At 53.8% G+C, this 57,671-nt stretch carries 43 protein-coding genes (1 of these 43 running past the window's edge); 1 reads left to right on the top strand and 42 read right to left on the bottom strand.

Features of this window, described 5'->3' with window-relative positions; all coding sequences use genetic code 11:
• The 40 genes from WBG04_RS16825 to WBG04_RS16630 all read right to left on the bottom strand — a co-directional run.
• Nucleotides 1–1,118 carry the start of an Ig-like domain-containing protein gene (locus tag WBG04_RS16825; protein WP_424315797.1) on the bottom strand. The gene continues 4,099 nt to the left of window position 1, outside the view, so the window shows 1,118 of its 5,217 coding nt (coding positions 1–1,118); the start codon lies at nt 1,116–1,118; the stop codon falls past the left edge of the window.
• Nucleotides 1,119–1,131: 13 nt separating this feature from the next.
• Nucleotides 1,132–2,445, bottom strand: coding sequence for an acyltransferase family protein (locus tag WBG04_RS16820; RefSeq protein ID WP_424315795.1), 1,314 nt, complete (start codon nt 2,443–2,445; stop codon nt 1,132–1,134).
• A 119-nt stretch (nt 2,446–2,564) separates the two neighbouring features.
• On the bottom strand, nt 2,565–8,132 hold the full coding sequence (locus tag WBG04_RS16815; protein ID WP_424315794.1) for a putative Ig domain-containing protein: 5,568 nt from the start codon (nt 8,130–8,132) through the stop codon (nt 2,565–2,567).
• A 133-nt stretch (nt 8,133–8,265) separates the two neighbouring features.
• The gene (locus tag WBG04_RS16810; RefSeq protein WP_424315792.1) at nt 8,266–9,270 is read right to left on the bottom strand and encodes a lysylphosphatidylglycerol synthase transmembrane domain-containing protein; all 1,005 of its coding nucleotides are present in this window, start codon (nt 9,268–9,270) and stop codon (nt 8,266–8,268) included.
• A gap of 28 nt (nt 9,271–9,298) precedes the next feature.
• Nucleotides 9,299–10,492 carry a glycosyltransferase family 4 protein gene (locus WBG04_RS16805; protein WP_424315790.1) on the bottom strand — a complete coding sequence of 398 codons (1,194 nt, stop codon included), beginning with the start codon at nt 10,490–10,492 and terminating at the stop codon, nt 9,299–9,301.
• A gap of 29 nt (nt 10,493–10,521) precedes the next feature.
• Nucleotides 10,522–12,036 carry an FAD-dependent oxidoreductase gene (locus WBG04_RS16800; RefSeq protein WP_424315788.1) on the bottom strand — a complete coding sequence of 505 codons (1,515 nt, stop codon included), beginning with the start codon at nt 12,034–12,036 and terminating at the stop codon, nt 10,522–10,524.
• 23 nt (nt 12,037–12,059) lie between these two features.
• On the bottom strand, nt 12,060–13,349 hold the full coding sequence (locus WBG04_RS16795) for an alkaline phosphatase family protein (RefSeq protein WP_424315786.1): 1,290 nt from the start codon (nt 13,347–13,349) through the stop codon (nt 12,060–12,062).
• Between the two features lie 3 nt (nt 13,350–13,352).
• Nucleotides 13,353–14,672, bottom strand: a complete 1,320-nt coding sequence (locus WBG04_RS16790) for an alkaline phosphatase family protein (protein ID WP_424315784.1) — start codon at nt 14,670–14,672, stop codon at nt 13,353–13,355.
• A 73-nt stretch (nt 14,673–14,745) separates the two neighbouring features.
• Nucleotides 14,746–15,255, bottom strand: a complete 510-nt coding sequence (locus WBG04_RS16785; protein WP_424315783.1) for a hypothetical protein — start codon at nt 15,253–15,255, stop codon at nt 14,746–14,748.
• Between the two features lie 262 nt (nt 15,256–15,517).
• The gene (locus WBG04_RS16780; protein ID WP_424315780.1) at nt 15,518–16,354 is read right to left on the bottom strand and encodes a hypothetical protein; all 837 of its coding nucleotides are present in this window, start codon (nt 16,352–16,354) and stop codon (nt 15,518–15,520) included.
• Between the two features lie 146 nt (nt 16,355–16,500).
• A complete protein-coding gene (locus tag WBG04_RS16775) occupies nt 16,501–17,529 on the bottom strand; it encodes a glycosyltransferase family 2 protein (RefSeq protein WP_424315778.1) in 1,029 nt (342 codons plus the stop codon).
• 146 nt (nt 17,530–17,675) lie between these two features.
• Nucleotides 17,676–18,659 carry an SDR family NAD(P)-dependent oxidoreductase gene (locus WBG04_RS16770; RefSeq protein WP_424315776.1) on the bottom strand — a complete coding sequence of 328 codons (984 nt, stop codon included), beginning with the start codon at nt 18,657–18,659 and terminating at the stop codon, nt 17,676–17,678.
• A 40-nt stretch (nt 18,660–18,699) separates the two neighbouring features.
• Nucleotides 18,700–20,721, bottom strand: coding sequence for an ArnT family glycosyltransferase (locus tag WBG04_RS16765; protein ID WP_424315774.1), 2,022 nt, complete (start codon nt 20,719–20,721; stop codon nt 18,700–18,702).
• 32 nt (nt 20,722–20,753) lie between these two features.
• Complete coding sequence (locus tag WBG04_RS16760; protein ID WP_424315823.1) at nt 20,754–21,662, bottom strand: glycosyltransferase family 4 protein; 909 nt, start codon at nt 21,660–21,662, stop codon at nt 20,754–20,756.
• A gap of 262 nt (nt 21,663–21,924) precedes the next feature.
• Entirely contained in the window at nt 21,925–22,998 is a 1,074-nt protein-coding gene (locus WBG04_RS16755) for a sulfotransferase family protein (protein ID WP_424315773.1), read from the bottom strand.
• A gap of 71 nt (nt 22,999–23,069) precedes the next feature.
• Entirely contained in the window at nt 23,070–23,789 is a 720-nt protein-coding gene (locus tag WBG04_RS16750; RefSeq protein WP_424315771.1) for an SGNH/GDSL hydrolase family protein, read from the bottom strand.
• Nucleotides 23,790–23,881: 92 nt separating this feature from the next.
• Nucleotides 23,882–25,465 (bottom strand): lipopolysaccharide biosynthesis protein, encoded by a 1,584-nt coding sequence (locus tag WBG04_RS16745; RefSeq protein WP_424315769.1) that lies wholly within the window; start codon nt 25,463–25,465, stop codon nt 23,882–23,884.
• 51 nt (nt 25,466–25,516) lie between these two features.
• Entirely contained in the window at nt 25,517–26,428 is a 912-nt protein-coding gene (locus tag WBG04_RS16740) for a sulfotransferase family protein (protein ID WP_424315767.1), read from the bottom strand.
• A gap of 46 nt (nt 26,429–26,474) precedes the next feature.
• The gene (locus WBG04_RS16735) at nt 26,475–28,502 is read right to left on the bottom strand and encodes an acyltransferase family protein (protein WP_424315765.1); all 2,028 of its coding nucleotides are present in this window, start codon (nt 28,500–28,502) and stop codon (nt 26,475–26,477) included.
• Nucleotides 28,475–29,965: a glycosyltransferase gene (locus WBG04_RS16730; protein WP_424315763.1), complete on the bottom strand. Its 1,491-nt coding sequence runs from the start codon at nt 29,963–29,965 to the stop codon at nt 28,475–28,477. The genes WBG04_RS16735 and WBG04_RS16730 overlap by 28 nt, the downstream gene beginning before the upstream one ends.
• The gene (locus WBG04_RS16725; RefSeq protein ID WP_424315761.1) at nt 29,962–31,029 is read right to left on the bottom strand and encodes a hypothetical protein; all 1,068 of its coding nucleotides are present in this window, start codon (nt 31,027–31,029) and stop codon (nt 29,962–29,964) included. The genes WBG04_RS16730 and WBG04_RS16725 overlap by 4 nt, the downstream gene beginning before the upstream one ends.
• Complete coding sequence (locus tag WBG04_RS16720) at nt 31,026–32,234, bottom strand: hypothetical protein (RefSeq protein WP_424315759.1); 1,209 nt, start codon at nt 32,232–32,234, stop codon at nt 31,026–31,028. The genes WBG04_RS16725 and WBG04_RS16720 overlap by 4 nt, the downstream gene beginning before the upstream one ends.
• A 181-nt stretch (nt 32,235–32,415) precedes the next feature.
• The gene (locus tag WBG04_RS16715; protein ID WP_424315757.1) at nt 32,416–33,381 is read right to left on the bottom strand and encodes a hypothetical protein; all 966 of its coding nucleotides are present in this window, start codon (nt 33,379–33,381) and stop codon (nt 32,416–32,418) included.
• A gap of 6 nt (nt 33,382–33,387) precedes the next feature.
• Nucleotides 33,388–34,848 carry an MBOAT family O-acyltransferase gene (locus tag WBG04_RS16710; RefSeq protein ID WP_424315754.1) on the bottom strand — a complete coding sequence of 487 codons (1,461 nt, stop codon included), beginning with the start codon at nt 34,846–34,848 and terminating at the stop codon, nt 33,388–33,390.
• Nucleotides 34,849–34,894: 46 nt separating this feature from the next.
• Nucleotides 34,895–35,908 carry a glycosyltransferase family 4 protein gene (locus WBG04_RS16705; RefSeq protein WP_424315752.1) on the bottom strand — a complete coding sequence of 338 codons (1,014 nt, stop codon included), beginning with the start codon at nt 35,906–35,908 and terminating at the stop codon, nt 34,895–34,897.
• Nucleotides 35,909–36,249: 341 nt separating this feature from the next.
• The gene (locus tag WBG04_RS16700) at nt 36,250–38,415 is read right to left on the bottom strand and encodes a chitobiase/beta-hexosaminidase C-terminal domain-containing protein (protein WP_424315750.1); all 2,166 of its coding nucleotides are present in this window, start codon (nt 38,413–38,415) and stop codon (nt 36,250–36,252) included.
• A 536-nt stretch (nt 38,416–38,951) separates the two neighbouring features.
• Nucleotides 38,952–39,839, bottom strand: coding sequence for a glycosyltransferase family 2 protein (locus WBG04_RS16695; RefSeq protein ID WP_424315749.1), 888 nt, complete (start codon nt 39,837–39,839; stop codon nt 38,952–38,954).
• A 21-nt stretch (nt 39,840–39,860) separates the two neighbouring features.
• A complete protein-coding gene (locus tag WBG04_RS16690; RefSeq protein ID WP_424315747.1) occupies nt 39,861–40,811 on the bottom strand; it encodes a glycosyltransferase family 2 protein in 951 nt (316 codons plus the stop codon).
• Nucleotides 40,808–41,239, bottom strand: coding sequence for an acyltransferase (locus tag WBG04_RS16685; protein ID WP_424315822.1), 432 nt, complete (start codon nt 41,237–41,239; stop codon nt 40,808–40,810). Before WBG04_RS16685 ends, WBG04_RS16690 begins: the two co-directional genes overlap by 4 nt.
• Nucleotides 41,240–41,398: 159 nt before the next feature.
• Nucleotides 41,399–41,839, bottom strand: coding sequence for a glycosyltransferase (locus tag WBG04_RS16680; protein WP_424315745.1), 441 nt, complete (start codon nt 41,837–41,839; stop codon nt 41,399–41,401).
• 38 nt (nt 41,840–41,877) lie between these two features.
• On the bottom strand, nt 41,878–42,336 hold the full coding sequence (locus WBG04_RS16675) for a UDP-N-acetylglucosamine--LPS N-acetylglucosamine transferase (protein WP_424315743.1): 459 nt from the start codon (nt 42,334–42,336) through the stop codon (nt 41,878–41,880).
• Between the two features lie 12 nt (nt 42,337–42,348).
• Nucleotides 42,349–43,731, bottom strand: a complete 1,383-nt coding sequence (locus WBG04_RS16670; protein WP_424315740.1) for a sugar transferase — start codon at nt 43,729–43,731, stop codon at nt 42,349–42,351.
• Between the two features lie 53 nt (nt 43,732–43,784).
• Entirely contained in the window at nt 43,785–44,693 is a 909-nt protein-coding gene (locus WBG04_RS16665; RefSeq protein ID WP_424315738.1) for a hypothetical protein, read from the bottom strand.
• Nucleotides 44,694–44,852: 159 nt separating this feature from the next.
• A complete protein-coding gene (locus WBG04_RS16660) occupies nt 44,853–47,111 on the bottom strand; it encodes a GumC family protein (RefSeq protein WP_424315736.1) in 2,259 nt (752 codons plus the stop codon).
• A gap of 21 nt (nt 47,112–47,132) precedes the next feature.
• On the bottom strand, nt 47,133–48,221 hold the full coding sequence (locus WBG04_RS16655) for a lipid II:glycine glycyltransferase FemX (RefSeq protein WP_424315734.1): 1,089 nt from the start codon (nt 48,219–48,221) through the stop codon (nt 47,133–47,135).
• A gap of 85 nt (nt 48,222–48,306) precedes the next feature.
• On the bottom strand, nt 48,307–49,425 hold the full coding sequence (locus WBG04_RS16650; RefSeq protein WP_424315732.1) for a DegT/DnrJ/EryC1/StrS family aminotransferase: 1,119 nt from the start codon (nt 49,423–49,425) through the stop codon (nt 48,307–48,309).
• An 8-nt stretch (nt 49,426–49,433) separates the two neighbouring features.
• Nucleotides 49,434–49,925: an acyltransferase gene (locus tag WBG04_RS16645; RefSeq protein ID WP_424315730.1), complete on the bottom strand. Its 492-nt coding sequence runs from the start codon at nt 49,923–49,925 to the stop codon at nt 49,434–49,436.
• Nucleotides 49,882–50,991, bottom strand: a complete 1,110-nt coding sequence (locus WBG04_RS16640; RefSeq protein WP_424315728.1) for a Gfo/Idh/MocA family protein — start codon at nt 50,989–50,991, stop codon at nt 49,882–49,884. Before WBG04_RS16640 ends, WBG04_RS16645 begins: the two co-directional genes overlap by 44 nt.
• A 22-nt stretch (nt 50,992–51,013) precedes the next feature.
• Nucleotides 51,014–51,877, bottom strand: a complete 864-nt coding sequence (locus WBG04_RS16635) for a sugar transferase (protein ID WP_424315726.1) — start codon at nt 51,875–51,877, stop codon at nt 51,014–51,016.
• Nucleotides 51,878–52,458: 581 nt separating this feature from the next.
• A complete protein-coding gene (locus tag WBG04_RS16630) occupies nt 52,459–53,670 on the bottom strand; it encodes a hypothetical protein (RefSeq protein WP_424315724.1) in 1,212 nt (403 codons plus the stop codon).
• A 183-nt stretch (nt 53,671–53,853) separates the two neighbouring features.
• Between WBG04_RS16630 and chrA the strand changes: the two genes are divergently transcribed.
• Complete coding sequence (chrA, locus tag WBG04_RS16625; RefSeq protein WP_424315722.1) at nt 53,854–55,173, top strand: chromate efflux transporter; 1,320 nt, start codon at nt 53,854–53,856, stop codon at nt 55,171–55,173.
• Nucleotides 55,174–55,179: 6 nt separating this feature from the next.
• Here the strand turns inward: chrA and WBG04_RS16620 are convergent, their stop codons facing one another.
• Together WBG04_RS16620 and WBG04_RS16615 are read right to left on the bottom strand one after the other, a co-directional pair.
• Entirely contained in the window at nt 55,180–55,617 is a 438-nt protein-coding gene (locus WBG04_RS16620; RefSeq protein ID WP_424315720.1) for a hypothetical protein, read from the bottom strand.
• A 45-nt stretch (nt 55,618–55,662) separates the two neighbouring features.
• Nucleotides 55,663–57,671: efflux RND transporter permease subunit (locus WBG04_RS16615; protein ID WP_424315718.1), on the bottom strand; the 2,009-nt coding region annotated here is incomplete at its 5' end.

Here is a 57,671-nt window from a genome sequence, read left to right as displayed (position 1 = left end):
TCGCCATTACCTCCCCCCGTGCCGATCACCAAATTCGCAACCTTTTCCGTGAACTCGTGAGTCTTACTGATGGGAGCGAGATTCGAACTCTTTAGAATGCGATCACCCGGAATCGGAAAATCATACTTTTCATAAGTCCGAAAGTTCGGAATGTGGTAGAAATCATCGGCAAAGCAGGAGTAGAGCGCATCATCAAGATCTGGATCATGGTAGATCTCCCGAAGATCTGAAGGGTCCGTCATGTCCCAAACCTTCAGCCCCCCTCCTCCATGGGTGGTGATGTAATTCCCATACACACCCACTGAGTAGTTGCCTGTGCCAATCTCGGCATCCAGCAACATGGGATTGACGGGATCGCTAATGTCCACGGTTGCAAAGGGTCCCGACGAGCTTCCGGAACTCCCGGCACTACCGAGAACCATAAGATTGCCGATACAATGGACCGACCCCACCGAATTGATCCCGAACTCCCCACCTGGAATTCGCTTGATGAGGACGGGGTTGGTTGGATCCGATCCGTCGATGATATGGAGCCCTCTTTGAGTCGAACCGAGGTAGTAAATGGGATGCTGTCCCATCACCCACCATCCTGTCGTGCCATAAGTTCCCGCCTCCATACCTTCGATATGGAAGTCGGACAGCAGCCGCATATCCGTCGGATCTGAAACATCCCAAAACTGGACGCCTTCGATTGAGTTGATACAAAGTAGGTCACCGCTACTCAATACCATTCCATGCGCTTCTCGAATCTCATTCGTTACATCATCCTGGCGGAAATAGGTCCGCCGAATGTCACTCAGATCCGAAATATCAAATGAAGACATTGCTCCGCGCCGACCATAGGTTCCACGATTGGCGGCGTTTCTCGCCAACGGAGCGATCATGTAGCCCTTGTGGAAGAGAAGCTGATTGATACCAAGAACGGTATCTCCATCCTGTGGCAGCAATCCGAATCCTCCGTCACCGTCACGATCCCCTTCAGCATCGATCTCTGCCACCCAGGTTCCTACTTCTTCAGGGGAATAAAAGACGTTTGGAATTCCCTGACCATTGGCCGAACCTATGGTGAGGCCGGCGACAAGAACTGATAGTAGTCTGTGGGGGGGAAATTGCTTCATTCGGCCGTAATGATCATGTTTCCCGTTGGGCGCTGACACTGTCCGACGAGCTTGGAAAAAATCGTTTCATTTTCAGGAAAGGACGCTCAATGAAAATCCAGCTGAGCTTCGCCGCGATGAATACTGCGGCGGTGACAACCGAAATAAATATCAAAAGAGATGGAATCGATGACCCCACTAGCTTGAGGTTGAGAAAATTCTTAAACCAGAGCGCTTGGAGACCGAACATCAGTGGGAGGTGAAAGAGATAGATTGCGTAAGCAAACTTGCCGATTTGGAGCAGTCCACCGTTGGTAACCATTCGATACACTTTCCCATTCTCTTTCAAGAGAAGGGTCAAAACCAGGATCCCACCGAAGAAGAATGCAAGCAGCGAGAACCCAAATGTTTGGACGAAGCCATCGCGATTCCCAAATCGCCCGGTAAGGATTGCCAACAGGAAAAAGGGAAGGCCGAAGAGGACTACTCTCTTTGACCAAATCCTGAGCCATTCAATCTTACCAGGTTGACGCCACATGACGGAAATGATCGCCCCAACGGCCAAAGCGTCCATTCTGCAGAAGGGCAACACATAGGGCCCAGTTCGATTTCCATCCCAATAGCCCTCTCTGATCGCGACAACCATCGCAAACCGACAAACAAATGCGATGACGACCATTGCCCACGATATCACCAAAACCGTCTTCTGACGGCAGACGTAGATAATCAGGGGCCATACAAAATAAAACTGCTCTTCGATTGCCAGCGACCAGGTTACCGCTAGCAGGCGGTGTCCCATGTTACCATCCAGAGCTGCAAGGAAATTCGATGCGTAGAAGAGATACCAAGGAAGCTTTCCTTCAAGAGGCGGGAGTTCAGCGAGTGCCTCAGCGGCAGAAGCGGACTTCGAGGCGATGACATCGGCGATTTGAGGAAAAACGAAGAACGTGAAGAATACTACCACGTAGTAGAGCGGAAATATTCTCAACGATCTTCGAGCATAGAAGGTCTGGTAATAGCGCGGCTTGGACTTCGACTCGATCAGTATCCCGGTAATCAGGAAACCGGAAAGCACGAAGAACAGATCGACGCCAATCCACCCGAGTTGAAAAACACGCCAAGTGAACCAATCAAATGGGTTTCCGGTTGTCTTGAGATGAACCAGTTCCGAACAGTGGTATATGACCACCAAGAGAATCGCAATTCCCCGAAGACCATCGAGGGCCGGAAGATAACCCCGCCCACCATGTGACTCTTTGCCATGCTCTGCACCACCGTCACCCTTTGGTGACTTGTCAGAAACGGAGGACGATCCGGTAGTAACCGATTCGCCTGAAAGACCTCTCATGAGCATGATATCATTGGGAGCATTGGAAGCTATACCGTCCGCCAGCGCTCTAATTTCCCCTTGGCAAATCCACTTTGACGATCATCGAGGCAAAGCCTCTCAGATTTGACGCCTTGTGGTCAGGGCGCCGCTTCCAATGCCCACACGACCGAGGCCGAAAGCAGTTGTAAGCCATCAGAAGTCAAATTCGCTCCCGATAGATCACCCATAAAGAGGCCGACTCGACGGTCGGGAGCCACTTGGCTGTTGGCGAGAGTGCTTCCTGCCTCGTAGGCGAAAATCGCAGACTGGCTGCCATTGCTCGACAAGGCGGCAATCGATGTCCCGCCGGCGCCGGGTAGGCCCCAGGTGAAGAATCCACTGCCGTCACTGACGACGGTAACCACGCCACTGAGTCCTGCTGCAATCGGATGGGTTGGGTTGACGATTTCCAACTGACTCTCGCCAAAGGAGACCCCGAGTTGGACATTGTTCCCGACAGCAGTCAGCCCCATATCGTCGTAGATGTAGGGCTCGCAGACGATGGTAGGCACACTGGCATCACTAAGACGTCCACCCAGATCACCCGAGCTACCCGTCGCCGTAATGAAGACAAGATCCATGCCGGCGGCGTCGGCAAGCTGAACACCCGAGAAGCTTTTCAGGGTCACGACAAATCCCTGACCCTCGAACCAATCCCGCAATGCGGCATCGCCAGGATTCAAAATGGTGCTACCCACGACCAGAAGCACATCGCCGATAGGCACACCCGAAACTGAGATCGCCACATCCGTCGATGTAGATCCCATGGCGTTTGTTGCCGTAATCTGAAAAATCGTTGAAGCTAGCGACTCGGTTGGCGTGCCGCTGATTTCACCGCTTACCGTATTGAAGCTCAAACCGGCAGGAAGAGCGGGAAGGATTGAATAGCTGACAACCGCTCCCCCCAGAGAGCTCGGGAGATTCGGCGTGATCGCCACATCCTGCTCATAGTTCGCCGGATTTTGGGAATACTGCAACTGGACTGGAGCGCCGCCTGCATCATAGGTTCCACCCACTAGGGCCCACTGGAATGCAGCTGCGAGAATCTGCGAACCCTCTGCAGTGAGATTGGCGGCGGTCAGATCGCCGAAGCACAAGCCGAGTCTCCGATGGGCGGCGTTGGCTCCTGAAGCAAGCAGAGCACCACTATCGTAAGCGAAGATTGCTGAGCGTCCCGAGTTGGATCCAAGCGTTGCAATTTCGAGAGCCTCCCCACCAGCCCGGCCCCAAGTAAAGAATCCTGAGCCACTGGATACGATCGTGGACAGACCGCTTAGGCCTGCGGCAAGAGGATGGCCCTCACTGACGATATCAATCTGGGTTTCGAAACTGCTCGATCCAAGCTCGACTCCGTTACCAATGGCAGTGAGACCCATGTCATCGAAAACGTAGGACTCACAGACAATCATCGGAACTGACACATCGGTCAATCGTCCGCCAAGGGCACCGGAGCTGCCGGTGGATGTGATGAAGACAACATCCATGCCATCCGCATCCGAAGCTTGAACTCCCGCGAAGCTGCGCAAGGTCACCAGATAACCCTGATTCTCAAACCAGGTCTTTAGTGCTTGGTCTCCAGGATTAAGCGTCGTGGACCCAACAACCATCAGGACATCACCAATAGGAGATCCAAGAACCGTGATTTCCACGTCAGCACTGGTGGAACCCGAGGTATTTGTCGCCGTCACGGTGTATGACGTTTGACTAACCGCCGCGGTTGGAACCCCTGAAATCACACCTGTGAAAGGATCCAGCGATAAACCAGCAGGCAAGGCTGAAAGGACTGAATAGCTGTCCACTTCGCCTCCAAATGAAAGCGGACTATTTGCTGGAATTGCCACATCCAAATCATAAACCGCTGGATTTTCCGAGTAGTTCAACTGCACGGGAGGACCATTGGGATCAAAGGTGCCTCCTTCGATGGCCCATTGAACGGCAGCACTGAGAATCTGCTGGCCATCAAGTGTCAGGTTACCCGCAGTAAGATCGCCGAAGCACAAGCCAAGTCGACGATTCACCGCCACTTCGCCCGAGGCCAGAAGCACGCCCGTATCATAAGCGAAAACGGCGGACCGTCCCGGATTAGAGCCGAGCGCGGCAACTTCAATGGCGCTGGCACCCGCTCTCCCAAAGGTGAAGAATCCAGAGAAGTCGTTAACAAGATCGACCAGTCCGGCAAGGCCAGCAGCCAGCGGATGCTCGGGACTGATAATGTTGATCTGGGACTCAGAATTTGCCGCGCCAAAGTCGACGCCGCTTGCAAGGCCGGTAAGACCCATGTCATCGAAAATGAAGGACTCACAAACGATCATCGGGACCGGGACGTTTTTTAGACGTCCTCCAAGCGCACCCGAACTCCCGGTGGAAGTGATGAAGACAAGATCCTTTCCAGCAGTATCGGCGATCTGAACGCCTGCGAAGCTTTCCAAGGAAACAAGGTAGCCCTGATTTTCGAACCATGCCTTCAAGGCCTGATCACCTGAATTCAGATTGGTGTTTCCCACAACCATTAATACGCGTCCTAGTGGCGGGGGATCGACACCGATAAGCAGATCACTCACAGCAGACCCTGCTAGATTGGATGCGGTAACTTGATAGACGCTTGGAGCGACAAGCTCAGTCGGAGTTCCGCTGATCTCCCCAGTGGACGGATTGAGCGTCAGCCCCGACGGAAGATTAGGTGTGACTGAGTAGTTATCCGGTGCTCCGCCAAGTGAGAACGGAAAATTGGCGGTAATTGCCTCATCTTGAATGTAGCTCGCGGGGCTTTCACTATAAGTCAGCTGAACAGGTGGACCATTGGGGTCAAAACTTCCTCCCTCAAGAGCCCATTGAATCGCTGCTGCAAAGGCCTGCCAACCCGGACCGGTAAGATTCGAAGCGCTAACATCTCCAAGGAAGAAACCCAGTCGGCGATGCGGAGCCAATTGCCCATTTGCCAGCTGGTCCCCAATATCGTAACCGAAAATAGCAACCCGCTCTTCATTCGAGTCGAGATTCGCGACCTTCACCGCTGCAGTTCCTGGTATACCCCATGTAAAGAAACCACTGCCTGAGGTGACAACGCCTGTCAGCCCGCTCAATCCCGTTCCAAGAGGGTGACTCGGCGCCAAAAAATCAAGCTGTGTTGCATTGAATGAGACTCCCAAAAACGAGTCGTTACCGACCATCGTCAGCCCCATATCATCATAAACATAAGGTTCACAAACAATCACAGGAGCGGAGACATCCTTGAGCTTTCCACCCAATTGGCTGGAACTTCCGGTAGAGGTGATAAAGACAAGATCGATTCCGTCGGCATCAGACGCTTGGACATCGGCAAAGCTTCTCAGCGTCACTGCTGAACCCCTCGAATTGAACCAGTCCAGTATCGCACTATCTCCGGCATTCAAGATAAGACTGCCAACCACCAAAAGAACGTCAGGGGGTGGGACAACCACTCCGATCATGAGATCGACGGATGTCGAACCAAATACGTTCGTCGCAGTAATTTCGTAGTCAGCAGCTGAGGACACCTCGACAGGCGTTCCACTGATCATGCCACTGCCAGAGTCGAGACTTAGTCCGGAGGGCAAGGCAGGATTGACCGAATAGCTCACGACATCGCCACCGAATGAATCCGGAAAATTGGGAGTAATCGGACTTCCTAATTCGTAAACGACAGGGTTCTCCGAGTAAGTAAGAGCGGCGGGTGGGCCGTTTGGATCAACGAGGGAAAGTATAACCGTATCACTGGAGGAAAACTCGCCATCCGAAACAGTGACAGTCGCAGGATGATCGCCATAAGCGGTTATCGTCACCTGTGTCGATGGCGAGTCAGACGGCAGGAATGACACATCCGCAGAGGTCGAGCTCCATTCAACGGTCACCGGATTGCCGATTGGCCTGCCATCATCGACCACGTAGGCGTCAAGTTGGATCGCTTGAGGCGCAGCAGCTTCGATTACCTGATCACCACCAAGAATGCCAGTAATCGGGGCCTTGTTCTCTCCGCCACCTGGACCCCCACCCAAATCGATGCCCTCGGTTGCCCAGACAATAGCGGCATCGAACAACGCCTGACCATCGGCTGTAAAGTGTTCTGACGTCTTATCACCGACGAAAAGACCAACCCTCCGGTTGGCTGCTGGATTGCCGTTGACCATGAGGCCGTCCTCTTCGAGCGCAAAGATGGCGCTTTGTCCTGGATTTCCGGTCAAGTGGCCAATGCTCAGAACATCGCCGCCGGGAAGTCCCCAGGACAGGAAACCTTCACTATCAGAAACAACGGTAACCGCACCGCTCAGTCCGGCTGCGAGGGGATGAGCTGCAGCCGTGATCACCAGATCGGATTGATTCACTCCCAAACCGAAGTCCAAACCTTCGAGTCCTCCCGTGAGGCTCATGTCGTCGAAGAGAAACGGCTCAAAAACGATTACAGGCACTTCGCTGTCGCGGAAGGCTGGGCCCACCTTCCCGGAGCTGACCGTTGAAGAAATGACAATGAACTGCGCATCACCGACACCCGATGAACCCGCAATGGAATCAACGAAAAACTCAGGCTCAAAGCCAAGGGCCTCGATTGAGTCAAAAATATTCTGATCAGCCAGAGTGAGGGCGCCATTTCCGATGATGATGGCAGCCTTCGGTCTTGGCTCTCCGACCTGGATCGTCAGCGGGTATGAGTAGCCGGGGAAACCGAGATCGTCATAAGCTGTCGCAGTGATTTCGTACCTGCCAGCAGGAACTGCCAGCCACATCAGCATGTGCGGTTCGCCCGTCGTTTCACCAATGAGCACGCCATCAGCATAAAATGCCACTCGGTCGATGGTTCCGTCGGAGTCAAAGGCCAGCGCCGAGAAGTTGATGTCTGAGTCTGCAATAAAATAACCCTCAGTCTGAGGGCCGTTGACCGTAAAAGTGACCTGAGGCTGCGCGTTGCCAACAGCAAGTTGCCCGAGGACGTCAAACCATCCGTCCCCGATCTTCTGATAGCCACCTTCCGTCATGTGCAGGCCATCAACCATGTCCAGGCTGGGATCGATCCCTCCCCCGGTGTCGGCGAAGTAAATGTTATGACCCAGGCCGAAGTAATCATTCACGATCCCAGGCAGATCACGGTTGAACTCCTGAACCGCCCGGTTGAGTCCTGCATATCCACCCGACGTGGGGGCAATGGATCCCACCACCAGAGTAACCCCCGGCTTATGAGTGAGAATTTGTGAAATCAGACTGTCGAGGCGATCGATCGCTCCCACTCCGATCCCATCGGCGAAGTCGTTCGTCCCCAGCATCAGCAGCACTGTGTCCGGATTCCTCGAATCGAGCCATCCATTCACACGGTTGGCGATTCCACCAATGGTATATCCGCCCCATCCCTCATGTTCGAGATCGGTTCCAAGCGCGGTGATCTGGGCGCTGGTGTAGGGAGTGTTTGAATCCGGGCCTGGACCATGGGCTCCGCCTACGGAAGTCCCGCTACCGACGTAGTCCATCGAATATCCCGCTTCGTTGATCAGTCGATCACGTAGAAACGAGCGGTAGTTGTAGCCCTTCTTCCCGCGGGTGTTGGAATCCCCTAGCGGCATGATCTTCGTTTGCGCCTGCAAAGGCGCCGCTAAAGAGCAGGCGAGGAGAAGCGCTCCTACGAGTTTGAGCGCAAAGCGGACACGACGATTCGAAATCATGGGACTGGGGGGATTGGCGCTCTTCTGGTTGAAGATGCGGGGAGGGAGAATGATGCGGGGGCGCGAGCGATACAGATTAACCATCCGCAAAAGCTTGCTTTTGGATTTTGCGGTCTTTTTCGGGAATTGCAATTCAAAATTTAGTGACGCGACGGGCCTCGAAGAGCCCGCCTACGAGTCCAACGAGTAAAATAGTCATTCCAAAGATAAGCAGGGAAAATGCCATTGCTGTCTCATTCGTAACCCCCAGACTTGTAAGGAGTAATAAGGATGCACCTTCTCGCAGGCCAATTCCTGAAGGCGTCAATGGGATCATCGTGGCAAGAATGATCGACGAGCGAATCCAGCCCATCGCCACCAAACCGACCTCGATGCCGAGGCTGCGCGCAATCAGAGCGTAGGCCACGATCCCGAGCAAGTGGGTCAAAATGGAAAGGGAAAAGACGACGACCAGCGTTCGGACCGGCAATTTGGCCTGCTTGTGGAGAGCGTCGTGAATCTTTCTCGCAGGACCTTTGCCATAGCGCATGGCCAATCCATAAAGCGGCCTCAAAAGTGGGATTTTTTCAGCTACAAGAAAGAGGAAGATGACACCGATCGAGGCGGCCAGGGCGCCGAGCATGATCAGCAGCGGATACCATCCTTCTTCTTGCCTCGCGCCGAGCCAAAACACGATTCCGACCAACAGTAAGGTAATCGTGCTGATCACCCGGTCGGTGAATAGAGCAACCCCGGTAGCCAGGGCATCTCCTTTGTCAGCCGATAAACGATAGAAGCGAATCGCAATCCCGGTGAAATTGCCGCCTGGCAGAAACAAACCGTAAAAGAGGGTGGAAAGGTTGATTTCAAAAATCCCCCAGGTCGTGATCTTATTGCCCGATACCTCAAGTAGGCGCCTTAGACGATCTGCCGTCGTCCAGTGGACCAGCAAGGTCATGAACGTTGAAAGGACCAGCAACTGCCATTTTGCCTCCAATATCGCCGCCCAAATCGAAGCGAACGGAATCTTATAGAGGAGATAGGCAAGAATCCCCCCAGCCACCAAGGCCTTGAGCATCGTCTTCCACCACTTGGCCTTCGCCTTGAGGGGAACGGCCTCGTCTTTGATCAGAGGCACGGATTCGGAGACGTCTTCCATGGGGGGGATGGGGTCAGAGTGGTGAAACTCAGACAGGATTCGCAACCGGTGAGAGCTCGATGGTCCCCCTTTCGACGAGATCGTAGAGCTCATCGACCCGGCGACGATGAGCGGAAAAAGTATGATTGGATTCGACGAAAGACCTCCCTGCCCTACCGAGCCTATCGCGCAGTTCTTCATCTTTGGAAAGTGCCACGATCGCGTCTCCGAAACCTTCCGGAGTCGGTTCCGCCAACATGCAAACCGAGGAGTCAACAATCTGACTGTGTGTTGGCAAATCAGTCAGAAGTACGGCACGTCCGGAATGCATGTAGGGAAAGATCTTCTGTGGCGTATTGATCCCACGAGTCCGTGGAGCGGTGAGAATGTCGGACTCCGCCAACAACTCATCGAGCTCTGCTGCCGGCCAACGACCGAGGAAGTGGGCGCGCCCGGTGAGATCGAGGGCTTCCGCACGTTTCTTGTAGTCTTCAATGGCTTCGTCCGTGCCACCCGCGATGGCGAGTTCGATATCGGCTCCTTTTTTCAAGGCATCGGCGAATCCTCGAAGCAAGAGATCCACTCCCTGATACTCCTCAAAATTTCCAACATACATCAAGATCGGCCTCCCTTGAGGAATACTTAACTTTTCACGGAGGAAACCTGTCGCCGGACGGTCCGGGTTCTCCAATTGGGAGATGTCATGGAGCGTGACCAATTTTGCGGCGCCCTGATCCCTCGCGAGGTCGGCCAGAGCATGGCAAACCGGAGCACAGGCAAGGGCTCCACGAACCGCCATTCCCTCCATCGCATCCAAAAAGCCGGAAATCGGGCTCAGCCATGGCTTTTTTTCGACCATTTGTTGGGCGATCGAAGAGTCCATGTCGTAGACGTAAGGGGTCCCATAGATCCATTTGAAAACCATCGCGATGAAAACCGCCTCTTCACCGGCATGAATCACATCGGGACGAAAGCGGCGGAAAGTCTTCCACGCCAGAATCGCCAACAGGAAATCGGCATAAAGTTTCTTCGGTGAGAATCCAGGACCAATCGATCCCAACCAGGAAGGCGCTTTGATCCGGTTGATGGTAAGCCCTCGATAATCGCGATCCTCACCGTCGTGATAGACACAGGCCTCAACCGTCTCACCACGCTGTGACAAAGCACGCAGAAGAATATCGACATCAATCGGGGTGCCTCGATCCACAAAGAACGAATGGGGTGCCAGTACCTGTATTTTCATCCTGTTATTCGGTTGGGATATCTTCTGCTTCAGGCGACTTCGCTCAGTTTGGAAGTCTTCGGTTTATCCTGAAAAAAACGTTGCCCGATTTCTTCGCAGCAACGCTCAACTTCTTCAGCTTGATAGCCAATCAGGGGACCTATTTTCCGGGCAAGCCGTGCCCCGACATCAGGATCAAGCGCCCAAGCCGTCCGGCGCAGCATCAGATCGGCAAAGCTGGTCACCGCCTCCTCTTCCAGTATTCGCTTCGCAGCTTCCACGATCTCCTCCAGGGGCAGTTCTTCAACCCGATCGCTCAGGGCAAGAATCGCTCCGGCGCCATGAGAAGGACGCTGAAGTGAGCCGCTTTTTCCGGGATAGATCGCAGCAACCGTCTGTTCTGCGACCAATCGTGCGGTCGTGTATTTGACTCCTGAAATCGTCCACAGCCCTTTGGTTCCACCGGACTTTCCGTGGTCAAGAATGGTCGGGTGATCCACCGGATCCTCGTCACCTTCTTTCCGGGCTCTCAGCATCCCACCGTAGACCCTGAGTACTTGATCGCCGCGCAACTCAAGCCCCGGAACCGCACGATTGACCTGATCGATGTAGTCCTTCACCAACTCGCCAAGACGGGCCTTACCGGATGGTTCAGCCGGCGCGTGATAGGTTCCGCCGAGCAGGTAGCCGCCCTCGTTATGCAGGAAGTAGGTTCTTGCACCCGGCTCTTTGGCGGTAACCGCCACCGCGGTTTCGGCCATGGGGGGACGATCAAAAAGGACATTGAAAGCAAGCGCTGGAGGAAACAGGTCCCGTCGACCGTCACCCATCGACTCACTCACATCAGCGCACCAGGGACCTGCGGCGTTGACCACGCGATCACAGGTAAACTTGAGTGATTCGCCTGACTTGCAATCAATCGCATCAACCGCGCAAACCGCTCCATCACGGCTCTCCAAACCTGTCGCTTCGACATAGTTCAAGAGCTCCGCGCCACCTGAAACCGCCCATCGGCAAAGCTCCATGAAGAGCCGCTGGGAATTCCTCATCTGGCCATCCGCCCAAATCGCCGACCCTTCCAGTCCGTCACGATCAACCTGCGGAAAGAGTGCCACAGTTTCATCCGGAGAAATCACTTTTCCGCCACCGAGATGGTTCGCCGGATCTACGTTGTGGTTCTTTCGGTGCGAAAGAACATCGTTCATTTTCAATGCAACCCGGAAGATCGAAGCCCGACGCATTCCAGTTCCATAGAGTGGCATCATGCATGGCAAAGGTCCGCAAAGGTCAGGGAAGTGCTGGAGAAACCAGCGGCGCTCGCCGACGGATTCGTAGAAGCGGCGTAGATCCATTTTCTGGAGGTAGCGCAATCCACCGTGGAGAATCCTCAACGAATTCCACGAAACCTTGCCACCGAAATCACCGCGCTCCAGCATCAACACCTTGATCCCACGCTGGGCCGCCTCCAGGGCCAGGCAGATTCCGTAGATACCGCCGCCTACCACCACCAGCTCGTGGTGCCGACTGGCAACGTCCTCAGGATTTCTTTTGATCACAGCAGGCATCGGTCAAAGTCAGTTGGCTTTCGTCAGGCAACAGCGGTTTCATTTTGCGCATCGGCATCATCAGACACCGCTTCCATGACCACTCGGCCCTTCATGTGGGGCATGGCCTTCTTCCCCACCAACGAAAGCAAGGTCGGTGCCACATCCACGATTCGGACGAGTTCATCCGCTGCCACACATGCCTCCAGTTCCGGATCATCCGAAACCATGAAGCCCCTCTCCGCCGGATGTCCCGGCATTTGCCCGTGGTAGGCCGCGACGTTGAAGCTCCATAGGCGACTGCGCATCGCCGGGTTGGTCAGCCCCAGATGCAGGTGAGCCAGCAAGTGATGGAAATCATGGGGAAAAAAGACATAACCACTGTCGGCAATCGCGTAGAGCTCACCCCATTCCTCATCCAATTCAAAATCGAAACGCTCGTTGAGTTCCTTCCAATCCAACACATTCAGATGCTCGGAAGCCCTCAAGGCCTGCTCGATTTTCTCCCTCGCCTCCTTGGTGCGGAACCAGAACTTCGCCACACCTTGAGCGGTAAAATGCACGAACTCGGCCGGGTCGACCCCCGTCCGCTTGAGTAGCTTCTCCAGGTTTACCGAATCAGCAACCGGCTCCTGACCGTGATCGGCGACAAGAATGAACCTTCTTCCAAGCTTCTTGCACTTGTCATGGTAGGCTTTGGCGAAATCATCCAGTTCACGACCCCGCTGCTTCATGACCTCGTCCTTGTGGACGTTGTAATGAACCGCGATGTCATAGCAATGGACCTCCAACCAATCCAGCGAAGTGGATTCCCGAGGCCATTCCCCTAACATCTTGTCCAAATCCTCGAACTGCCCGGTCACACCGTACTCGGCCTTGTCTCCCAAAGCCCCGAAGAGCGTATCAACCCCGCCGACGTTCCGGTATTGCTCCGGCTTGCTACGGGCATTGAACTTCAGCCGGTGAAATTCCAAATGCCGGCGACGCCGGTGAGGAATGCACGGCATGTCAAACTCCCGGTCGACAAAATGACGCAAGATCTGCCCGGTTGCCACCAGACGATCCGGAAGCTTTTCAAGGAGACGATCCTTGAAACACTTCGCCTTCCCCTGATCGGCAAGCTTGCAGTGCCAAATCCAATGCTGGCCCGGATTCGCTCCTGTCACCAGTGTGGGCCAGATTTCAGTGGTCGGATGGCCGTCCCACTCGACGATCGATCCGCTGCGGACCAGAGAATCAAGAAATGGCATCGTCTCAGCGTCCATGCGTCTCCGGTCGAGACCGGGGACATTGAGCACGGAAACTGGGGCCTGCGTTGGGGGGGCGGCACTCATTGCTTAGTTGTTTGAAAGCACAGTATCCTCTATTTTTGGCGAACTGTGACCCCCCTTTTCGCGGAATGTCGGATGGCCAGCCATGTAGTCGGGAACGGGCGTTCCGATCAACTGCAGCATGCTCGGTGCCCAATCGATGAGCCGGGCTTCATCCGAAACCGGCTCCACCTCATCACTCACGACCAGCGCCCAGGCATCCTCGGAAGGGGTGTTCTCGCCCGGGATGTAACCGTGGTAACCGCGGTGGAAGGGGTCGAACATCCGTTGCCGCATCTCCTTCGACTTGAGTCCGACAAAAATGTTTGCAAGGGGATGATAGTAGTCGTTCGGATGGAAAAGGTAGCCAGGATCGCGCGCAATGTAGACCTCACCCCATTCAGGAGTAAGCGTCATCCCCAACTCCTCGTTGAGTTCATCGTTGGTGAGGGTCCGCGAATTCGGGACCTTCTTCAGGGCCGCGACGATCTTCTCACGCGCCTCGTCAGTCCGGAACCAGAAGCGTGAAACCGCCACGCCATTGTAGTAACAGTAGTCTTTTCTTGAAACTCCGGTGTCCGCCACAATCTTGCGCAGATTGATGTGGTTCTCTTTCGGAGTGAGCTCCTGACCATGCTCGATCAACAGTGACAAGACCACGCCCTCCTCTTCGCATTTCTTCGCCAACTTGGCAACGCAGTCATCAATCTGACGGATCAACGGAGCCATCACTTCGGGCTTGTCGAGATACCAATGCGAAGACAGATCAAAGCAGTGCAATTCGAGAAACTGCATCTTGTGCTCGGTCGGATACTTCACCGCCGCTGCATCGAGATTCTCAAACTTTGAAACCACCTCGTGAATTGCCTCGTCACCGAATGGCTCAAACATGGTCTTGGCGCCACCGACGACGGTGTATTCGTCCGGATTCAGCGAACGCACGTAATACTTGAGCCGATGGAACTCCATCTGACGACGACGCCAATGAGGAATCGCCGGCATGTCGAATCCATGTCCCTTGAAAAAGTGAGGAACAAGCTGAAGAGCCGAGACGAAGAAGTCCGGAAGGAGGTTGAGGGGACGGGCCCACCAGGGATCCGATGGTTCGTCACGTAGTTTTGCATGCCACAGAGTGTGGCCTTCAACTCCTGGATTGGCACCACAGACCAGCGTCGGCCAGACTTCCGTCGTTGGCTGACCCGGCATCCGCTGAGATGGATAACGTTGGAAGAGTTCGTGAATAAAGGGCGCGTTCTCCGGTGTGATTCGGCGGCGGTCATATCCGACAAGATCGACGATGAGCATCCGCCGCTTGTCAGGGCTTTGAGGGGATTGGTTGTCTTTCATTTGCTTGATTGCTTGGGGATTCTACTGAGAAATTCTCTTCTTGTGGAGGGTGACGCCACACACGGGCATCGTATCAGCCCAGACTGTGCCTTAGCTGACGAAAAAAGAATCGAGTTGGGCCAACCCTGCCGCCGAACGTGGTCGGGCAGGATTCGAGTGCCCGGAGCGATCGGCGGATTGACTCAGCCGGCCTTTTTGGATCGAAATCAGCCTCCAGAACAAAACCATAACTGCCGACCATGCGCTCCTCGCCCTCGGCCTTCAGGGGGTCCGAGCCAGGTATCACCGGGAACTCAGAAAAGAGCGACGGCTTGGGCCAACCGAGAGGCCGCCCCGCATTGTCGCCGACCATCACTCCATGCTCCCTAACCGCCTGCTCAACGAGACGTCCTCTTTCTCCAAACCACTTCCCAACACCCCACGGAAGCACTGCAATTCCACCTGCCGCCTTGACGGATTCAATCGTCTCACTGAGGGGGCGGCCATCCTCAAATTCCGATGCCGTCGCGAGGGCAAGGACTTCGACTCGCTCGGCCGTCACCACCTGCCGCCCTGCAATCACAAGCAACCGTTCGTCCAGCATGATTGAATCCGGTTCCAATGTCCGGCCAACTTGAAAAGAGCATTCTCCATCCCTCCAGTCTCTAAACGCATGTGACCCGCTTCCCTCCGTCATCAATAAGGTCGGAAGACCGGAACCATTTCGGGCAAGATTCTCGATTGCAGATTCGATGAAGACATCCAATCGATGAGCCGGATGAAAATGCACGTGGCCATCGATCATCAGCCGGGTCGCACCTGTGGCCATACCCTCGGTTCCAATCTCATCCAGGCTCTTAATCATGCTACTGTCCTCGTGGCTCCATCGCCATGTCCTGCCTTCCAACTCCTTTGATTATCGCAAATATCCACGTGATCCCAACCAGCACCAGTCCGACGTAGGAAGCGACTTCCCGCAACCATCCGTGGTGAACATGGTAGTCCTCGATCACGATGCGGTCTTGATCAGTGAAGGTTCCACGCACCGATACCTTCGCATCGTGATCCAAGGGAATACCCTCAACTCTCAACGGTTCACCTTCCAAGCCCCTCACCTCACCTTCGGCATCCTCATTTGGCTGAAAGGGTATACGATCCAATTCAACGGTACGACCGGCACGCTCTTCGATATTCTCTGGATGCAGCGTGCCGACAAAATGGTTGTCCGCCGTAAGTGCTTGGCCGATCCAGAGCGTGGGAAGTAAGAGATAAGCCGCCAGAAAAACCAACGACAACACCCATCTTGAGGGTTTCCTCGTCAACTCGATGCCACTTTGAACCGCTACTCTCCAGTGAAACAGAAAGTAGGCCAATCCCGCCACCGTAAGAACGACGGTGTAGGGACTCTCGGGCCAGAAAAAGTCGAACCTGACAAGCTTCCACTCCAAGGGAACGAAGAGACTGACCCCATTGGCCCATTTGATCTGGCAGGCATCGAGAAGCAGGTGGAGAAGAGATCCGAGCGACAGAATAAGGAATGCCTCAAGCCGGCGCACCATGATCTGAGCCACAGCCGCACAGAACATCAGACTGACAAAAAGTGAGGCCTGATTGACGCAATAAAGCCTCAGCGCATAAATATCAATCGAAGGAATGAGCTTCCACGCCGCCCGCTGCAGGATCCATGGAATATCGGGAATCACACACCCCAAATAAACCAATGGCAAGGAAGCCTGCGAAACGAGCTTTCGGCTAATCAGGCCATTGACAGCAAAATGGGCAATTGTGTTTGGCATCGCATCCGATAGTAGGGGAATCTATCAGCCGCGGTCGAAGAACCAGCGGAAGATCAGCGCCCGGATGGGACACTCATCCCTGCACGATGGAGGCTCCGAACCTTGAATGGCATTCTACCCTGACTTTCATGGTAGATCCTGATAAGCAGCTCGGCAATGACCCCGATCATGAACAAAACCACCGTCGTGATGAACATCATCATCGCGAAGAGAATGAAGATGTTGTCGTTCAGATTCACCGCCGAACCATGCTCGGTCAGGTAACCAAACTTCTGAACCAAGGCCATCGCCACGGCAGCGATCGAAATAACGAATGAGACGATGCCTAGTTTGCCGAAGAAGTACAACGGCTTGGTCAGGTAGTCCTCAAGGAATTTTGCCGTGAGAAGATCGAAGAGCACTTTTATCGTACGCTTCAGACCATACTTCGTCTGACCGGCAATCCTTGGACGGTGATGAACCACGCTCTCGGTCATCCTCGCACCCCGGCGTCGGCACATGTAGGGAAGGAAACGATGCATTTCCCCGTAAAGCCTGAGATCCTCAAGAACTTCACGACGGTAGGCCTTGAGCGTGCAGCCGAAATCATGAATATCCCGGCAATAGGTCAGACGGCGGATGATCCGATTTGCAACCATTGAAGGCAATTTCCGACTCAGCCACTTATCCTTGCGATTTTTCCGCCAGCCGCAAATGACATCGTATCCCTGGTCGTCATCAAGCTTTGCGACAAGACTGGGAATGTCTGCAGGATCATTCTGAAGGTCCCCGTCCATCGGTACCATCACACTTCCTTGAGCCATACTGAAACCCGCACCCATCGCGGCGGACTGGCCGAAGTTCCGAGTAAACTCAATGACGACAAAACGTTCGTCCTCTCCAATTTCATCCTGGAGCTTCTGAGCGGTGGTATCCGTGCTCCCGTCATTGATGAAAAGCACTTCATAACGAAGTTCCTGGGCATCCATCATCGCCCGCAACTCGTCGCAAAGACGTGAAACGTTATCCTCCTCGTTCATCAAGGGGATGACGATTGAAACGTCATACTCGCGCTGTTGTGAGATCGCGGTTATATTGTCCATAGGGGACAGGTGTATTTTCCTGCGGGAAACAATTTCCTGAGGCTGGCTGCTCTGTTGTGTGTTCATTCGCTCGGTTTTGATCGGTTTTGACAAGCTTGTCTTGGTTCGTCCGTGGTAGGACATATGGTTGGGAAATTGGATGCGGCTCAAAGATCGACGCTATCAAGCCAGTCGGCATTCTTCTTGTGCCATTCGACTGTCCGCTTGAATCCCTCGAAAGGAGAAACCTTTGGGGTCCATCCGAGAATTCGGTTGGCTTTCGCGACATTCGCGGAAGTGTCCTTCATGTCGGCACGGTTTACCTCCAAATAGCTTACTTTCGGCTCAATCCCGAGTTCGGTGCCGATCGATTCGATCATCTGATTGATGCTTAGCGGAGCATTACCACCTCCAAGATTAATGATTTCGTAGCCCTTGATTCCCAAGGCTGCGACCGTGCCACTTGCGATGTCGTCAACAAAGGTGAAATCCCTGGTCTGAGTGCCATCGCCATAAAGCTGGATCGGCTCGCCACGTCGGACCCACTCAGTGAACCGGAACGGGCTCATGTCAGGTCGCCCAGCCGGGCCAAACACCGTGAAATAGCGAAGAATGGCAACATTCATCCCATAGAGATGTGCATAGGAGTGGGCCAGAGCCTCCGCTCCCAGCTTACTCGCCGCGTATGGAGAAACCGGGCGGGCGACATTGGCCGTTTCTTCGAACGGCATCGGCACATCCGCATAGAGCGACGAAGTGGATGCCATGATGAAGGTCTTGATTTCCCTCTTCCTCATCGCGTCAAGCAGATGAAGCGTTCCCATGGTATTGGTGGATACATAGACAAAAGGATCCACGATACTGGCCCTCACACCCGCCCGTGCAGCAAGATTGATGACCGCGCTGATATCGTGAGTCTCGAAAAGTGCCTCGATCGCGGCCCGGTCTTCAAGATCGATTTCGTGAAACTCAAAATCAGGATTCCCGGAAAGAATCGCCAATCTCGATCTCTTGACCCTGACATCGTAGTAATCATTGACGTTGTCGAGGCCTATGACTTTCTGTCCCTGCTCCAACAATAGCCCTGCAGTTGCCGCGCCGATGAACCCGGCACAGCCCGTGACAAGAATGGTCGATTGGTTCTTACTCATTATTTGAAATATTTTTTGAAAACTGAATTGGTAAGTCTCATCATAGTTGGCGGCTTCGCAGCGTGATCTCCAGCACTTCGTTTCGTCCATCCCTGCTCAACGCGATCCGCTTGCTGGAAACCAGACGTTCCGCCCAGATCTCCTCAGGTTCGAGATCTTGAAACCTGGACTTCACCACCCGGGCGAGAATCACCCTTGAGGTCTCCGAGGTGTATGCATCCAAATCCGCAGGACAGGTCAAAAGCTGAAGACCGCTCCAGCGGTCCATCGTTCCACCCTTGCGCGAGTGGCGGGCGAACCGCGGATCGAGATCTTTGCGCATGTAGACTGCCGGTTTAAGTCCTTCGGGTAGATAGTAAACTGACGCAGTCAGCATACTCGAAAGAATCACGCTGGTTCCCGGAGCCGCATGCTGACCGAGTTCGATCGCGGGAAGCTCTTCATCACTACGAGGATACCAATGACGGGAGAATTTCTGAAACTCCCCGGTCCGGTAAACAACATCATGACTATTGGTTGCCACGAGATGACGCAGATTAAATTCCTCCGTGATGGCCATCAAGACGATCAGCGCTGTAGCCGGAATCAAACCTCCCCGGGCGGTTTCTCCACCCTTTATGAAGCGGCCACCGAGATGATTGAGAGCCAGCGCTGGAAGAATGAAAATAAACGGAAAAACAAAGAACCAATAACGGGTAACCGATAGAGGCGTTCCGGTCACCCCGAAGGCCATTACTGCAACCGCCACCACCCAGACCGGGTTCCAGATGACTTTGTTTAGTGGCTCTTTTCTAATTCTCCATAGCTCATAAAATCCCGATAGAATAGCGATGATGGTGAAGACGGGCATCGCCTTCAACCAGGGAGAGAGGCCGGGGCGGTAGAAATCGGGAAATCCGAAAAGCGCCTTCCTCAACTCGCCTGCCCGGCTTTCGCCACCGATCCCCTCCGTCAGCGCTGGCACTTTCAGGGCAACCACTACCCATGCCACAGCGCAGATGCCTGTGATGACCAAGCTCCACCTCATCGCCGGGCGTTTAAAGACCATCAAGTGAAAATCATGCCTCCAAATTAGGAACCCAAAAGCCACAGCAGCGAGTGCGAACAGGTGAAAAATCGAGGCTATCACCATTACCGCTACTCCAATCCAAAGTGTTGCCTCACCCAGACTCCTGCGAAATCTCCATGCGATGGCTACGACCGACCCAGTCACTAGGGTTGCAAATCCTAACAGGCTCACCAGAGGGTCAACCCCCGGGATTTGCACGAATCCGCTGAGCCTTTCGAGCTTACCTCCACTTGCGGGCACCCAGTCAGCCGGCAGTGGATCCACCACGCCGCTATTCCACCAGATGCGACAGAAGACAAGCCATGCGAAAGCAAGTCCCCCGGTCACGACCGCCGCAAAGGCGAGCCGCCCTCGGGTTTTGCCCTGCGCTCTTTTACCATCCGACGATGGGATCCATGGAGCAACCAAGAGAAACGGCATCAATAACACTCCAAGATCATGTAGTGAAATCGCAGCCAATGCCATTAGATGAGGCACATAGCGCCACGCTGTTTTGCCCTTGTTGAAGGCCAAGTAGTAACTATAAAAGAAGGCTAAAGTGAAAAACTGGAGAGCGGTGTACATCCGCGCAAACCGACTGAATTCAATCTGCCATGATGAGAGCGCAAACATCACTGAAACAGCCAGTGCCAGCCAAAGCGGAAGAAACTGTCGTGAGAAGAAATAAAAGAGAGGTATAAGAAGGATTCCAAAGAGGGCCGGTAGCATCCGCTGGTTCCTCTCATTCTCACCAAACATTTTGCAAACCACTGCTGTACCATACTGCATCGAGAGGGCACGTGGATAATGCCCTCCACCATAGAAGGCCGGCTCCCCATATTCGAGGACCTTTTGTACTGCAGAGGCAGAATAGTACTCGTCACGAGAAAGGGGTCGATCTCCCAACCCATCAAGGCGCGTGAACCAGAGCACAGTAAGTCCTGCGATTGCTGCAAATAGCAATACAACTCTGGAAGACCCACGCCTATCACCTATGCTCTTCTTATTCACCATCGTTCTGACAGGCCGATTCCGGGTGTTCCGTATTAGAGTCTTGTTGAATCCACGCAGTAGCCTTCAGCTTTCATTCCAAAGGCTTCATCATAGACCGCCGAGGTTCGCCTAGCTACTTCCTTCCAGTCCCACCGGCTCGCAATCTTACCGTTGCACCTTCCAAACTCCTCCATCCGGCCCCTCGCCTCCATCGCCTTGCGCATCGCTTCTGCCAGTTCGAACGTACTGCCAGCCGGATAGGAGAATCCACCCCGTTCATCAATGAACTCCGTAAAAGTATCAAAATCAGGAACAATGCAGGCACGCTCGAAAGACATCGCCAACACAAGTGCACCCGAGGTAAGAGAACGCTGATAGGGAAGCACCACAACGTCAGATGCAGCAAAGTAGCCACCAAGATCTTCATCAGGAATGAATCCCGACATCAACACTAACCCCGGCAATTCCTTTTCCAAATCCCTCAACTCACTCTCAAACTCTTTATCCTGGATATTACCTGCGATTATCAAGCGGCAATCGAGATTTGCCAATCGGTAGGCATCAATAAGATCAGAGACTCCCTTGTGGGGCCTCACCGCGCCTAGAAAAAGGAAGACGAATTCCTCGTTTCCAAGCCCCAACTTCACCCGCGAATCACCCTTCTCGGGAAGATCTCCATAAACCCCGCGGTAATTTCCGTGGTAGATAAGTTCAATCTTGCGTTGATCCTTGATTCCACAGGCTTCCGTAATTTCTTCACGGGCAGCATTCGAGTGGACAATGATTCGATCTGCAATTGACGCCACCTTGGAGGACAACAGGTGATCCAGCATCGGAAACTCGGACTCGTGGGGAATTCGATTGTGCGCCGTCCACACGATTGCGACCCCTCGTTCCTTCAGCCTCTTAATGGCTCGGAGTTGCTTCCATGCAAAGACCCAAGAGCCTGGCCGCTTCTTCATTACCGGCAACCAATGCAGATGAAGCACCTCAATCGATCGACCAGTCTCATGCTCGCGCTCCACCTCCGAGGCGGAGTTCCTGAAATCGACTTGTACCGCCTCCCTCTTGAGCGCCCCTTGCAGGAGTCTCTGATAAGGGTTATTCGCGAAGTAGGGCGCGAAAGCAACCCGCCGCAGCACCCCGGACGTCGGCGGCCCGACGCTCTCGGATGCGGCTTCAAGGGGGTTGATCACGGGCGCCATGGGTCGGAAAGGAGCGGAGTCACTTGCTTGAGTGAAACATTACAAGTGAGTTCCTCTTGGAGAAAATATTTGAAATGAGTCTGAGGAATCCCATCAGGTTGTGTTTCAGCGTACGGAGTTTACGGCCGCTCAACTCATTGATGTCGATCTGAAAGCCACACCGATTCTCGATCAATCCTCTTGCGAGGACGGTGGCCGAGGCAAGAGATAGTGAATCCAGGGCCTCAAAAGAAGGCAGAGGCTCAACCAGACTCGGCTCATACTCGAAATAGCGGATCCCCTTGTGGCAGATTCCCGAGACCAGACTCAGATCCTCCTTGTCGACTTCGTTCTTCTTCCAGCTGTAGATCCTTGAGGCATCAATTGGTTGTGAAACATCCTCCTTCCATGACTCTCCTGGTGTGAATACGGTATCTGAAGATTCGTAGAACGATTCCATACAGGGATCGAAATTCTCACCGATAAATTCACAAATCTCCTCAAGCACAACCTTGCAATTGGTCGCCAGATCCTCATAGCGGACGGTCATCGAGAGGGGATCATTCTCGAAAAAGTCCTTCGAAGAACGAAACCAACGATCCCACAGTAGACTGCCGGCGACAATGTCATCAGGCATCCAGGGAAGCTTGCGCATCGAAAACACCGCATCCCGCGGATCTCTGGTTATCCTGATGATCCGAGACTTGGGGAAGCGGCTCCTGATTCGATCCAAATGACAAATATGATTAGGCGTCTTCTCGACAATCCGCACGGCACCGGTCCGCGTCATGAGATTTGAATAGAGGGCCGACAAGACCTCAGGCATGCTAGGCTTACGCACAGACAACTCATCCCGGAAACTTGATGCGGTATGCCCATAAAGCTCCAATACACCTTGTCCGGAAAGGGTAATTCCGCCAACAGTCTCAGCAATACTACTGACCCAATCATCAGAAGTTAAAGCCTGCTGAATCGTGCCCTGGGATATTTTTGAGAACAAGTGACTCTCGGGACCACAGGCCATCCCCGGATGGGCGGCAAGCATCTTTGCCAGCAAGGTGGTTCCCGACCTGGGCCAACCAACGATAAACACGGGACTTTCAGAAAATGACATCACGGATTCCTCTTGAGGTGATTTTTCTTTTTGGGGAGTACGTCGGCTTGTTACGTGACTTCCAACTTTTATTATCTCCTCACCAGTGCCTCAAAATTGGCAGTGGTGACAAGATCGAGATAGGCCTTGTTATCATAATGGTGGTCATTGGGGTCCGCGTTCATCAAAGTCTCCCTGACAAGCCCGTCTGGTGACAGCGATTGGGAATCCAAATTAATATTACCGTATCCTTCCTCGCGACAAATCTGCTCCATTACGGAATTGAACCTGACGGTAAGACGGGTCCTTTCAAGCTGCGTGGCCCGAACTTCTTTCCGCTCATTGGCTACGTCTCCCCAATCCTGATCATCCCGAATAGTGGGCAGAGGAGCACTAATACAGATCACTGAACGTTTATAGCTAATCCTCGAAAGCAGGTTTCTGTAGTTCTCGACAGCTTTCTGAAACGCTTCCTCAACGGTAGTCCCGCCGCGCTCGGCACGATACCAGATCACAAAGCCGGTATCCACCTCGCCAAGAAGAGTCAAACAGATGTCGCCACCATGTCGATCAAGCCCGTCCTCGAACATCTTCAGCGCCTGTGTCTTCGAGTTGGGATTACTGAGTCCTGAGATCGTCGCACCACCAACACTAACCACAATAAAATAATGATTTGGAAAGCGTTCCCCCGCCTGAGTGAAGACTTCGGCGTGCGAGTCCCCGAGCACCAGAACCTGCGTCTTTCCCCCTGCGTTGAGCGAGCCACGGACTCTGCTCACAAAATTTCGAACTCTCTTCAGGTGATTACTCATTCTTAAGTCTTCTCTTATTAAATTTTAGTTCCCGAATTAAAGATGCCGGGAGCGCTACCCTTCTAGGAAACTTCCCGTAAGTTTTAACTTTATCAAGTCGACACCTTTTTCCGTCGACGGGCGACGTCAAACAGCTTGAACCCATCCACAATCGATTTCCTTATCGAGCCGACACCCGAGTAGGCCAGGACGAAAACCAATGCCAGTAGCGATCCAGATATGGCAACTCCCGGAAGATGCCCCAGATGCGTGACCAAATACGATTTCAACCCCAATACCAATGTTGCCGCCGAAAGCGTCAGAATAACCACCGGCGCGATACTTGCGTAAAGATCACGTTGCCGGAAGACTTTGGTCCTGGACATGAAATAGATGAGTGTTGGCGCCCGGAGAAGAAGACCACTGACACCATAAAGGCAGGCAACACCGACAGCTCCCCAGGGCAATCCTGCAACTATTGCGATTACTGCCCATGCTGAATTGATGGCACCACATTTCAGGAGCAGATCCGTCCTGCCCTGAGCCGTAAATACGTTTGCCGTCTGATTCAAAATCATCTGGGTAAGTAAGACGACAGAAAGCCACCTGAAGATGGGAACCGCCTCAACCCATTGGTCTCCGAGAAGAATCATTACTACTTCCTCAGAAAACACCATTAGGAAGGCCGCCACAGGGCCGCAACCAATCGCAACCATCCTGAACATCTTCAAGGCACTGGCCCGGAATTGCTCGGGTTCGGATTTTAGTCGGCTTAGAGTTGGCGCGACAACCGCACCAATCGGTGCGTTGATCTGTCTGACCGGCACTAGCAACAATCCATAGGCCTTCGAATAGATTCCAAGTGCCGCAGAACCCCACCACCAGCCAATAAGCAGGTTGTCAGTGTTCCTCGCAAGGTAGTTGATGAAGTTGAATCCCGTGACATTTGCGCCGAAGCGGAGCATTGAGGCGACATCTGCGCCTTTTCGGGGTGCACCCGGCATCCAACCCGAATAGAACCAGACAACAACACAGTTCGTAAACGAGCTCACCAGCATCTGTGCTACGAGCGCCCAGTATCCCCATCCATTAAGTCCGAGAATTACCGCCACCACTGCTCCCATCGCCATCGATAGAATTTCGGCAATCGCGAGGTTCTTGAAACGCATCTGGCGGCGCAAGAGAGCCTGGTGCTGGGCGAGGCATCCGCTAAACAGAAACGATATGCTTATGATCGCCGCGATATTTGTCAGCCTTGGCTCTCCATAGAACCACGCAATAGCCGGCGAAAGCGATAGAACGATCAGGCCCAGCACAACCGACAACGCCACATTGATCCAGAAGAGCGTCGAAACTTGCTCATGGCTCAACTCCTGGACCTGTACGGTCGCCATGGTGAGCCCTGCATCCTTGAACATACTGACAAATCCGGTCACCACGATTACCATCGCCATCAGGCCATAATCCTCGGGTGAGAGAATTCGAGCCAGCACGGCGGTTGCGCCCATCTGGAGAACCAGCTTCACAACCTGCGCTGAAGCGGTCACACCGAAGCCGCGCACTGCCCGGCCCTTCAGATCCTTGCGAAGATGTCCTATATCGAATGGATTGCCCATACTTGTGGATTCTTGTCTGGAGAAACCCAACCAGGTTTCAATGAAGAAGCCCGGTCGTTCATGTTCCCGGAGATTGCGCAATCTCTCTGGATCACCGGCCAGGAATCAAACCGCAGACGCCAAGTAGTCTCTCTAATCGTTTTTGCTCCTGGCCCAAGGAACTTCGCGACCCATCCATTCTGACAGGGCCTTGTTGCTTGACGCATAGCTATTCACGAGCTGCTTCCGTATATCCTGGTCCATCTCGGACTTCCCGGAATAGGTTCGAAGCGGCCGGGTAAGTTCCGCAATCTTGCGGGCCGGAACCTCAAGAAGCCGATTCCCGCTGACTCTCTTCATTGCGCCTCTTGCAACTGCACTCAGGCCTGGCCAGCGGGGATACTCCGCCTTGTTCCTTTGTGGCGCCCGCTCCTCGAGCATCTCTGGAACTACTTCGAGCGCGAGGTGCCCACAGACACCCTCGATCATCTTCTTTCTCGAAACCTTGACGTCTTCAAGGAATACGACATGAATGGCATCCTTGCCAAAGACCTCTTCGTAACGCCTCAAACTCTCAATATAGTGACCTCTGGTTGCATAGGAGAAATGGGCCCTGATGTCGGCATCCTTACTGTCCATCCGTTCACGCTCTGCTTCCATCGCCTCACGAAAACTCAGGGATTCCCTTCCACGACGAATGTTGTGCCAGTAGTGCGACCAGGCCCTCTCGACAGGATCCCGCAGGATGACTACAAGTTTTGCATTTGGGATGGTCGCCGCGATCCTACTGCAAGCATCATCATGGAAGAGGTAATCTGGAGTCGCTTCACCGCAAATCATACCTTCACAGGATCCACTGAATTTCTGAGAGTACCAATCGATACCTCTATCCCACTTCCCATCGCGACCATCAAAAAAATGAAGCTCCTTCTCTTCCGAGAAATAGACACCAGGATGATGACGGAGCATTTCCCAAAGCGTCGTGCTCCCACAACGCATTTCTCCAATAATTAGAAAATCCGGAAGCCGGGCCGCCGGCTTTTCAACCACATTATTCTTCTCCATCACAATTGTCATTTATCGTTGATTGTTACGTTTAAATACTGATCTGTTAGCGGTCGGCTGCCTTCCAACCGGCAATATCGCCCATCTCGAGGAAGGACTTTTCGAGCACTGGTGAAACGAGACGTGCTCCCGAAAGGCTCAAATGCTGATTGTCGGAGTATAGGCAGGCATCGTTTGCGTAGAGCCGATAGCCGTTCTCAGTCCTCAATGCTTCCTCCGGAGAGATTACGAAAACACCTTCCATCTTCCCGATCTCATCCAGAATCTCATTACACTCTCGATTTCGCCGGAGGTAAAACTCTTCTGACACGACTTCCATGGATGGATCACCCCCCTTGTGCTTGATGAAGGCCAGACCAGCTGGGACCCGGAAGGCTGCTTCGGGAACGTCGCGAACAAGAACAACCAACTTGCCAGCCGCCTTGAGCCGCGTGACTGTCAACCGTAGCTTCTCTTCAACGAATTGCCCCTGATCGGCGCCAGTGAGTTGCTCGTCGGATAGTGGCGTGAGCTTTGGTGGAGACGCAGGCTTAAGGTCCCTGTCCACCGCACCATTCAAGTAGACAGTCCACCTTGCCGCCAGATAGACGACTCTGATGCCCTTATCTCCAATTACTTCTTCAAAACTGTCACTGAACCATTCCTCCCTCTTCGGTTTGGTCGAAAGGGCCTCAAGGATCGGCGGGTGGAGACCAATCACAAAAGATCTGAAAGACTCACCATAACGATTGGCAATCCGTTGAAATTCGGAAACATACATTCCCGCATGGCTATCACCCATCAGAGCAAATCTGGAGACCCTTGATCCTTCCTCCTTGATCATGTCCGGCACTACTTCGCTGGCAAGTGCATCAATTACTTCCTGATCGAAGTCAGTGCCGAACTTCGCGATTCTCGCCACTTCCGGAGAAAACCTTCCCGGGATCCCCTGTGAATGGAGAATCACTACCCCCGCGGAGCAAAAAAACATGATCCCGGCAAGCGATAGCTTGAAGGTCGACGAGCGACGAAGAAATCCCTTCGCGCGGAAAGGTCGTTCCACGAAACGCCATGTAAGCCAGGAAAGACCGAAAGTAAGAATCAGGATCAGCAGATGGTCACCCAAATGGATGGGACGAACCACATAATAGCGGTAGAAAACGATGAGCGGCCAATGCCAAAGATAGAGTGAATACGACAGCTTCCCGATCAAGACCACCGCGGGAAGACTGAGCAACGTTCCCATCAGGGTTTGCCCTCCCCCTTTGCCGGCCTCGATCAGCAATGCCGCTCCCACCGCCGGAAGAAGTGCTGAAATTCCGGGAAATCTGACGGCCTCGTCGAAGACGAAAACACTGTAGCAGATCATCCCCATTCCGACTGTGGCGATCAAACCGTTCGAGGGCCTGAATGAAAATCTCGGAAATGCTCGAATTGCCAGTAACGACCCGATCAAGAGTTCCCAGGCTCTGAGAGGGGACCAATAGAAGGAAATGTCAGCGTGATGATAAGAGGTGTACACACTGCCGGCAAACGACAGCAATGCACCAATGATCAGAAAAGGAACGAGAAACCTTCTCGAAAGTGCACATAGCCCGAGAAGAAATAGTGGGAAAAACAGATAAAATTGCTCCTCAACTCCCAACGACCAGGTATGGAGAAGCGGTTTAGTTTCCGAATTTGGATTAAAGTATCCGGATTCCGACCAGAAAAAGAAATTCGACGAAAACAGATTTGAAGTAATAAGACTCTTCCCGTAGCGAATGAAGTTAATTGGAAAATACCAGCAACTCGCGAATACTAGCGTAACGAATAAGACCACAAAGAATACCGGCAGAATCCGCCTAGCCCTCTTGTCGTAAAAACTAAGAATGATTTCACCCGCTTTCTTTTGCTGATCGACTTCCCTTACGAGAATCCCCGTGATGAGGTAACCTGATATTACGAAGAAGACATCAACTCCAACAAATCCCCCTGAAAATGCACTGAATCCGAGATGGTAGAATATGACTGGAAGCACCGCTACAGCACGAAGACCATCGATGTCCGGACGATATTTGATACCACTCATATATTCCTGCTCCCTTGTCTCCAATTCCAGGAATTAAGGGTGATGCAAGACGGGGAAAATTCGAAATTTTTATCCTCCCCAACCGACGGCTCGGCATCTTCCGTCATGACCGATTGACTGACATACCGCTGATCACGGACCCGATTCAATTCACGGACCAACTCATGTGTCAAAATTCTCCTTTCGAAGCGGCCAACCATCTCCCAGTTTCGTCCGCTTACGGAATCACCATTCAGCCACTTGGCATATTCAACCTTGATTGCCTTCAGGATTCCCTCCACATCGTTCGGAGCGCAGGTATGGCAATTACCAACTGCCTCAAGCATGTCCCGGCAATCACCTTTGGGAACAGCTCCAAGGACGGGACGTCCAGTTGCCATGTATTCATACGTCTTCCCAGGAACAATTGTCGCCTTCGCTCCGGAATCAATTCCATGCATCGGTAGGAATAGAAGGCTCGCCTCACGAACCTTCGCGAGACTGTCGTAATGCGAGAGATAGCCAAAAAAGTTCACCATCCCGCTCACTTTAGAACCTTCTGCAATCTTAAGATCACCCTCGGAAGGAGTGCCCACAAGATCGAGTCTTACCTTGTCCCTTATTCCCGGATCCTCCTGGATCCAGGTCTCCAAGGCCTTGAGGAGATAGTAGTGTGAACGACCGAGTAGTTCGACACCCGGTTGGGTGCGTCCGAGCAGATCATAAACCAATTTCAGGCGTTTCTGTCGAAGGCCCGCCATCGTATGAAGTGCTCCGGAGTGGACGATCCTAAACAGGTTGGAGCCCTCTCCTGAAACAGGAAGCTCGAAATCCTCCGCATCATAGCCATTCGTAATATGAATGACCCGGGGCTCCAACGTGGGGAAAGCGGACCGAACCCTCACCGCCGCCTCTGGAGTATTCATGATGACGGAAGATGCTGAAGCAAGGCTTTGACGCATCCTTCTGAGCCTGATTGCCCGGTGCCATCTACTGGGATAAACCTGCCATTCATCGAGCACCCACGGATCCCGCAAATCGGCGATCCAAGGTATATCGAATTCCTGGGAGAGCTGCGAAGCAACCTCAGCGGTTTCAAAAGGGGACATGGTTGCCACAATAATCTCTGGCCTGAGCTCCTCACATGTCCGGCGACCTGCCTCAATCGCGCTCAGCTTCCACCGGTGTCCGAACTCGGACCGGTGCCCCAGATTCTCCATGATTCTGCTGAGGCGCTGGGATCTCATTGGCCGCTCATAGATATTCACCCTGCTGACTTTCGTTCTTGCGTCGATCTCGCGGCACATGGCCCTATCAGCTGGAGCCCACCGGTCTTCCCCTCCCAAGCTACCTGATACCACCGAGACGTCGAAACCATGCTCCGGAAGATACTTGGCGAACTTAAGAGTTCTTTGCGAACCTGCACCACCCAATGGCGGAAAGTAGTAGGCAAGGAATAGAACCCTGACTCGGCCTTCCGACCCTGCTGTTCTCGAATGCCCGCTCACTTCGATGGCCCCTTTCGGCTGAACAACTTCACGCTCCGTTCGCCCGCGAGTAGCCGCACAATCCGGACATTCGGGTCCATGATCTTCCGGGTAACCGCCACTGGAGTAAGGTTTTCCTCGTAATAGGAAAGCGCGTTTCGGGACAATTGCGCGAGGTCGGACTCGCCCATGTTTAGACATCGATCAATAGCCTCACCCAATTCCATCTGATTCTTGAACGTGATCGCGTTTTCGCCGTCAACCAACGGTGGAGAGAGCAACTCGGCATAGGATTCTTGAATCACCGGAATCGATCCCACTGAAAGCGCCTCAATCAGGTTGTGGCAAAGCGGCATGAAGACGCCGGGTGCGCAAAGAAAGAAACGATATCCGGCGAGCACTTCCCTGAATTGCTTGAACCCAATCTTGGCGATTCTGGAATCTACAAGGGCAACCTTTCCGTTTGGCACCTCCCTCAACCCATCAAGACCATCAACCATGACGGCATCCTCTCTGGCAGACAGGAGATTCCAAAGGACAACCCGGTCTAAAATGTCGAAGTTGCCGTCGGAGCCAAGCTTGGAATACACCGCAGGATCAGGATTCCCCACGAACAGAATGGAAATCCGAACCGGCTGATCGGTAGGAGCCGGTGAAATCCAGCAACCAGAGTGATACATCACCGGATGTTGCGCCATTGGCACATCATAGACGGATCCGTTGTCATCCGGTTTGTTGAAGTCAAACGGTTGCAGGCGCTTCTCGCCCGTCCGGTCACCAAGGTCCCAGCCCCTGCCATTGAGATACCCAAGTTCGAGTAGCCCCTCCTTGATCAGCAGATCACCATACTGAGAGCGCTCTATCGAACTGATCGTCGCCGGCCTGGCCCGCATCACGATTCGACAGCCTTCCAAGGACAGGAACTTGAGAAACGTGTAGAGGTATCGTGAAAAAATATTCTCATACAGATCAATCCGAAACTCACGTCCAGAGACATCTCGTGAACCGGATATTCGGGTTGCGTAGGAGAGCGTGGCGGGAATCCCCCGCACGTCCTTCAACACCCTGGTTATTGCTTCCGTCATCGCTGACCTAAATTTGTTTGTGCAGAGACATTACTCGGGAAGACCACTCGATCTACCCCTGTATCCTGCTCTGTTTCGTTCTCCGCCACCTCCTCATCAACACGGATGAGTGTCACTGATGCTGTCACGGCAAGCGTCATCCAGAAGAAGGTCTGCGACTGGTCAAAATAGGCGATCGAGATCGCCGAAACCGCGTGTGAGAACAAGGCTGCTCCAAAACACCAGACCATGAACTTGTTCTCCAGCGAATGTCCGCTCTCTTCATCGTTGGCGAAGTCAACCACTCCTTTGATCGCCTTGAACATCATCGCAATAACGAGCATCATGCAGATAAAGCCACCCATGACTCCCATCGCCACATAGTAGTTCGTGATATCCATGTGCCGTCCATCTCCAACGACACTTCCAATTCCTCCTGGAATCCAGTGCCTGGTATGATCGGTTCCGAAAATCGCCCACTCCGAAAAGTTTTCGATCGCCACATCAATGACCCGGCATCGATAGTGGGCGGTGCTGCTCCCCGTAAAATCCAACCGTGTGACGACCACATGATAGGCCGGACGATTGGAAAGGAGCTCAATCACAAAGTAGCCAATAACGCTAAGCCAGGCCATACGGCCGGCAAGATGACGATACCTCCAGGCTGCGACCATTCCGGCACCGACGCCGAAGCTCACCACGGGGCCGCTGGATCTGCTCGCAATGACAATGGTGATACATGCAATGATTCCGACGATGGCGGGAACCCGGTGCTTTTGCCAGATTCCAATCATCAGGGGAAAACAGGTAGCCCCGACAGTACCTGCGAGAATTGGGTGACGAAAGGGGCCGCGGGCGCGAATCTCGCCATCCCGAATAAACACGGCTCCCTCACCTCCAAAGATCCCGAAGAGATTCCTGCCGGCAATCTTCTCATATGCCATCTCCAGGGCAATCGGAGCCAACACGAAAGCAATGGAAGCGACCACCGACATGATCGATGGGAGATCACTAGACCAGATACGAGAGAACCAGTAGATAAGAACGATGTTCATCACCACACCGATCGTGAAGACCGGACCGGACCCCGGCAGGAACTCATGAAACAAACTCGCAAAAACCAGCCAGCCGGCCCAAATCTTGATCAGCTTGTCAATCGGTGATGGGTCGCCATCCATCTTTTCGCCCTTCATCAACACCCTGGCAAGACCGACCAGTAGAAGCATTCTATACGCATGAAGTGACAGCGGACCCAGTTCTATCCCCTGTCCCATCGTGATATAACAGCATCCGGCAAGGAGAGGAAGTGGTGCAAACCTCCTTGGAACCATCAGCAACGCGATAGCGATGATCGTGAATACTATGATTCCAACGGCATTCATGAGTCAAAAAGACGGATTAAAGAACTCACTTCCGGTAAGGAATATCTACCGCCTGGGAAACAGGGTTGTTCTCCGCGCTCTCCTGCGCTTTTCCCTCAACCCCTTGGATCCAGTCGGCAATGTCAATCGAAACCCTGCGGCCTGAATCAACATGAAGATGAAGTCCGTCAAGATAGACATATTCCGAACCTTTTCCACTTAAGTCCAGAAAGCCCTTACTTTCGGCGATCACGGGTCCCAATTTTTCATCGAAGTCAGGCATCGCCTCGTCTTCAATGCTTTTCATCTCTGGATGCACCGGGAGCCTGACAATGTAGACATCTCCCCGTGTTTTCAGATAATTAACCATTTCGAGCAGAGAGTGCAACCTTACCGAGGAAAATCGATACTCCTTCAAATGCCTTTCGCGGTAACTCTTCAGCTTTCCCTGAGTCCTAAGCCGCACACCCTCGGGGCTCATATCAATTCTCGCCTCCAACCATCCGTCCTCATGAAGTTGTGTCCTTCGATCTGGAAAAATGATTGATCTGAAGTCACCCTTCTTGTTCTTCCAGAGATACTCGATATTTGGATCTTGATCAACACGACCGACATTTCCGAGGCATAGATCGTTTTCAGGAAATGTGGTCAGGTCTTCCGGATCCTCCGATCGGCTTGAAATCGACCAGGGATCCACCGTAAGGATGAACACTCCTCGATCTCCATTTTCTACAAGCTTTTTCTTCACACTTTCCAAGTAGACCGGACCGTAGGAACTGTGATGCAGCGTGAACGAGTAGTTGAAAATCTTCAGTCCAAGCCGCTCACTAAACACTTCAGGCTGGAGACCTTGAGCTGCTTTTGAGGTACCCAGAATGAGGGAATGTTGTCTGGGAGTGGTCAATCTAAGGTAGTATGGATCTGTAAAGCCGTCCGCCCGCAGGAAGAGTCCATAGAGGGACACAGCCACAAGAAGCACGAATAATACACTTTTCAATAGAAACAGCCTCATGGTATCTCAGAACTGAAAATAGATGAACTCCTGCCGGGCGACTCCGAAGACAATGATCGAAATCGCTATGATGTAGCAAGACACCCATCGAAGCGTTGACCTCGCAACCGGTGCGAATCGATCACCGAGCTCTGCCAGAGCGAAACGACCGCTGCGACCAATCCACTCGACAATAATCAGGACCCCGAGCAATGCCAAAGTGGTCTTGGCTGCACTTCCACCAGCAAAGTCAGGCTTGCTAAGCAGGGAAGGGGAAAAAATTCCGCTGATGTATTGGAAAGCGTGAGTGAGGTTCTCTGCACGGAAAAATATCCAACCCAACAACACCAGGCCAAAGGTCGTCGCCATGCCAGTAAGCTCACGAAAACAGGGAAGCATCCGATCCTTCGCAACAATTTCCAGATGCGTCCTGTTGCGTTTCGCCAAGAGCAGTGGAAGGAAATAGAGTGCATTCAGCGCTCCCCAGACAATGAAGGTCCAATTCGCTCCATGCCAGAGACCGCTGACCACAAACACGATCATCACGTTCCTGACATTCATACCCAGACTTCCACGGCTACCTCCCAGCGGGATATAGAGGTAATCCCTGAACCAGGTTGATAGGGAAATGTGCCAACGTCGCCAGAATTCAGCGATGTCCCTTGAAAAATAGGGATAAGCAAAGTTACATTTAAGATCGAATCCGAATAGCCTCGATGTGCCAATCGCAATATCTGAATAGCCGGAGAAATCACCATAGATCTGGAAGGCAAAAAATACCGCGCCAAGCACCAAGGTGCTCCCTGATGCATCAGCAGAGTTTGCGAATATTACGTCGACGTGTCTCGCGCAGTTGTCGGCAATCACCACTTTCTTGAAGAGCCCCCACAGAATCTGGCGGGACCCGTCCATCGCCCAATGGTAGGAAAAGACCCTTTCACTCCTGAACTGTGGAAGAAGATGACTTGCGCGCTCGATTGGACCCGCAACCAATTGGGGAAAAAAGCTGACGAAGGCCGCGAACTGGACGAAATCCCCACTCGGTTCGATCTTCCTTCGATAGAGATCAATTGAATAGCTGAGAGTTTGAAATGTATAGAAGCTGATACCTACCGGGAGAACGATCCCCAGCGAGCGATAGTCAATCTGGTAACCAAAGAATGTGAATGCTTCAACAAAGCTCCCGGCAAAAAAATCGAAATATTTGAAGAACCCCAGCAATCCGAGGTTAACACAAAGGCTTACGGCAAGCAGGAGTTTGCGTTTTTTTTGACTCTCTACTTTTGCAAATCCTCTTCCAACACAGTAGTCGACAACAGTACTGAAGAGTAGCAATGAAAGGAAGCGCCAGTCCCACCAGCCGTAGAAGACGTAGCTGGCAACGACGATCAGCAGATTTTGAAGTCGCAGACTCCGATTACCGATGATCCAGTAAACCGCGAAGATGACCGGTAGAAAGATCGCGAAGTCGATGGAGTTAAAAAGCATCGCTATTCAGGGGGTGGAGTTTGCGTCTTCAGTGCATGGCATCGGCTCAAGCCCTTGCCGAAACTGCGCGATAGGCCTGGGCCAAGCTCTCTCCAGCCGCCGACCACGTGATCTCCTCCGCTGTTTCCAGCGATCGCTTCCGCATAGTGGCAAGCAACTCTCTGTTTTGACTCAGTTCCCGAAGCTGTTCGGTCAGCAGCTCCTTGCTACGGATCGGATGAAGAAATGCGTCGTAGCCATGACGACAGGGAGCTCCAGAGTTCTCCGAAACCAGCAGAACACATCCGCTCCCCCGCGCTTCGTAGGTCACGAGCGCACTACCTTCCTCGACCGAAGGGAGAATAAATACATCGCTGTTGCGCATCAATTCGGGAAGATCGCTGCGATGACCCATGACCTTCACGCTTGGGTGAGAGAGCCACTTCGAAAGTTTCTCGGCGTAGCCGGGGACAAATTGACCGCAGATTCTAAATTCCCCCAACTCACAGGCACCAGAATCGTGCCAAGCTTCAAGGGCATAGTGCAGTCCCTTTCTCGGTTCGCAAACGCCGGCGTAGATGGCAGTAAACTTTCCATCACGCAAACCCTCTTTTCGGTCCCGGGGCCGAAAGCGGGACTCGTCGAACCCATACTGATGGCGCAAGATGCGATCCACCGAGAATCCCTTTTCAGTAAAGGTTCGAGCCACGAATTCGGAAGGACAGAGAAGATAGTCCGACTCTTCGTACTCGGCTTCTTCCCGCTTGAGACTCGCCGGATTCAGCTCGTGGTCGTGCCCGGGCGGAAGTTTGATGCCAATCCGCCGACACTCCTCCTCGACGATTTCGAATGCAAATCGTATGTGGGCGTTGATACGCTCGACCATTACAGGTATTCCAAGTGACTTGGCCACCCTGATCGTGCGGAGGGAAGCCAACGGCCACGCATGGATCAAATCGACGCTGTTGGGATTTCGACGGAGCCAATTCGCTACCCGCCGGTCATGGATCTCGCAGGCACCGGAACGGCCGAGCAGCTTGTATGGAATCCGGAACTTCCCGATGGCGAGGGTACGATGCACTTTGACCAAATCGGGAAGCGGTCTCGCGACAGAACCCGTGAAAACCCGCATTTCCATGCCAGCTCTCGCTGCACCGGCAACCTGATGCCACGCCGTAGTACAGATTCGCTCAGCTCCGATTTTGAACGGAAAGCTATAGAGCACCCGAATGCGACCCAACGATTCATTGTTCAACTCCCGCATCTTCGAATCGTTCTTTTCTGATCCACAAATGCCACGAACCGCAGGTGAGTCCCCATTTGAGGAGGACGCCAAATCCCGGCGGGCTTGCCCGACAGATTGCGCAAATTCAATGACTTCAATCCCTGTTCGCCCTTGTGCCATTCAAAGGCACCACCTCCTCAAGGATCAATCCTTCGTAGCCCTTCTGGCGGGCTCAGGAGTGCAGATCCTAGCTCGAAGCCGCCATACATTGTCTCCAGGCCAATATTCGTCCAAAGCGCGACATTTGAGAGGCTTGAAATGCTAGCCTGTGGCGATCGAAAACGATAGCCTTCAGCAATGCTCACAGGAGCTCCCCCATCGACGGAAATCGTTGCTGAATAGCTGCTGGAAGCAACGTCCACGTTGAAATTGATGGCATAGGTTTTGCCCGCGGAGTAGATGAAATCATTCACTGCCTTATAACCATCGAAGTCATAGGCGTCCACCCTCCCATCAGGATTGAATCTCACGATTGCCGCAAGCTGGGTAAACCAGTCCACCGTGCCATCTGCCAATCCGACAAGTGAGTCGGAAATCGAATTGTCTGGAGTGGCACTCACGAAATAGGAAAATCTGCTGCTCTGCGGGGTCTCCAATGGAATATTGGACCAACTCCAGTCTGCGGAACTGATCTCCCCAATCCGGTATGATGCCTGAGCGATTGATGAGCTCTCGCTTCCGGGTTTGGCCACGATGGCCTTGATCACGGTATTTGAAGAGACCTCGATTGGCACACCGGGAGTGAAGACCGCACTAGCAGTCGTTGGTATTGAACCATCGGTCGTATAGTGGATGCTGCTACCAGAAGAGCTGCTGGATAGTGACACGAACTGATTTTCGAAGTAGCTCCCCGCCAGGGGCGAGAAGTTCGGCGGGGCAAGCAGACCAACGGAGTATTCACTGGTCCTGATCGTCGAGCTGGTTTCGCCCTCTTTGTAAGCGATCGCCTTGAGCGTCGTTAGCCCGGCAGGCAGCGGGATACTTCCCCCGTAGAGGGTGCCGTTGGTATCGCTCGGATTCGAGCCATCGGTAGTGTATCGGATCTGCGCGCCGGCCGTCGCCGAACTGATGCTAACATTGACTGATGTTTCAAAGATCCCTCCGGCAGGGCTCAACAAGGGTGCCGCGACCCGCCCAGACTCGTCTGGAATGCTGCCAAAATAGGCGTTCCACATCTCGCGGGTGAAAAGGGGAACCCCGTTCTTCGTTCCATCGGCAGGCTGATCACCCGTCCGGGTCCAGGGTTCGAATTGATCGATAATGTATTCGAAGTAGGCTTCATGATTCCACAAAGCCCGATCGCCCATTAGACTCAGAATTAATACAGTCCCCATGTTCGATGAGCCATTCATCGACCGGTAGCCGTTTCCCCATCCACCCGGTTCGTCCCCATCTCTGGCACTGAATGCCTGGGCTTTCCAAGCTGGCTTGCCCAACGAAGAAGGCCCATAGGCGTCGTGCTTGTCAATTGCCGCCTGATCTATGTAAAAATGCTGCTGGTCTTCTTGAAATCTGCCGTAGTCAGCCTTGCGGCTCGAGTTGTTTGAACCCCACACATCGTTGATGTAATAATCCGTATCAACCCGCTCGAGAATCTCCTGAGCGCCCAGCGCCTTTCCGGCGATGTAGAGGGTGATCTTTCGGCCGAAGCGATGACCACCATCCGCGTCCCAGCGATAACCTTCGAGAAGACCACCATAGACGTCAATGCCACGCTGCACCAATTCGATCAGGAGCGCCTCCTTCTGCTGGTCGGTGTAGTCGAGATTCAGGGCGAGAGCAGCCTGATTGTGGACTTTGGCCACCTCGCGACCATAGCGTGGGGCACTACCCACCTTTTGCTGGGTGCTGCTGTTCGCACCTCCGCGACCACGCAAATCGAGATACACTTCTTTGACACGATCGCCGACGAGTTCCATGGGCGACACCGAATTGGGTGTAGGTGCAAGATCACGGAACACATCGAAATTCAGCTGACTCTTGTTGTAGAGCGGCTTGGCACTGCCGAAATAGGGCGGCCTGAAAGACCCGGCCGGGGGGGCTTGATCCAAAACAGTAAGAACCGCAGCGAGTTCCCACGCGTAGTCAGCTCCGGATCCATAGTCGTTGTTGCCGATCGTAGAGATGACGGAAGACCCTGGCTGCACCACATACGGCAGATTCGCTCCGATGTTTCTCGATGCGACATAGCCGGCTCCAGCAGCTACCTTGTCAACCAGTCCATGCGTCTGACCATCGGGATCATCAGGATTGATCATTGTCCCACCATTCGAGTTTCTCCAACCTGGTGAAATGTTCGTCATGGTAATGGGTCCGACAACCCACCACTCACCATTGGCGAAGGTTCCAACTTGCCGGTCTTCCGCCCAAGTCCAAGTGATTGAACCATAATTCGCTGTCGAGTGAGTAACGGTTCTCTCACCTAGAGCGATCCCAAAAGAGCCCAGAACGGCACTCAGGAATAAAATGCTTCGCGAAAGAGACTTGAAGGAACGAGACTTGGTGAACATGGTTGAAAATTTTTTTGTGATTGAGTAAAGAGGAGTGCTTTCTGATCAGGTGCTATCCTTCCAGAGTCCGTCTTTCTTCCGAGCGGAGTCTATAGCCCCATTTTCAGCGAGTGGCGAATGCCGTTAGGCGAAATCAACTAAGTAAGAACACTAGTATCCAGGGCCGACAGACTCGGGTCGTCTTCAAATCCATACGATTCATCCTCCAGTTTTCTCAATTTAGTGAAGTTAATCATAAATGCATCCAAAGTATCAATCGGTAAATTTACTGACGATTTCCAGATTTGGCCAGCAATCTGGCCCTCGATGTGATTTCGGACGGCACTACCTCAGGGGCTAATCCCCCTTTTGAGCTCTCTCAAATGAACCAAAGTCTCAGGTTTCAAGGGCTTTCTGAGTGAAAGCCGTTCTTTGCCTTTCGAGAAGCCGTCGATCATCGCCCGGAAATAGGAACCCAAGTGGCGATTTGCAGTCGCTCGGAGAAACTGGAATCCTACTCTGGGGATCAGATAGCAAATCGCATGCCCTAGGGGATAGCAGGAGAGGGCAAGGAGGATCTGATTTCGAGGTTTGTAGTAAAGTTGCACCTTGCTCCGTCCGTCAGCCTTACCCTCGTGATGAAGAACCTTGAGGTCCGGGCAGTGAAGAATTCCACCCCCATTGTCGAGCATGCGGAATGCCAATTCCACCTCCTCGTAGTGCATGTAAAGGTATTCAGGATAGAGCCCTGCCTTGATCATCGCTTCCTTCCGGAAGGCGTATCCCGTCCCGCTGAAATAGTCGGTGAGGAAGCTTTTTCCCGCGTGGGTTTCAACCGGAACCGGGTGCCACCAGCGCTCAACATCCTCTGAAACCCCGTCCGGCTTGAGTATCCTGAACGCTAGCCCTGTGACTTTAGGATGGCTCGAAAGGGTTTGCTCAACGCGCGCCAGTAGTCGCGGATCCTCAATACTGACGTCGCTGTCCAGTCCGACGATTATTTCCCCTTTTGCAGCCATGACTCCGCGGTTGCGGGTCACGCAGGGACCCCCATTCTCCTCGTTGACCAGAAGGTGCACCTGAGGGAAAGCTTGCTGAATGGCATCGACAGAATCGTCGGTCGAACAGTCGTCGACAACGATCACCTCGAATTCGGCATCCTTCTGCGAATACACATCCTTCAGAAGACGGAGGATACAGTCGCGGCGATTGTAGGAAGGTATGACGACACTGATCATGGCAATCCAAGAATTTGGCAATCAGGTCGTCGAACCTCCAACTGCCTCATAACCGCACAGCCACTCCCTCCGCTTCTCCCAAACCGTCTTCCAGCGATCGGCGGTGCTACCCTTCGTTGAAGAGCCTCGGATTCCGGTGAGGAAAGCACGTAATCCCGCTCCAGTGGCCAGGAAAAAGAGGCCAGCCCGCTGAGCCAAGCCCTTCCAGTGAGTTCTCACGAGACTGGCCTTTCCACGATAGAGGAGAAGCGTCTTGTGAACCGGCGTCTCGGAAGACATGCCCACCTCATGGATCAGCTCCGCCTCAGGACAAATGACAGGTGAATAGCCTTTCAGCCGGGCACGCATCGAAAGATCAGCATCCTCGCCATACATGAAGTAGCGGGTGTCCAAGCCATTAAGCTCGTCCCACACCTCCCGCTGCGCCAAGAGGAAACATCCTGTCACAACCCCAACCTCACGAACGGTGTCGCGTTGCCACGAGCCCATCGATTCCGGGTCGAGAAAACGATTCCTTGGCGCTAGCGTCGTCAAGCCAAAGGCAAAAAGGAACATGCTCCACAGGGTTGGCGTTCCCCAGCAACATGATGGCTCAAGGTCACCCTCCGGTGTGAGCGTGCGCCCTCCGTAAAGCCCGTGCTGGGGACGGTCCCTCGCGAAGGCCACAACCTTGTCGATCGCATTTCGAACGATCACCGTATCTGGATTGAGAAGGAGAACATACTCGGCATTGGAGTTCTCGACACCGAGATTGACTCCGCCGGCGAAGCCAAGGTTCTTGCCTGGCAGCACCAGCTTCACCTGAGGAAAGCGTTCACGAAGAAGAGCCACCGTGCCGTCTTTTGAGTCATTATCGACGACGACGACCTCTTGGCTGACCGAAGCGCACTCGGCGAATACACTCTCTAAGCAGGCACCAATCTCCTTCTCGGAGTTGTAGGTTACAATGATGACGGCGACGTCTGATTTCATTTTTCTGGGGGTTGGGAGGACTCCTGCCGCACTCCAACTGGACGAGCAGGGATACCGACAGCAATACTGCCGGCGGGAAGATCTCGGGTCACAACAGCACCGGCTCCAACGATGCATCCATCGCCAATATTGGTGCCAGCAGTCACAACGACACCAGTGCCAAGCCAAACGTCACTCCCGATCACCACGTCGATCTCTTTCTTCGCTTGCTCGCGGAAAGGAATCCCGGCGACAAATCGATAATCGGAGGCAGTGATGAAAACTCCCGGGGCTAAGGACACGCGGTTTCCGATCTGAATCCGGCCGGTCGAATCTCCTGCCCAAAGGTAGCATCGCTCACCGATGTGACAGTTGTCGCCAACCACGATCCTCTCGCCGTTGCGAAATGAAACATTCGGAGCAATACCCGAACCTCCACCAATCCGCATCTTGCTGCGCGGCCTAACGTGGCTGTATCCGAAATAGTGGATCAATCGAACCAAATGGAGGTAGGACCGAGGATCACAAAGTGACGCGACCAGTCCTGTCAGCTTGGAAGATGCCATGGGATTCTAAAGGGAAACTTGGGATCCGCGACTACCCTGGAACTATGAGCCAGAGCGAATAAAGCCGCGCAACCCTTCAATGAGGTCACTCCCGGCAAATGGGGAAATCCTGTCCTTCACCATCAAGGTGTCGATCTGATCCAGACACTGGCTCAGTTCCTCCTCGTCAAAAGCTACATTGACCTTGCCAAGGTCCTTCATTCTTCGAGCTGTCGCTAGCTGATGCTCGTTACGTTGCTCTCCCAAACTGGCTTTCTTCGGCATTACCAGAATCGGTTTGCCGAAATGAAGCGCGGAAAGAATGGTCCCCATCCCGGCATGACCGATGATCACATCAGCTTCGGTAAAGCGCTTCTTGAATTCAGCTGGATCGAGCATGGTTGCGAAGGGCATCGCTGACGGCTCCCACCCTCCCTTGCCGATCTGGGCGAAGACATCGGTCCTCCCGGTTCTTGCCACCCAGGCATCCACCACTCGGACCATTCGATCAAAGGGCGAGTCAGTTCCTACAGTTACAAAGATCATAGAACACTTCCAAAACACTTCGGTCCTTTTTCATCCGCAAGGTGCGGCCACTGCGTCAACCAAAGATCCACACTCCCACCGACCTTCTGTCCCGACATCGAAAGTTCCTCAGCATTGGCGACGCTGTCGAGCCAGACGGTTCTTACTCGAAGAATCTTCCCCAGGCGAACGGCGAAAAACCCTGGCGCGGCTCCTGTGGAAATCACAATGTCTGGCCTCTCTGAGATCATGAGACGAAGGATCGACCAAGCGGAGCGAATCAGGTCTAGCTTATTGGAGCGATTCGCGTCAACGATGAGTCTGAATTCAGCCCCTTCCACCTCCGGTCGATAACCTTCGCTGACCGTGGCATATACGACGTTACAGCCCTCGAAGGCGGGGCGAAGCCTGAGCAACTGAACCCAATGCCCACCACCTGAGGAGAGCGCCAGAATTTTTGGAACCTTGTCGGACATCTCTGAACACGTTCAATGAGCACCCTTACCGAGCAACACGGCCGGTATCGTCTTTAGTAGGATCTTGAAATCGAGCCAAAGAGACCAGTTCTCAACATACTCCTTATCCATACTCATCCATTCTTCGAAACTGGTATCGCTCCGGCCACTGATCTGCCAAACGCATGTGATTCCCGGTTTGACGGACAAACGGCGGCGAAACAGCCACTCATACTTCGAAACTTCATTGGGTAGAGGAGGCCGCGGACCAACAAGACTCATCTCGCCTTTCAAGACATTGAACAATTGGGGCAGCTCATCAATGCTGGTCTTCCGAATGAACTTCCCGATCTTCGTGACCCGCGGATCGTTCTCCATCTTGAATGCAGGCCCGTCCACTTCGTTGAGGTGCTGCAGCTCGCTCTTACGTGCGTCCGCGTCTTTCACCATGGAGCGAAACTTATACAGCTGAAACCGACGCTGATTCATTCCTACCCGGTCTTGAGAGAAAAATACGGGGCCGGGGCTTGTCATCTTGATGACGATAGAGACGACAAGGAAGAGTGGCGAAAGGACGACCAACCCGACCAAAGAAGCCGAAAAGTCGATCAATCTTTTCAGGAGCAGTTGAAACAAAAGCTGCTCGCGGAAAAAGGTCACGACGACTTCTTCATCGAACTCTTCAACGTGGAACTTCTTCAATAGATCGACCTCGGCAAGGTCCGGCACGATCCGTAAGACGATCCCGAGATCACGGGCTTCCTTGAGAATTGATGAGACCGTTCTGAACTTCGACTCCACGGAAAGACAGACTAGTATTTCATCAACTTGTTTGGTTTCAAGCAGCGCCCTAAGGTCGTCAATTCGGCCGATCAACTCCGTCGATTTTCTCTGTTTCTCCCATTCAGCTTCGGGCTCACCGCTCTCGGCAACAAATCCAACTAACTTATATCCGAGTTCATGACTTTTCTCGATTCGCTCAGCAAATTCAGCAGATCGACTGTTGGCCCCGATGATCAGCAAGTGACGGTAATTGAAGCCGGAACGTCGGGCGGTGGTCACCACCCAGCGCAGGGCGATTCGCGTGAGGACTCCGCCAATCGTCACGGCTCCCCAGAACAGAGCAATACTTACCGGACTCGTGCCTCGAATCGAAAAAACGGCGCTGATTAGTAGAAACCAGAAAGTCGAGACGGTCGTCGCTTTTACAATATCTTGCAGCTGAGTCTTGAGACGAACCAATCGATCCGCGCGATATTTCACGAACCAATCAAAAATCCCGAGCCAACCCAGTGTCAGCAACAGGATCCCAAAAGCATCCAGAAAACGATTGAACCCCGCAATAGGAGCACTTGCCACCCTTCCCTTTTCATCGGGGAAGAAATAGACAATCAGCGCCGCGGCTCCGATCAGCATGAACTGATCCAGAAGTCGCATGGACCTGATTAACAACTTGTGACGAAGACGAATCATGAATTGATCTCTTGGAGCCCACGGCTCCGGGGGTTACTGGCGTTGATCTTGCCCGTTGATCTTTTGGCCTGGAACCATTCGGCAAGATCCTTAGCGAGGGGATTCCAGTACTCTCCAGCGTATCGATCCTCGATGTGGGTCAGAAACTCTTCAATAAATCTAACCGGATAGTGATACGAATCCGTCTCACCTTTGCATTCGAAATCGATGTAATCCGGGTGAATATTGATGAGAGCCATTCCACCGTTTTCAGCAATCCAATCCAGTTTCTTGATCCAAATATCAGGACTCTCCTCCCTCAAGAGGAGAAAGATCGTAGAGTCTTGCGGCAGGGTATAAGGAAGCTCGACGTATCCCTCATCTTTCTGCTCGTCAGAGCTTGAAATAAAGAACGGAAAAATTGTGCCGCATCCGTTTGGCTGTGGCTCGAAGGGATCCGTGTCGAAGGTTGACGAATCATATTTAATTTCCAATTCGTGGAGCCACGTGAGACGTCGAAGCATGAATGCAGAACGAAATCCGCTTGCATTCCACTCTTTCAAATATGAGTTAATACGCTTGGCCTTGTTGGGGAAATTGGTTCTCGATTCATAGAGGCGACCATCGTGTTTGAGATCATGGACGCCCACTTCGAAGCCGGAATCAACCAGCCAGGACCTAAGATCTTCTGAAACCCGATAGTCACCCTCGGGCACGAAGCAATAGGAGGAGCGGAATCCGAAAACTTGCTCAAGCTCGGCTAGTTTCCGGACCTTTGAGAGCCCTTCCTCGCTTTCAATGTCGTGAGTCACTACGAGAGCAAACCTTTTACCCTCCGGCCAACCGCTCCAATCTGACGGGAGGCTCTTCGAGCTTTCGTCGACCGGCCATGTATCGCGATTTGCAATCCTTACCCTCTTCGCCAATTGTCGGCGAATACTCCATCGCACGACTTTCGGTAGAAAGGGCTTCAAGCGATAGTAGAGACGCGTTTGCAGCGACTCGCCCTCATCTTTGATCAGTTCCATTTCTGGTTGAGTCTTTGAAGAGGCTGAGATTCGCCCAGCTGTCGGCGCGCCGGACGATCACGCCGCCCCTTCAACCCAGCTCGGAGCATGGGTTTGCGCCTTGTTGTAGACGCAGGAGACATCAGCCCGGCCGCTCTCCAGTTGCTTGTAGCCCCATTGCAGACGCTCCTTGGTTGTCTTCTGGGCGTCGAGAACAAGAAGCACCTTATCCATGAGTCCCGCCATGGCCTGGGTTGGACTGGTCGGATCCACTGGGGGCATATCAAAAATGATATAGTCGAAATCACTTGCCGTCAGATAGGGCATGAGCTCGTTCAGCTTCGTTGGAGCAAGTGATTCGCCTGTTCTTCCTCCCCTGCGGGTCGGGGCACTCGCAAAGTAGAGAGACCGTGAGCTGCGATGGAAGCCTTCACTTCTTGAGACTTGCAAGGCCTTGACGAGGGAATCCGTTGGCTTGCTGGTAATGCGCGCCCCGCTTGATGGCGGGTTGAGATCGACGAGAAGTACCTTGCGGCCGTCAGTCTCGGCGAACGCCTTGGCCAGCCCGGCAGCAACGGTTGAAGTTCCCGCTCCGGCGGTCAGTCCAGTGACAGCGACCAGCTTCGGCTTGTGATTGATGTTGTTGACCTCAAAATTGAAAATCACGCGATCCCGAATGGCGCTGGTATAGGGAACAATGAAGTGCTCTTGCTCATGATTGACGCTCTCGATCGCGGCGGTCGAGGGAACGGGCGGCAGGATGACATCTCCGGCATCGCCTAAGAGCTCAAGCCCGGGTTCCCGCCCGATGAGTTTCGAAATTCCGTCTTTCGCCCGAACCAGCGGAATCGACATCATCAGTGGCAATTGGAGCCTTGTCTCGATCTCGATTGGACGGGTCACCTTCCGGTCGATCACCATCTCCAGCAGGAACGCGATCCCAAGTCCGAGCGCCAGACCTACTCCCGCCACTCCCATGATCATCTTGAGAGACTCCTCATCGATCGACTTTATCGGTGGAGTCGGGCTCTGGATGATCTTGATGTTCGGCATCTTTGAGGGGTCCAGGGCCTCGGTGATTTTAGCTTGCTCGAGACTGGACTGGAAAAGGCGATACTTCTGTTCCTCTTCGGTCCTGCGGAAATCAAGTTCCTGGAGTTTGAAGCTCAAGGCGGACAAGCGTGCGACCTCATCGGACAAACCCGCTTCTTGCTCCTTGATGCTCTTCAGTTTGGCGGTGAGAGCAGACAGAATCGCCCGCTCCTGTTCGAGACTTTGGACCGGAGCCTGAGCCTGCGTTCCGTTTCTCGTCGTCATTCGGGTGGCGAGCTCAGGATACTTGGCGGAAAGCTCGATGCGCTTCTGCCGGACCTCTCTGATCTGCCGATCAAGCGATGCAACCATTGGGGCTCCGGGCTTCACCTTGAGAAGGAGCTCGTTGCGCTTTTGCTGGAGCATGTCGAGCCGATCCTGAAGATCCTGCATTTCTGCCAGCGCAGCTACCCGGAGTCGGTCGGCCGCGAGTTGCTGCTCATCAGGCTCGGCGGCAATATCAAGTGTTCCATCAATCGGAAGAGCTGCAGGGATCCCCTCTTCGAGTTCCTGAACCCGAGCCGTCTGGGCCGCAAGCTCGGACTCAACCGCACCGAGGGTGTCTCGGATGAACTGTCTCCGCGACTCAAACTCCGCCATCGTGGCACCGATTGTCAGGACACCGGACTCGGACTTGATCCGATTGATCTCCGCCTCGGTCTCCCGGAGTGTCGCCAGGGCGATGTCTGCCTTCTTTGCATACTCGGCGAAAGCTTCGGGCGAACGGTGATAGTTCAAGTGCTTGATGAAGTAGGTGTCGATGGTTTTCTCAAGAACCTCAACTGCCAGATCCGGGTCGGAATGACGATAACTCAAGTAGAGCATGTCCGAAGAATTTTTCCTACCGACAGAAGGAATCTTGACGGTAAGCCCGCCACTGACAACGCCCGCTGCATCCTCGGCTGTGACCGGCCTTCCTGCTTCCGGAAGCAGCACCTCGGGCCCGACCTCGCTCGCAACTGCTATCGCGGTATCCCGACTGGTTAGAATTTCAACTTCCGTTGCAAGGCCTCCACTCCGAATCTGTGCATCGGAATTGGGCAAGGTTTCCACAAAGTAACGAATGTTCACCTTGGCTGTGGATTCGAAGGTAGGATTTTGAACCACCTTGTAGTACATCAATCCGGCTGCGAAAAAACCAGCGAACGTGAAGAGGATAATCTTCCACTTGTGCTTGAAGATGACATATAAAATGTCGTGAAGTCCAAATCCGCTTGTGGCGGGCTTCTCATTTGCAGATTTCATACTTTTTGGGGGAGTTTGAGCTTAATCGAGATGGGGATAGATAAACCTTCCCGCGATTCGATTGAACGTATTCGGGAGGTAACCAAAAATCAACGGATGGCCTTCCTTGGGATTCGACCTCGATGCGACCCATTCAGAGGGAAGCGACTGGAATCGATGATACTCGAGGCGGGCGCTCTCACCCGCCCATGATTCCTTGAATTGTTTCAGGCCTTTGTCATGAACGGAAGTCCGACCGAAATCCAGCAAATGGCATCCTTGGGCAACGAGACCTTCGATCGCTTTCCACATGACAAGATGATTGGGTCGAAGTCCCCAATAACGTTTGATCGAAGCTCCAAATTTGTAGAGCGCCCGGCGGCCCGAAAAGAAGAAGACACCTCCCGCAACGGGATTACCCCCTAAGGAAGCAAGAACGATGATTCCCAATCCTTGATCCAGGACGTGTCGTTTGATCGCCCTGAAGAAGGATATGGGCTGGGGCGGTAATCCATGGCGGCGTCGCGTCTGGCAGTGAAGCTTGTAAAAGGCATCCAACAAACCAGCCCCTGCGCCGACATTCGCCACCATCTCAGATGCCAACGCCTTTCGAATTGCTCTGCGGGTCGCTGGTTTCACGCGGTCTTTCACACGATCCAAACCACCTCGAAGGTCCAACTGATGCTGCTCGTACGGTCTGAATACCGGAAGAACGCCCGACCTTGCCAGATTCCCGCGAACCTCCACATACTTCCAGGATCTCTCTCGGGCGATGCGGCAAAGAACTGAGCCAATTTCCGGGGCTTCCCCGACACTTGCCGAGATCGGCCCGGCAAAATCTGAAAAGGGAAGAGAGATGCCTCGACGCCCGGTCACGAAGCTCTCGACTTCCATCAAAGGCACAAACGAGGACTGCTGGTCAGCCAAATCAATTTGCAGGTAGAAAGGTCGATGGCCGTAGGTCTCCGCCAGGACCTTCGCCCACGCAGAGCGATGAAATATCGTGCAACCCTCAAGCCCCGCTGTCTTTTCATCCCAGATGTCTCCCTTCAGGGGGTCGATCATGTGAATACCGCACTCTCCGAGGCGATTTCGCGACGGATTGCTGACGGCCTTTGGGGAGGAAACCATCGGTGGGGGGGAGTTTAGGGAGAGCGGAAATCAGCGAGTCATTTCACTTACTTTGTGACGCAATGTAGATTTTCGCTCAGTTCAGTCAAGCGCTCAATTTGACCGAGCAGAACTCTTCCAGTGACTGGACGACCGCCTGAATCGAAGACGCTGATAGTTCAGGATACACGGGCAATGAAACGAAGGAAGTGGCGCAGGCCTCAGCGACAGGGAACGATCCGCGTCCGTTCGAAAACTTGGCGTAGGCTGGTTGGAGGTGAATCGGCACTGGATAATGGATTCCGTAGCCGATTCCCATCGAAGCGAAGTGCATGATCAGATTGTCCCGCTGAGAACAGCGAACCGCATAGATGTGGTGCACGTGCTCCTCGGGATCCCTTACGGATGGCAACTGAAGATCGGGAAAATCCGAGAGTGCTTCGGAATAGTGCTGAGCATGAATCCGCCGGCGCTCGTTGTACCTCGTCAAATTCGGAAGCTTGACCTTCAAGACTGCTGCCTGAATCGCATCCATTCGGCAATTCCATCCGATGGCCTCATGCTCGTACTTTCTGCGCTGGCCGTGCTCCCGGAGCAGGCGAACCTTTGCATCCAGATCGGGGTCGTTCGTCACCACGGCTCCTGCCTCGCCCAGCGCTCCGAGGTTTTTTCCGGGGTAGAAACTGAAGCACCCTGCAAGTCCGTGACTTCCAGCAGGTCTGTCCTTGTAGGCTGCACCATGAGCCTGAGCCGCATCTTCGATTACAGGGATACCATAAGCCTCGGCAATTTGCAGTATCGGCCTCATCTCAGCCATCTGGCCAAAAAGGTGAACAGGAATGATCGCCTTGGTTCGAGATGTCAGCACCGCCTCCAAACCTGACGGATCCATCGTAAAGCGGTCTTCGGAAATATCGACAAAGACAGGCTTTGCGCCCGTCCGGCAAATGGCCTCGACGGTGGCGACAAAGGTCATCGGAACCGTGACAACCTCATCACCAGGCCCAATTCCAAGGGCCTCAAGAACCAGCCAAAGCGCGTCGGTACCGCTGCCTACCCCGGCTGCAAATCGGGTTCCACATGATTTGGCGAAGGATTCCTCGAAGGAATCAACCTCAGGGCCCCCAGCAAAGATGCCTGAGTTGATCACACCGTCAATCGCGGCAACGATCTCATCCCTCAATGGAGCGTGATGAGCATCAAGACTGAAAAATGGCACCTTCATACACCTACTTAATCAGACTTGCGAAGAACCCGGGCAGGATTACCCACAACAGTAGCTCCGGCAGGAACATCTCGTGTCACAACGCTACCCGCGCCAACCATCGCTCCTTCTCCGATTGTGATCCCACCCATCAGTGTCGAGCCGGAACCAATCGATGCCCTGTCCTCCACGACGGTGTTTTCGCAGATCCAATCACCCTCACCCTTCAAATTTCCCTGATCGTTGAGAGCTCCCGGGTGGCGATCATTAATGAAGACGACGCCATGACCGATAAAAACGCCGCTTCCCACAATCACTCCTTCGCAAATGAAGGTATGACTGGAGATCTTGCACTTGGCCCCGATCCTGACCCCCTTCTGAATCTCGACAAAAGTGCCGACCTTCGTTTCATCGCCAATCTCACAACCATAAAGATTTACGAAATCGCAGACCTTTACGTTGTCTCCGAGAATCACATCATCGGAGATAAGACGTCGGGACTGGAGGGGGTCGGCGCTCATGCCCGTTTCTGGAAACTTCAGGACTATTCAGGGAATCGCTTGGAAGATCATCGAGGCTCATCGCACTGCCGCCTGCGGCCAGTGATCGGTCGCACGCTTCCAGGATCCTCACAATCTCACGGCCCTTGATCCCACAGCTCAATGGCGGGGCACCCGTCCGAATGCTCTGAAGGAAGTGTTCACAAACCGCGCGCAGAGGTTCCCGTTGTTCAATCCTCGGCAGGTAGCTGTCACCGTAGTGATAAGCATACTGGAATTCCCCGAATGAGTCGTAATGAGGCGGGCTCTCAACGCAGGAATCGTAGATCCGCAGCTTCTCCATCGGCTCGATGTCGTTGTAGACAATCATCTTCTTGCTGCCGACGATGCTCATCTCACGAACCTTCCGAGGTTCGATCCAGCTGTTTTGAATCGTAGCAAACTGGCCCCCGGGAAAGACGAGGGAAAGATTCGAGACATCCTCAACACCTTTCGACAGATGGGCCTGACCCTGACAGTTCACCTGATCAGGAACTTGCCCGAGCAGGTGCAGGATAATCGACAGGTCATGCGGAGCAAGGTCCCAGGTGACGTTGATGTCCCGCTGGAACAAGCCGAGATTAAGACGCCGACTGTTGATGTAGTGGATATCTCCGAGTTCTCCTGACCTGATGAACTCCGCAATCATCTGCACGGGTGCAGAGTAGAGAAAGGTGTGTCCGACCATTAATGTCAGATTGCGAGACGCCGCGAGCTCGATCAACTCGGTGCATTCGGCTGTCGAAGTCGCCAGGGGCTTTTCAACCAGAACATGCTTGCCAGCTTCGAGCGCTTTTTTGGCCAGGCTGTAATGCTGGCCTACCGGAGTCGCAACAACGACAGCATCCAGTTCCGAGCCTTCGAGCATCTCATCGAGATCCTCAAAAAGCGGGACTTCCGGGTGCAGACCACTGATACTTGCCAGACGCTTGGGATCGAGATCACAAAGCCCCTTGAGCCGACAACCTGTCAGCTGCGCAAGGTTGCGAGCCAGATTCGGCCCCCAATAACCGAGGCCGACGACACCGATGAAGATTCCTCGACTCATGATTCCTTCGAGTGATTCAGCTCTATCGAGTGCGGCCTGAAACCGACGAACGAGGGAAACGAAGTCCCCTTGACGTCACGGATCGATTTCCCATTCGAGCGAGGCGCTTATCGAAGCAGAGTCGTATTTGATGCGCGACGGCAAGAGGAGTTCTCGCCAGCACGTAAAGGTCTTTCAGAAGTGATCGCTGCTCAACATACTCGCCGTCCATTTTCACCATCTGGCGGAAGGTAGCCGTGTCGTCGCATCTCACCTGCCAAACGCCGGTGATACCTGGAACCACTGAAAACCGCTTGGACTGATCGGCATCATAGAGTTCAAATTCTCTCGCGACGCATGGTCGCGGACCGACGAGACTCATCTCACCCCGAATCACGTTGAGCACTTGGGGAAGTTCATCAAGTCCGGTCGCACGAAGGAAACAGCCCCCGAAAATGAGGCGCTTGTCGCCGATTTGGTCGAGTTTGGTCATCGACTGATTCGACAGTATCAGTTTCTCAACATGAGCTTCATGCTCACGCGTTCCGGACTGGAACTGCATGCTACGAAACTTGTAGATGGTGAAGGGCTTACCACCCTGACCGATTCGCGTTTGCCGGAAAATCACCGGCCCGCGCGAAACAACCCTGATCCAGCAGGCCACGAGCATTCCCAATACCAATAGCAGAGGGAACACCAAAAGGATGAATCCCAAGTCCAAGCGCCTTTTCCAGCCAGGATTCGGGATCGAGTCGATTTCCGGCTCGGTGGAGGAAGCTTCCTGAGTCGAACCGCCAAACCTGTGGTTCCGAACTCGTGGAGCTCTTGTCGGACTAGGTCCCCGGCTTGGACCCGGGTCAGGATGGAGGGATCTTTGGCGAATACGTCGCCGGGCAGTTGTTTTCATCGGGGGGTGGGGGTGGGGGGTGGGGGAGTGCTGCGTGAAAAGGGCATGACCCCTTTCCAAAAAGCCTAGTGGAGATCAATCGGCTGAAATCTCACTGTGGGGGCTGTCGGTTCCTCTCGACGGTCGTTTCCGACCATGCGCCAAGGATTTTCCGTTCCCTTGGAGAGATCGAAGCATAAATTGAGTTGCGAGTCAAGCTGCCGCCCTTGGTCGAATGGGCACCAGGGGGAGGTGAACAAAACCAGTCTTTGGAAAATCGGGCCGCGCGGAGGCGAACACGAATGGGTGGGAGCCTCTGATTTACCGGAACCTCGCTGCGAGGAGACCAATAGGTCGGGGGGACTCCCTATGTCAGGGGAGGGCATTGATTTATTTAACCTTTCGGTAATACGTGGATTTCCATAATAAACGAACCTTCCAGATTCAAGGCTATTCTTAGCATTCGGGATACCAAGAGTAAGTATTCCACTGGCGGCCATTTTTCATACGGAACTCGTGGCGAGAATGCCTGACTGGCAGCTCATTGACCACTACGTGATGACGGGGTTGGGGGGTGGGAGGGAGGGACTTGGGAGGGAGGGTCAGAAACTAGTTCCCCATGAGCAGGATAGGACCCATTTGGACCAATTAGCCTGACCAGTGCTTTCCTGGTAGAAAAGAGACGTCGAAAATGTGATTCGTTCCGAAATGAACGGGCGACCGTAATTCACTCCCACTAGGTAATATGAGCCATTCTGGGTCACAACCCCGGGCACGAAACCAATCGATTGAAAGTCGGAAAAGCTGTAGGTCGCAACGAAGCCCAGGGAACCGACATCAAGCGAGCGCCGCAATCTCATGGCGATCTCCCAGTCGTTGATAATCAAACCGGCGGTGATCGGAGAAGGGATATTGGCGTAGGTGATGGAGCCATTCCATGTCCAGAGCGGGTTGATGACGTAGCTGAAATCGAGATTCCCCGAAATTCTCGCGGAGTCACCGGTCACTCCAAGGGAGTAGTTGACCTCGTCGACTCCGATCGAAGCTCGGAGGTTGAGCTTTTCCGTCGCAACGAAGCGGGCGTTCAAGCTTCCACCAATCCGGGTAACCTTGCCCGTATTGACAGAGTCAGTCACATTGAGATCCACAGTCGGGCCGATCGATAGTCGCTCGGTAGCCGCCCAGAAGCCTCCGAACCGGGCTGTTAAAAAGTCCGCCCCTTGTTCGCCCGGAGTCTCATAGGTCGAATAGGAACTACTCAGGCTTCCGAAAATCTCAGTCCGCGGTGCCAACTGGTAGCTCGCTCTCAAACCATAGCTCAGCAGGGATCCCTCGGAGAAACCATTGGTGAAGCGGTCGGGGGCAGATGACTGGGTGTAATCTAAAAACGCAGAGATCGACGTCCGGGAACCTGCGAAGCGGTAGTAGATCCCAGCGTTGTTGTTGAATCGGGCATTCTCGCTGTTGTTTTGAAAGATCTCGGGCTTGGGAGAATAATAGGCGGTAATCGAGTGCCTCGCCCCGCCCTCAGGGTCACTTGAGTAGAAGATGCCCGGATTGATCGAAAGGAAGATGTCGTCCTCCTGATTGACCGAGCTGAGATTGATGTTCGAATCGTAGGAAACGCCAACGGAAAGGTTGTATCCAATGACGCCCTTGAGTTGCCCTCCCAGGGTCGGATCGACCAGGGACGCCAGGTCGGCCGGAAGAATTCCGTCGTAGAAGTAACGATCTGCGGTTGCCAGACCTCGGGAGAAATCCTGAGCTGCAGCAGGTATACCAAGCATGTTTGACGCGACGAGCGACGCGCTCATCAACGAAAAGAATGCCCTCTTGGGGGGGAAAGAAGGACCCATACGGGCCTGCTTGTATCAAAAAAAATTTAAAAGGCAACCCTACGTGATGACGCCATGGATTGACGAATCCATCGAAGACGCAAATCTGATTCTCCACGGATTGGGCACCCGGATTGGAGTATCGATCCATAGCTCGGACTCTTGGATTGCAATACCGGAGGTTATCGTCCCCACTCCATCGAAGTGCCTTCCTTCCTGACCGCCCTTCGATTCTGGTGGAAACTCGGATGGATCAGCTTCGGTGGACCAGCCGGACAGATCGCCATCATGCACAAGGAGCTTGTCGAGGAGAAGCGCTGGCTTTCCGACGAACATTTCCTCCACGCGCTGAACTTCACCATGCTGCTTCCCGGCCCCGAGGCCCAGCAGCTCGCCACCTACCTCGGCTGGCGACTTCATGGCGCCAAAGGAGGCATCGCCGCCGGCGCGCTCTTCGTGCTCCCATCCGTCCTGATCCTTTTTGCCCTCTCCTGGCTCTACATGGCGGGCGGGCATCTCGACTGGGTCGCCGGGCTCTTTCACGGCCTCGTCCCCGCGGTCATCGCGATCGTCTTCTGCGCGGCGAAACGTATTGGCAGCAAGGCCCTTAAGACCCCCGCCCTGTGGGTCGTCGCGCTCTTTTCACTCATCGCCATCCGCTTTCTCGCCATCCCCTTCCCTCTCATCATCATCGGCGCAGGTCTGATCGGCTGGCTCGGTTCAAGGCGATATCCAACTCAGTTTCCCGCCGGAAAAGGGCACAAGGCCATATCTGACATCAAACCCGCGCTCATCCTTCCTCCCGCCCCCAAGGCCAGCTGGCCTCGCTCGCTCAGGATTTCCGCCGTCTGCCTCACCCTTTGGTGGCTCCCGGTGATCGCCCTGGGCCTCTCGCTTGGTTGGAAAAGCATCCATGCTCAGGAAGGAATCTTCTTCAGCAAGGCTGCCCTCGTCACCTTCGGTGGTGCCTATGCGGTCCTCCCCTACGTCGCCCAGCAAGCCGTCGAAACTCACGGCTGGCTGGACCAAGCCCAGATGATCGCTGGTCTCGGTCTCGCCGAGACCACCCCGGGACCGCTGATCATGGTCCTCCAATTCGTTGGCTTCGTCGGGGCATGGCAGAATCCGGGCGACTTCTCACCGCTCGCCTCGGCGACGCTCGGCGCGGCGATCACCACCTGGGTGACTTTCCTCCCCTGCTTTCTCTTCGTTTTCCTCGGGGCACCGCATGTCGAGGGTCTCGGCGAAAAGCCCGCCCTGTCTGCGACCCTGAACGCCATCACCGCCGCCGTCGTCGGGGTGATTCTCAACCTCGCCCTCTGGTTCACCTGGCACGCCTTCCAGCCCGAGGCCGGGCGCATCGACTATTTTGTCATCATTCTCGCGATCGCCGCGTGGTTCGCGATCGAGAAAATGAAACTCGATGTCCTTCCCCTCTTGGGAATCTGCGCCCTCCTCGGACTCGGCTATTCGTTTCTCTGAGGTCGATTAGTGATCACAAGTGCAGGCATATTCAGGATGCACGCAGCCGGGACAGTCCGAGAAGTCCACCGTGAGTCTCTCCGTCACGGTTTTCGCGTCCGGCGTCACCTTCACCTGAAGAATCAGCGGCACCTTCATCCCCTCAGGTAAGGCCACATCGGATACCAAGGCCCCTCCCACCTTCTCGAACTTGAAACGAGTCGGCTTTGAGCGCTCACCACCGGTCCCCGTCGCACTCTGTTCCGCGACTGCGATCGCCTTTCCGTCCTCATCGAGGAAAGTCAGCTTCAGCTTGCGATCTTCCATCACGAAAAATTCGACGTGAGGCTCCACGCTCGAGATCACCCGCCCCCCGTTCGGACCGGCCTTCTTTTCTTCAGCATGCAGCGCAGGAATCACCATCAAGGCACATGCCGCCATCATCGTATTCAGTGTTTTCATCATTATTGGTTTGGTTGTTAGGTTGAACTTCATCTCTCAAGAAAATTTTCACTGCGCCGCCTTCGACTTGAGCCGGATCGCCTTCAGCGCAGCCTTGCGACCGACCAGCCAGAACATCGCCGGCGTCACCGCCATATCCAGAAAGGTCGAAGAGATCAGACCGCCGACAATCACCACCGCCACCGGGTGGAGAATCTCTTTCCCCGGCTGATCGGCCGCGAGCACCAGCGGAATCAGTCCGATCCCGGCCGACAGGGCGGTCATCGTCACCGGCACCAGCCGTTCAAGCGTGCCACGCACCACCATCCTGCGGGTGAATCCCTCACCCTCGTGCTGCATCAGGTGCAGGTAGTGGGAAATCATCATGATCCCGTTACGCGCGGCCACACCACCGACGGCGATGAATCCCACCAGCGTGGCGATGCTGATGTTGTTCAGCTTGAAGTAGGTGAAAACCAGACCGCCCATCAGCGCGAGCGGAATGTTGACCAGCACCTGCAGCGCCAGCGACGAACTACGAAAGTAGCCGTAGAGCATCATGAACACCGCGACGAAGACCAACGCCGAATAGGCTAGAATCCTCCGCGTCGCTTCCTGCTGCGATTTGAACTCGCCCTCGAAGGTAATGAAGTAACCCTCCGGTCTCTCCACCTTCTCCATCACCTCCTCTTCCAAGCGCTGCGCCAGATTGGACACATCACGCACCGTCGGCTTGATCCCCAGTGCAAAACGTCGTTGCGCGTTCTCCCGAAAGATCACGTTCGGCCCCTTCGCTTCACGCACCTCGGCGATCTGCTCAAGTGGCACCCACTGCTTCTCGGAAACCTGAATCGGCATCTGCGCGATCTTCTCCGGGGTATCCCTCATTTCCAACGGCAGGCGGGTCACCAGATTGATCCGGCGCTGACCATCGAACAACTCCGCCACTTCCTTTCCTCCAACGAGGGTCGACAAATCGTCATTCAACTCGCCCGGCGAGATTCCGTAGGCAAGCGCGCGGCTCCGGTCGACCTCAACCCGCAGTTGGGGAATCGAGGACGCTTGGTCGAGCTTCGCATTGTCGAAGCCCGGAATCCCCTGCGCGATCTCCTGGATTTCCACACCGATCTCCCGGATCTTTTCAAGATCGGGGCCGAACACCTTCACCGCCACCGGTGCGGAGACCCCGCTGAGCATGTGGCCGATACGGTCGGCGAGCGGCCCGCTGACGACGGCAAACACCCCTGGCACCGTCTTCACCTTTGCGGAAATCTCGGCCAGCACCTCCTTGCGGGAACGCGCGTTCTCATCGTCCGCCGCATCGCGGAAATCCACATCAAACTCGGCAGTCGAAACCGGTACCACATGATCGCCACGCTCGGCTCGACCAAGCCGACGCCCAACTTGCCGGACTTCCGGAATCGACAAAATCTGCTGCTCGATCACATCAGAAATCCGGTTCATCTCCTCAAGCGAAGTTCCTGGAGCCGAGGTTGCGGCGACCAGCGCGGTCTCTTCCTCGAACTTCGGCAGGAAGTCCTTGTTCATCGCCGGATAGAGCGAAAAAGCCGCCATCAACATCCCAAAGGCCACCGCCAGCACCAGCAAGGGCCGGCTCAGTGCAAGTTTCAAAAGCGTATGCTCAAGGACCTTCTTCATCCAGCGCACCAGCCTGCCATCGCCGTGCTCACGATTCGCTTTGGGATGCAATAGGAGAGAGCAAAGTACGGGAATCACCGTAAGCGAAACCACGAACGACGCGATCATCGAAACAATGGTCGCAATCGCAATCGGCGCGAACAGCTTGCCCTCAACCCCCGTCAAACCCAGTAGCGGAAGGAACACCAGGATGATCAGCACCGTCGCGTAGAAAATCGAGTTTCTTACCTCACCGGAAGCCTTCGCAATCACTTCCAACCGCGGTCTTGGAACCGACCTCGCCGCGTTTTCCTTCAATCGCCGGAAGACGTTCTCCACATCGACAATCGCGTCATCCACCACCATCCCGATCGCGACCGCCAGACCACCCAGGGTCATCGAATTGACGCTGATGTCAAAACCCTTGAAAACAAGGAAGG

This window comes from Haloferula sp., from assembly GCF_049672945.1.
In the GTDB taxonomy this organism is placed as follows: Bacteria; Verrucomicrobiota; Verrucomicrobiia; order Verrucomicrobiales; family Akkermansiaceae; genus Haloferula.
The sequence above is the reverse complement of the archived record's forward strand: the minus strand, read 5'-3'. Positions and strand labels throughout refer to the sequence as shown.

Coding starts and splice junctions, on each gene's coding strand:
- WBG04_RS16820 (WP_424315795.1), bottom strand. CDS start 2,445: ATGAGAGGTCTTTCAGGCGAATCGGTTACTACCGGATCGTCCTCCGTT.
- WBG04_RS16815 (WP_424315794.1), bottom strand. CDS start 8,132: ATGATTTCGAATCGTCGTGTCCGCTTTGCGCTCAAACTCGTAGGAGCG.
- WBG04_RS16810 (WP_424315792.1), bottom strand. CDS start 9,270: ATGGAAGACGTCTCCGAATCCGTGCCTCTGATCAAAGACGAGGCCGTT.
- WBG04_RS16805 (WP_424315790.1), bottom strand. CDS start 10,492: ATGAAAATACAGGTACTGGCACCCCATTCGTTCTTTGTGGATCGAGGC.
- WBG04_RS16800 (WP_424315788.1), bottom strand. CDS start 12,036: ATGCCTGCTGTGATCAAAAGAAATCCTGAGGACGTTGCCAGTCGGCAC.
- WBG04_RS16795 (WP_424315786.1), bottom strand. CDS start 13,349: ATGAGTGCCGCCCCCCCAACGCAGGCCCCAGTTTCCGTGCTCAATGTC.
- WBG04_RS16790 (WP_424315784.1), bottom strand. CDS start 14,672: ATGAAAGACAACCAATCCCCTCAAAGCCCTGACAAGCGGCGGATGCTC.
- WBG04_RS16785 (WP_424315783.1), bottom strand. CDS start 15,255: ATGCTGGACGAACGGTTGCTTGTGATTGCAGGGCGGCAGGTGGTGACG.
- WBG04_RS16775 (WP_424315778.1), bottom strand. CDS start 17,529: ATGGACAATATAACCGCGATCTCACAACAGCGCGAGTATGACGTTTCA.
- WBG04_RS16770 (WP_424315776.1), bottom strand. CDS start 18,659: ATGAGTAAGAACCAATCGACCATTCTTGTCACGGGCTGTGCCGGGTTC.
- WBG04_RS16765 (WP_424315774.1), bottom strand. CDS start 20,721: ATGGTGAATAAGAAGAGCATAGGTGATAGGCGTGGGTCTTCCAGAGTT.
- WBG04_RS16760 (WP_424315823.1), bottom strand. CDS start 21,662: ATGAAGAAGCGGCCAGGCTCTTGGGTCTTTGCATGGAAGCAACTCCGA.
- WBG04_RS16755 (WP_424315773.1), bottom strand. CDS start 22,998: ATGTCATTTTCTGAAAGTCCCGTGTTTATCGTTGGTTGGCCCAGGTCG.
- WBG04_RS16750 (WP_424315771.1), bottom strand. CDS start 23,789: ATGAGTAATCACCTGAAGAGAGTTCGAAATTTTGTGAGCAGAGTCCGT.
- WBG04_RS16740 (WP_424315767.1), bottom strand. CDS start 26,428: ATGGAGAAGAATAATGTGGTTGAAAAGCCGGCGGCCCGGCTTCCGGAT.
- WBG04_RS16725 (WP_424315761.1), bottom strand. CDS start 31,029: ATGACGGAAGCAATAACCAGGGTGTTGAAGGACGTGCGGGGGATTCCC.
- WBG04_RS16720 (WP_424315759.1), bottom strand. CDS start 32,234: ATGCTTCTACTGGTCGGTCTTGCCAGGGTGTTGATGAAGGGCGAAAAG.
- WBG04_RS16715 (WP_424315757.1), bottom strand. CDS start 33,381: ATGAGGCTGTTTCTATTGAAAAGTGTATTATTCGTGCTTCTTGTGGCT.
- WBG04_RS16710 (WP_424315754.1), bottom strand. CDS start 34,848: ATGCTTTTTAACTCCATCGACTTCGCGATCTTTCTACCGGTCATCTTC.
- WBG04_RS16700 (WP_424315750.1), bottom strand. CDS start 38,415: ATGACGAACATTTCACCAGGTTGGAGAAACTCGAATGGTGGGACAATG.
- WBG04_RS16695 (WP_424315749.1), bottom strand. CDS start 39,839: ATGATCAGTGTCGTCATACCTTCCTACAATCGCCGCGACTGTATCCTC.
- WBG04_RS16690 (WP_424315747.1), bottom strand. CDS start 40,811: ATGAAATCAGACGTCGCCGTCATCATTGTAACCTACAACTCCGAGAAG.
- WBG04_RS16685 (WP_424315822.1), bottom strand. CDS start 41,239: ATGCGGATTGGTGGAGGTTCGGGTATTGCTCCGAATGTTTCATTTCGC.
- WBG04_RS16680 (WP_424315745.1), bottom strand. CDS start 41,839: ATGGTCCGAGTGGTGGATGCCTGGGTGGCAAGAACCGGGAGGACCGAT.
- WBG04_RS16675 (WP_424315743.1), bottom strand. CDS start 42,336: ATGTCCGACAAGGTTCCAAAAATTCTGGCGCTCTCCTCAGGTGGTGGG.
- WBG04_RS16670 (WP_424315740.1), bottom strand. CDS start 43,731: ATGCTGATCGGAGCCGCGGCGCTGATTGTCTATTTCTTCCCCGATGAA.
- WBG04_RS16660 (WP_424315736.1), bottom strand. CDS start 47,111: ATGAAATCTGCAAATGAGAAGCCCGCCACAAGCGGATTTGGACTTCAC.
- WBG04_RS16655 (WP_424315734.1), bottom strand. CDS start 48,221: ATGGTTTCCTCCCCAAAGGCCGTCAGCAATCCGTCGCGAAATCGCCTC.
- WBG04_RS16650 (WP_424315732.1), bottom strand. CDS start 49,425: ATGAAGGTGCCATTTTTCAGTCTTGATGCTCATCACGCTCCATTGAGG.
- WBG04_RS16645 (WP_424315730.1), bottom strand. CDS start 49,925: ATGAGCGCCGACCCCCTCCAGTCCCGACGTCTTATCTCCGATGATGTG.
- WBG04_RS16640 (WP_424315728.1), bottom strand. CDS start 50,991: ATGAGTCGAGGAATCTTCATCGGTGTCGTCGGCCTCGGTTATTGGGGG.
- WBG04_RS16635 (WP_424315726.1), bottom strand. CDS start 51,877: ATGAAAACAACTGCCCGGCGACGTATTCGCCAAAGATCCCTCCATCCT.
- WBG04_RS16630 (WP_424315724.1), bottom strand. CDS start 53,670: ATGAGCGCGTCGCTCGTCGCGTCAAACATGCTTGGTATACCTGCTGCA.
- WBG04_RS16620 (WP_424315720.1), bottom strand. CDS start 55,617: ATGATGAAAACACTGAATACGATGATGGCGGCATGTGCCTTGATGGTG.